The organism is Streptomyces sp. A01 (assembly GCF_059026195.1).
The window spans coordinates 1-57,671 of sequence record NZ_JBWLKN010000030.1 but is presented as its reverse complement, the minus strand read 5'-3'; the positions used below and the strand labels follow the sequence as shown (position 1 = coordinate 57,671).

Sequence of the window (57,671 nt, the reverse complement as noted above, 5' to 3'; positions counted from 1 at the left end):
TCACCGGCCGCGTCCGCGGTCCGCAGCCACCAGCCGTGCGCGGTGTTCCACACCGTGGCCAGCAGCCATCGCCACTTGAACCACAGCGGAAGTTTCCGAAACGGCACGAACGCCAGGGTGTCGTCGATGGCGTTCTCGGCGAAGCCGCCGGGGCCCTCGGCGCGCAGCGCCGCGTACAGCTCTGGCGTCAGCTCGCGGTTGAGCCGTGCTGCGGTGCCGACCGCGGTGAAGGCGAACTGGCGCTGAGTGGCGTCCGGCAGCCGTATCGCCCTGATGATCCGAGGCGACGCCTCGGCCAGCGGGCACATGCAGGCCAGCCCGATCATCGCCGTACCGAGGTGCCGCTCGCCGCGCCCGAACGCGGCGTCCACCGCGGCGGGGTCGTCGATGTGCGACAGGCCCTCGCCGCTTTCCCAGTCGTACGCGGACGTCATACCGCACTTTCGTCTTGTCACCCGGGGCACGGCGGGGGCGGGAGCACCCGCTGTTTCTGGACGTGGGGGGGGGCGGCGGACCCGATGGTGCTGGTGCGGGTTGTTGGTGTGAGGTGGCCTCTTCTCCGTCAGTGGCATCATCGCGGCGTGAACGCAGTCCGCGCCGTGTCCGCCGGTGAGCTGCCCCACCAGATCAGCGCCGAGCGCGTCCCACACCCGACTCTCGCAGCGCCGCGCGATCACAAACGCTGGAAGCAACTGACCCGCCGGACCCACCGCCGCGACCGCCTGCCCGACACCTACCGGGCCATCGCCGGCCTCGTCTCCGACCGCACCACCCAAGCCTGAACGGCAGTCCTCAAGCGGGCAAGCACGCCTCACCCGCTATCACGCACCAACTCGTAAGAAGAAGACCAAAGCGTTGAGGGAAGCTAACCTACGAACTTGTGACCCGGGTTCACCAGCTCGCCGGCGCGGCCGGTTCCACCGCGTCGGACGCGACGTACGCCGCGTACTACGCGTCGATCGCTCAGGCCGACGAGAGCAGCGACGGCACCGTCCGGCACCGGCTTCGTCCGGAGGTCGGTGACGGCACGATCGAGGTGACGTCGTTGCGGAGCGGGTTCCACATCGTCCGCTACGACGTCGCTTTCGCCGGAGGGCACCAGGTCGGGTACACCTTTCCGGGCGACCACTTCGAGCTGGAGCACTGCGTCGACGGGCGCATGCACATCAGCGAGGCCGGCGTCGGCGCCGGTGACCTGCACGCCGGATCGGTGGCGCTGAGCCCCCGGTGCGCCACCGACGGTGTCGTCGCACACGGCGACGGCGAGCGGTACCGAGCGGTGTCGATCACCGGGACCTGGACCGGGCTGGAATCCTACCTCGGGGGTCTCGGTGCGGACGCCCTACCTGCCACCGGGCCGGAGAACGTCGCGCGCGAGCGGTATCTGGGCCGGTCCGCCGCATTGCACCCGGTGGCCGGTCCGCTGGAGGAGATCTTCGTGCACCGGCGCTCGTCCCCGGGGCGCCCGCTGTTCATGGAATCGCGGCTCGTGGCGGCGCTGGCCGCACTGATCGACGGGCTCACGGTCACGCCGCCGCCCGCAGACGCCCGGGACCTTGCCCTGGACGATCACGAGGTGGCCGCGTTGCGCCGCGTCCCCGAGCTGCTCTGGCAGCAACGCCACGCGCCGCCGACGCTGGCCGATCTGGCCCGCGCGTCATCAATGTCGGTCAGGCGCCTCACCACCGGGTTCCGCGCGCTGTACGGGACACCGGTGATGGAGTACCACCGACGTCGCTGCCTCGACCGGGCCGCAGCTCTGCTCGTCGAGACCGACTGGCCGGTGGCCCGGATCGGGCACGAGGTCGGCTACGCCTCGCCCAGCAATTTCGGCTATGCCTTCCGGCGCGACCGGGGAACTGCTCCCGCCCAGTTCAGGCGGGCGCACTCCTGACGCCCGCCGGGGAAAGCACCGCGCTCCACATCCTCGGGTCCATCGCTCCACACCGCAGCGCGGCCCCGGCGCCGACGATGTGACACGTAGCGGTCGCACCGGCCGCCACGTCGTCGCTCGACGACACCGGCGTGCCCGTCACCCAGAGGTTCCACGCCGCGCCGACCCGGGTCGTCGTGATCAGGCAGGACCGGGTCGAGACGATGATCGACTTCGGCCTCACCGGTCGGATCGGGATCTCAGCTCCTTCTTCACCGGCGTCCGCGACCGACGTCCGCACCAGCGGCATCACCGACCGCACCGACGCCTGCGTCGCCGAGGAGCAGCCGCGTCTCGACCGGTATCTCTCACAGCAGACATCCTCGGATGGAGACCGATGAACGTCAGTATCGATTCCGCGGCCCTTCGGACCGGAACGGGGCGACTCACCATCGTCCTTGGTGGACTCTCGGCGATATCGCCGTTCGCCACCGACATGTACGCGCCTGGCTTCCCTGAGATCGTCACCTCGTTGGGAACCTCGGGAACGGCCGTCCAACTGTCCCTGACGGCCTGCCTCGTCGGGCTCGCCGTCGGTCAGATCGTACTCGGCCCGGTCAGTGACGCGCTGGGGCGACGACGCTTGCTTATGGCTGGTTCGGGCATGTTCACTGTGTTGTCCCTGGTCTGCGCGCTCGCCCCGTCCATCGGCGTGTTCCACATCGCCCGACTGCTGCAAGGGATCGCCGGCAGCGCGGGGCTTGTCATCGGACGGGCGGTCATCGGCGACCGGTTCACCGGCGCCCACGCGGCCCGCCAACTCTCCACGCTGAGTGTGATCGGGATGACCGCGCCGGTTCTGGCGCCGGTCGTCGGAGGCCTCATTCTCGGCGTCGGCTCATGGCGTCTGGTGTTCGTGGCGCTGGCCGTGGCCGGGCTGTTGTTGCTGACCGCGGTCTGGGCGTGGGTTCCCGAATCGCTGCCCGTCGAGCGGCGCCGGACCGGAGGTGTGCGGGCAGTACTCGCCGCGATGGGCGGATTGCTTCGGCGTCGCGAACTGGTCGGCTATCTGCTCGTCATGGGTTGCGGACTAGGCGCCCTGTTCGCCTACATCACCGGCTCGCCCTTCGTCTTCCAAAGCGTCTACGACTTGTCACCCACCGGTTACAGCCTCGTCTTCGCCACGAACGCCGTCGGCACCGTCGTGGCCGGTGCGACCTTCGGACGGCTGGTCGAGCGCGTACGTCTCAACTCCCTGCTCGTCATCGGCGTGGCCATCACCGTAGCCTGCATGATCATCCTGGTGACCCTGCTCGCAGTCGGCATCAGCACGTTCCCAGCCACATGGGCCTGCCTGTTCGGCGTGACGTTCGGGTTCGGAATAGTGCTGCCCGCGTCGACCGCCATCATCCTCGCGGTCGGTAGTGACGCCCCCGGAGCCGCTTCCGGCGTGCTCGGCGGCGCCCAGTTCGCGCTCGGCGCCGCGGCCGCACCGCTACCCGGCGTTCTGGGTGATACCACCGCCATGTCGACGGCCGTCGTGGTACTGGGCTTTGTTCTCCTCTCTGCGGTAGCGCTGATCACACTCGCCCGACCGTGGCAGGGCCATGGCGAGCCAGTCGGCCAGCACTGAGTTCGCAGGCTCTACGCAGCGGACCGGGGACGGCACGGTCACCCTCACAGCGATCCGGCTGTGGCACCGCTCACGACCCGCTGCTCATGTCCCCCCGCCGGAAGACGTCAGCAGGAGGCGCGTTCGAGGATGAGCGCGCGGAGATGGGCCAGGCTCCGCTCGGCCAAGGGACGCAGGGCCGGAGCAACGGCGCGGGCGTCGGCCTGCAGCTTGGCCGTCGCGTCGGGGCCGAGGGCCTCCACGGCCTCGGCGGTGAAGGACGGCTCGGCGAGCCAGTCGTCCAGCAGGGCCGGGGTGACCTCCAGATGGAACTGAAGCCCCCAGGCCGCCGGTCCCGCACGGAATGCCTGACACTCGGTGGTACCTGTGCGGGCCAGGACCCGGGTGTCGTCACCTGGAACGATGCGGTCTCCGTGCCAGTGGAGCACGCCAGGAGCGTCGGCCAAGGGACCGACGACGGGGTCGGTACGGTCCACGTCGCGCAGCGGGGACCAGCCGATCTCAACCGGTTGACCGAGCTCCGTGCCGGGCCGCACGCCAAGGCCGTGAGCGCGGGCGAGGAGCTGAGCGCCCAGGCACACGCCCAGCGTCGGGACCTGCGCCCGCAGCGCATCGGCCAGCAGGTCCCGCTCAAGCTTCAGCCCGGGATAGCCGGTCAGGTCGTCGGCATTCATGGGGCCGCCCATGACGACCAGGCCCGCCAGGTCGGACACTGGCGGCAGATCGTGCGCCGCGGCGCCGGGAGCTTCGAGCAGGTTCCGGGTGACGATGTCCAAGCCACTGCCATCCAGCGCGTCCAGGATCATGCCGGGCTTCTCGACATCGATGTGCTGAAGGACCAGGACGGTACGCGCGGGCATGGAGTGGCTCTTCCAGAGGCGAGGAATCAGGCAGGCTCGTCAACCGTAACGCGGCGGGTCAGGCCCGCTTCAGCCGGGGCTGACCCACCCGACAAGGCCTAGTAAGCGGTGAGTCGCAATGCGGCCTTCCCGGCCCCTTCCACTCGTACCCACCCCATGACTGACCAGGTGTTCGGGGGCGCTTCGCCAACGCCCTCCAGTCTCAGCCGGCGTGAAGGACCCGAAAGCGATCGGGTTCCGCCGGATCTCGATCAACGACTTGGACTGACGTCCAGGCCCATTGCCAAACGCTGATGCCTGGTGTGCGGGAGAACTGGATCAACCCGCGCGTGCCTTCGACGGCGACGCGTGGCCAGGATGCGGCAACGCGCGCCCGGTCCGCGCCGTGAGAACGCAGCACATCGGCGAGGACGGCGACCGTGTCGTAGCCCTCGAAGGCGACGAAGGAGGGCGCTTCGCCCAGCCGCTCGCGGAGGGCCGTCTCGACTCGGGCACCGAGTGGGCTGAGTCGCTCGGGCAGGTAGCGCAAGAACGGGACCGCTGAGCCGTCGTCGCCCAGCAACGCCGCCCATTCGGCGAACTCCGGTTGCCCGGCCGGAGCACCGATCATGAGTGCGGCGAGGCGCTGGTCGCCGCGGACAGCCGTGACGATCGGCACTGCCGGCTCCGGGTGGCCGACCAGAAGAAGGAGGGCTGTCGCGCGATGGTCGACGAGTGCGTCGCACACGGCCGTGGGGGCGAGCGCGGCTACGTCCAGTTCGATGACGGTGCCGCCGCGCGGAGCGAGGTAGTCCCGCAGAATGCGGGTCCCAGATGCCCAGTAGACGCTCGGCTGGGCTGCTACGGCGATGCGACGGTGACCCGCGCCGAGGAGGAAGTCCGCGTAGATCCGCCAGCCGTGGGACTGTGCCGGGCAGAGGCGCGCGACCCATTCCGTCGGCTGTTCGGTGAGCGCGTCGATAACCGCCGACGAGCAGAGGAACGGCAGGCCGAGGGCGTCGGCCCTGGCGGCAGCGGCGCGAGCGACGACGCTGTGATACTCCCCCGCCAAGGCAGCCACGCCCAGGCGAGCCAGTTCGTCGACGGCCGCCGCGGCCCTCTGTGGATCAGCCGCGGTGTCCCGGACCACCAGCTTGAGTGGTCTTCCGACGATCCCGCCGGCGTCATTGACTTCGCCAACGGCCAGTTCGAGTCCAGCGAGCAAGTGCTGGCCTGCCTCGACCCAGCCAGGCCGAGTCAGCGGAACGAGAGCGCCGATCTGGACGGATGAGCCGTCAGTCGGCTCCGCTCCAGGTGGCGATGGTGGCGTATGCATGCGTTGGCGTCTCCCGAGTGGCGATTCGGTTGCCGTGTGGCCGGATCGCAGAGTGGCAAGGCCCGGTAGTACGCGTTCGTCCCATCTCGCCGTGGCGAGCGCACCCGGGTGATCACGCCGGACATTGCATCCACCACCACGCCGACAGGCAACCGATTATTTGTTCGCCGCGCTGCCAGGCTTGACTTCCTGCACGGAAGAGCCCTTCCGTGGTATCGGCCCCGGGAACCGTGTTCAATCTCAGCGTCGGCCACGCGTTCCCTTGAGCCCCGAGGCGGGGTATCCGCCGTGCCCGGACATGGCCCCCTCGGACTCCCCGGCAAGGGCCGTGACTGTCTCAGTCGCAGGCAAACCCGCAGGATCGACCCCAGTCGCAACGCCACCGCATCAGTGCAGACACGCCGGGGAGGCCGACCCAGCGCCAGCGGAGTCGGACGGTGGCTGAGGCCGTCGGTGTCACCGGTTGCGTGGGGTGACCAGGCCGGATTCGTAGGCAAGGACCACCAGTTGGGCACGGTCGCGGGCGTGGAGCTTGGCCATGGCCCGGTTGATGTGGGTCTTCGCGGTCAGTGGGCTGATCACCATCTGGTCGGCCTGATCGTTGGAGAAGCCCTGCGCGACAGGGCGACGGCCTCGCGTTCGCGGCTGGTCAGCTCTTCCAGCTCCGTGGCGGCGCCAGGGTGGAGGGCTGGGTGACGTACCGGTTGATCAGCTTGCGGGTGATCGACGGGGCGAGCAGCGCGTCGCCGTGTGCGGCGACGCGCACGGAGTGGAGGAAGTCCTCAGGCACGATGTCTTTGACGAGGAATCCGGCGGCGCCGGCGCGCAGGGCGTCGAAGACGTATTCGTCCAGGCCGCAGTTGGTCAGGATGACGACGTGTACCCCGGCCAGGCTCGGGTCTGCGGCGATGAGCCGGGTCGCCTTGATGCCGTCGATGACCGGCATCTGGATGTCGATGAGCGCAATGTCGGGCAGGTGTTCTCTGGCGAGGGCCAGGCCCTCGCGCCCGTCGGCGGCCTCGGCCACCACCTCCAGCGCGACCAGACAAAGGGCGGCCACGGAGAATCACTCCGAGGACCGCCACGCCACCGAGGCCCAGCTGACCGCCGCGCTCCAGGCACAGGACGCACTGTGTGGCGAGCTGGCGACGACCCGCGATCTCCTTCGTGCGGCACAGCAGGACACGCGGATGGCCCAGGCCCGGGAGGCGGAAGCACTCAGGACGGTGGAGGCCGCACGCAAGGCCCTGCAGGACGCGCAGGCCGTCAACGAGGGCCTGCTGCAGGTCATCGGGAGTAGCGACCTCGGCCAGGTTCTCAACGACGCGGAGCAGCGGGACCTGGCGGAGTGCGAAGTGGAGGCCGCCGAGGAACTGCTGGACGAACAGGCCTGAGAGATTGCCTGGCTGCGCTCCCAGCTCGCGGCCACCGACCGGCCAGTCGCCGCCCCTGACGCCCATGAAGCCGTCCCGGCCTCGTGGGAAGAACTCGTCGAACGGGGCCGCTGCGGAGCTGCCCCGGGTGGTCCTGGGCGACGTCCTGGCCACGTGTCAGCCGCTGCGCGGCCACACCGCCGAGGCCACTTGGCGGCAGCGGATCTGGGAGGCACTGCGCGCGCTCGACGCGTACGCCCACTCGAAGGCCGACCGCGGCGCCGAAGCGCTGCCGCACCTGACCGCCTACCGATTCTGGACAGACGCCCCCATCCCGCTTCCCCAGGAGTCGGTACTCGGCCAACGAATCGCAGTTGGTGCTGCACACGCCGAGGCTGCGCGATGAACGCGTGCTCCCCGTCCCGCAGGACGTACACCCCGCCGGACGCGTCCTCATAACCGAGCACATCAGGATCGGTTCGGGCAAGCCCCCGGCGCCCCGCCTGCACCTGTATGACAACACTGCCGGGAACGGGCGCATCTATGTGGGCCACGTCGGCGGGCACCCGCGGAACTCGCGGACCAACTGAACCCCCTGGGCCGGGTTGTAGGGACTCGAATTTCGTGTCGGAAACTCACGGCTGGTGCCGGATGGACGTCGGATCTGACGTGGCGCTGAGACGCGCCGGTCGCGCCTGTACCTCGTTCGCGTTGAGACGCCGACGCCTGGAAGGCCAAGCCGCCGCGCCGGGAACAACCGGTCCTGTCGGCGCTGTTGCATCGACCGAGGCGCCGAAGCCGCACGGGTGGGGGATACGGAGACCACAGGGTCGTCCGCCCGCCAGGGCCCGGGCCCCGGGGTCGCGGTACGCCTGCCGCGCACTCGGACCGAGACGTACTTCTGCAGGAGGACTGTATTCATGACTGACCGGCCCTTGACGCTCATGGCAGTGCACGCCCACCCCGACGACGAGGCCACCGGAACCGGAGGGGCCCTCGCGCGGTACGCGGCGGAAGGCATCCGTACGGTTCTCGTGACGTGTACCGATGGCGGTTGTGGTGACGGACCGGGGGGTGTCAAGCCGGGTGATCCCGGCCACGATCCGGCGGCCGTTGTCTTGATGCGCCGTCAAGAGCTAGAGGCGAGCTGTGACATCCTCAAGGTCAGCGATCTGGAGATGCTGGACTATGCCGACTCCGGGATGACTGGCTGGCCGAGCAACGACGCCCCCGGTTCCTTCTGGCAGACCCCCGTGGAGGAAGGCGCCGCCCGACTTGCGGAACTCATGCGGCACTACCGACCCGATGTGGTCGTCACCTACGACGAGAACGGCTTCTACGGCCACCCCGACCACATCCAGGCCCACCGCATCACGATGGCGGCGCTGGAGATGACCGCGCTGACACCGAAGGTGTACTGGACGACGATGCCCCGCTCGATGATGCAACGGTTCGGGGAGATCATGCGCGAGTTCCATGAGGACATGCCGGAGCCGGACCCTGCCGAGGCCGCCGCGATGGCCGAGATCGGCCTCCCCGACAATGAGATCACCACGTGGGTGGACACCACCGCGTTCAGCGGTCAGAAGTTCGATGCGCTGGCCGCGCACGCCAGTCAGGGCGAGAATATCTTCTTCCTCAAGATGGGCAAGGAGAGGTTCGGCGAGTTGATGGGCGTGGAGACCTTCGTACGTGTCAAGGACGCCACCGGCGCGGCCGTATCCGAGAACGATCTCTTCGCCGGACTGCGCTGATCCGCCCGTCCGACCGGGGCCCGGGAAAGCCCATCGGCCGCACAGCGCGATCGAGGGCGTCACGCACCCGGAGGCTTCTCACCGCGGGTTCCGCTCCGGCAGCCCGCGTCCAGGCCCTCACCGGCGGCGTCGACGCGTGCCCGCCTGCCGACCCGACACCGCGCTCATCCCTGAACCACTTGGCAACCGCACAGGTGAATCTGCGGGCTGCTGACTCGGTAGGTGCGCGACAGCCCAGGTCACAAGCCCGGCAGTCTGCTCCGATCAAGTCAGACCGTCGAGGAAGCGACACGAAGCCTGAGACTCCGATGGCCGACACGCCATGAGGGAGCGGAAGCAGCCGCAGGTCACGAGGGTGGTCTCCGACACCAGCCGCCAGACCTTACACGGGTGATCCCCGGTCACCGTGAGCCGAGTAGCGCCGCTTTCCTACACGATGGAAGCCGGGAATCACGCGTCACCGACCTCGTTCATCGTCGTCGTCCCATCCGGCGTCCCGGTCCTCGTCACGGACCACTTCGCGTTCCTGGTCGCTCTCCTCGCTCATGCCCTTCATGATGCCGCCACACGCCAGTCGCCCTTCTACCGACCCGCTACTGGACGGCCACTGGGCGAATCCGAGCCAGACCTCAGGGCTCGTGTGCTTGACTCCACACTTGCCCACAAAACCAGACTGTTGCGGTTTTTGCGGGCAAGTGGCTGTTTCTGGTCTGCCTGTCCGTGGCTGGCCCCTCTATAACTTACGTGGAGACAGGGCAGGGTCCCAGCCGGGACCGCTGTGACCCTCTCTCCTACTCTGACCTGTTCCGAGGACATGGCCTCGGCTGGCAACGGCCCGGTCCGCCTGGAGGAGAGTCTCGACGCGCTGGCGGCGACGGCCCTGGCCCACGGTGCGCGGCTGGTCGTCGTCGGGCCCACCTGGCTCGACGAGGACCGGGCCCCCGCCTACGAAGGTCTGTCCTTCAGCCACGAACGCGCCTTGCCCCTCCGCGAGAGCCGCCTGCGGCATCGCCGGCCCAGCGCTCCGCCCCGGCTCAGACCTCCCTGCGCACCGGCCCCCGGACAGCGAGCCGAGGACCCCCCACTCCCCCAGCGCTGTGCGATCCGTCAGCCGCGAGGAGCGGACCGGGGCGGACACCTCCGGGTGCCCTGCATGCCTCGCAGCCGCGCCCAACGCGCGCTTCGGCCTGGGACCGGCAGCCGTCGAGCGCCCAGCGATACCCCGCACAGACGCTCAGCGCGAAGTACCAAGATGGGACCTGCTCCTCATGTGGGCGTTTGCCGGGATTTCTCAACTCGGGCTCCATGTTCCACGCGGCGGAAGGAGCGGCGGCGATCGCCCGTCGTTCTGCAGGCGTCCGCCAGGCGATCAGCGGGAGCAGGTGAGGACACCGGTCTTCTTGCCGGGCCCGGCCGGGCGAAGGGCGGGACGGGGGTGGACCGCAACGTGGGAGACAGCCCGGCCGGTGTCCTCTGCCCGGTCCACGCGGTGGGCGTATCACCGTCACGTCCCACGTAACCTCTATCCCGTGCCAGCCTCCCGCCCGCATCGCGTTGCCGTCCTCGTGCTCGAAGGTGCGAAGCCACTCGATGTCGGCATTCCAGCGCAGGTGTTCACCACCCGCGCGAGCATGCCGTACGAGGTGCGGGTGTGCGGGGCAGCGCCCGGTCTCGTGACAGGCGGCGATGGCCTGTCGTACGCCGTCGCCCACGGCCTCGACGCGCTCGCGTGGGCCGACATCGTCTTCGTCCCCGGCTACCGGCACCCGGATCGCGACGACCCGCCGCAGCCCGTCATCGATGCGCTGGTCGCCGCCCACACTCGGGGCGCGCGGCTCGCCGCCATCTCTACGGGCGCCTTCGCGCTCGCCGCCACGGGCCTGCTCGACGGCAGGCGCGCCACGACGCACTGGCACTACACGCGGGCACTCGTGGCCAGGCATCCGCTCATCCAGGTCGACGAGAACGTCCTGTTCGTCGACGAGGGCAGCGTGCTCACCTCGGCCGGCGCCGCCTCCGGCATCGACCTGTGCCTGCACATCCTGCGCGGCGACCTCGGGGTGGCCGCGTCCAGCCACGCGGCCCGCCGCCTGGTCGCGGCCCCCTACCGCAGCGGCGGTCAGGCCCAGTACGTGCCGCGCAGCGTGCCCGAGCCGCTCGGCGAGCGCTTCGGCGCCACCCGTGAGTGGGCGCTGCACCGGCTCGGCGAGCCCCTGACCCTCGACATGCTGGCGCGGCAGGCGGGGGTCTCCCCGCGCACGTTCTCGCGGCGCTTCGTCGAGGAGACCGGCTCCACGCCGATGCAGTGGGTGATGCGTGCCCGCATCGACCTGGCCCGCGAACTGCTGGAGCGCTCGCAGCGCGGCGTCGAACAGATCGCCGCCGACGTCGGGCTCGGCACCGGCGCGAACCTGCGCCTGCACTTCCAGCGCATCCTCGGCACCACACCGAGCGAGTACCGGCGCACCGTCACCCAGGGCGAGTAGCTGCCCGGCATCCGTGTGGCGAGATCCTTTTGAACCCTGGCGATCACGCCGCTGTCAGCGGCGCGGGCCGCGGGCGAGCCTGGTGGCGAAGGAAAGGGACATCACTCATGACTCGCATCGCCATCAACGGATTCGGCCGTATCGGACGCAATGTGCTGCGCGCACTGCTGGAGCGCGACAGCGCCCTTGAGATCGTCGCCGTCAACGACCTCACCGAGCCCGCCACTCTCGCCCGGCTGCTCGCCTACGACAGCACGGCCGGCAGGCTCGGACGTCCGGTGACCGTCGACGGGGACACCCTGGTCGTCGACGGCCGTCGGATCACGGTGCTGGCCGAGCGCGAACCGGCGCAGCTGCCGTGGGCCGCACTCGGCGTCGACATCGTCCTGGAAGCCACCGGCCGCTTCACCTCGGCCAAGGCCGCCCGCGCCCACCTCGACGCGGGCGCGCGCAAGGTGCTCGTCAGCGCGCCGTCCGACGGTGCCGACGTCACGCTCGCGTTCGGGGTCAACACCGGCGCCTACGACCCGGACCTGCACACGATCGTCTCGAACGCCTCCTGCACCACCAACGCGCTCGCGCCGCTGGCCGCGGTCCTCGACGAACTCGCCGGTATCGAGCACGGGTTCATGACGACGGTGCACGCCTACACGCAGGAGCAGAACCTGCAGGACGGCCCGCACCGCGACCCCCGTCGCGCCCGGGCCGCCGGGGTCAACATCGTGCCGACCACAACGGGCGCCGCCAAGGCGATCGGCCTGGTGCTGCCGAACCTGGAGGGCAAACTGTCGGGGGACTCGATCCGCGTACCGGTGCCGGTGGGCTCGATCGTCGAACTCAACACGACCGTCGCCCGCGACGTGACGCGCGAGGACCTGCTGGCGGCGTACCGCACGGCGGCGGAGGGGCCGCTCGCCGGTGTCCTTGAGTACGCGGACGACCCGCTCGTGTCGTCCGACATCGTGGGCAATCCGGCCTCGTCGATCTTCGACTCGGCCCTGACCCGCGTTGACGGCCGGCACGTGAAGGTGGTCGCGTGGTACGACAACGAGTGGGGCTTCTCGAACCGCGTGATCGACACGCTTGAGTTCCTCGCCGCCCGCTGACCGGACGCCGTGGCGCGGTCAGGGGCTCCGGGGTCAGGGGCGCTGTTCGAGCGTCGCGGTGCTGGATATCCGCGGCCTGGGCGGATCGCGGCCTTGGACGCGGAGAACGGGCCTGCGGGCGCGATCGCGCCCGCAGGCCCGTTGAGGGCGCGGGTCTTTTGGCCGGGGAATGCCATGCCGACCCTGTGGCGTGGTCGGCGTGACCCGCGCCGGTCCGGGTCAGCGCGAGGTCATGCTCTGGGGGTCGGGCAGGCGCGTGGCGGTGGCCGGTTCGTAGACGCCGGCGAGCGCGGCGAACAGCAGTGCCACGCCGAAGGAGCCGGGGTCGGGGACGCCGATGGCGTGCCGGCCGACGTAGCTCGCGCGGCCGCGCCGGGGGGTGAGGGACGCGGTGCTCAGGGCGCCCTGGATGGCGGCTTCGGCGGCGGTGGTGAAGGGGCTGTCGGCGCCATCGCGGGCGGCCGTGGCCAGGGCGTCGATGGCGGGAGCGAGGGCGTCCACGAGGGTGCAGTCGCCGACCTCGGCTCCGCCGACCCGGTGGATGGCGGCGAGGCTGGACTTCGCCGCGTCGGCGACGGCCAGTGCGTCAGGCGCCTGGTCGTCGGACCAGGACACGGTGGCCAGGTCCTGGAAGAGGAGCCCGAAGAGCGGGCCGCTGGTGCCGCCGACGTCGTTGAGGAAGGCCTCGGCCAGGGCAGCCACACCGTCGGTCCCCGATGCGTTGCGCTTGACCGCCCGGCGCACGCCGCCGGCCAGGTTGTCGCCGAAGTCGCCGTCGCCGACGAGCTGGTCGAGGGCGGTGAGGTTGTCATGGGCCTGGGAGACGATCAGCGCATAGCGGTCGAGAACGGCTCGGCTGGCCGCAGCCTCACTCGCGCGTGCGTGGGTGGCGGCGGGTTCGGCAACGACACTCGCCGCGGTGTCCGGGGCCAGGGTGAGGGACGGAAGGACGAGCGGCGTGTCGGTGGGCGCCGTCCACAGGCCGGCCCACTCCGCCTTCATGTGGGTGAGGGTGATGGAGAAGCCGGCCATGTCCAGGGCCGCGGTGAACGTGCCGGGCACGATGGCCAGGGGCTGGATGCCGCGGGCCGTCAGCAGGTCGTGCAGGATCGAGCCGATGGCGTGCAGTTCCAGGCTGGTCGTGGCACCCAGGCCGTTGACGACGGCCAGTACCTTGTCCTGCCCCGCGGGCAGGGCCTGGAGCAGATCGTCGGTCATCTGCCGGACGAGTTCCTCGACGGGGCGGTGGTCGATGGTGCGCGTACCGCGCTCGCCGTGGATTCCGACGCCGTAGTCGAGCGTGCCGGGGCTCAGGTCGAAGGCCGGTGCCCCGGTCGAGGGTGAGGTCTGGGCCCGGGCCGCGACCGCGAGGCTGCGGGAACGCGCGACGATCTCCGCGCCCAGCGTGGCGAGTTCGTCCAGTTTGGCGCCCTGGTCGGCGAAGGCTCCGAGCAGCTTCTCCAGGACAACGGTTGCGGCGGTGCCTCGGCGGCCGGTCGCCGAGTCCGCCTTGTCGGTGGCCAGATCGTCATCGACAAGGACAGTGGCCACGGGAATGCCGTCGTGACGAAGGCGTTCCGCCGCGATCTGGAAGTTGATCACATCGCCGGTGTAGTTCTTGATGATGAGCAGGACGCCGTTGCTCTTCGCGGCGGCCACGCTGGCCTCGTAGATCTGCCGGTTGTGCGGGGAGGCGAAGACCTCGCCGGGGCAGACGGCGTCGAGGCCGCCGGCGCCGAGGAGGCCGGTGTGCAGCGGTTCGTGGCCGGAGCCTCCTCCCGAGACCAGCGCGACCGTGCGGTGGGGGTTGCTCGTGCGGGCCCGCAGGTACAGAGGGCTGCTGTTCACTTCGATCAGGCCGGGGTGGGCCAGGGCGAGACCGCGTGCGGCGCTAAGAACCGTGTCGGTTCGCGGGAGGAAGTACGTCATGGGGAAAGGCTCCGTCAGGAAACGAGGGTGGATGGTCAGTGACCTTCAGGCGGTTCGGCGTTGAGGCCGGGTGAACGGGCTGGCTGTGCGGCTCACGCCCAGGCCAGCTGTGATCGGTGCGCCCAGTAGGCGTCCGCGGACTGGGTCAGTTCGGTGAGCCGCTCCAGCTGGGTGGGACTCAGCTGGACGCGTGCTGCTGCGAGGTTGCTGGTGAGCTGATCGACCGTGGCGGCTCCGGAGAGCACGACGTCGGCCCAAGGCTGCGCGGTGACGGCCGCGAGGGCGACGGCGTCGCACGAGGCGCCTGTCCGCTCGGCGATCTCGCGCAGGGCGCTCATCTCGGGTGTGACGATGTGAGGCTCGGCCAGGCGGCCGTTGGCCATGGCCTCCTTGACGATCACCGCGCAGCCGGCGTCGTGAGCTTCGGCGAGGGCGCCGCCCGCGGAGCGCTCCAGCAGGTTGTAGGTGGTCTGGACGCTGCCGAACACCGGCTGTCCGCTCACCGTGACCGTCAGCGCCGCGCGGATGACCTCTGCCTGGCGCGGACCACTGGTGGACAGTCCGACGGTCACTCCCTCTGCCCTCAGTTGTGCCAGCCGCTCATGCAGGGCGGTGTCGCTCAGTGCGGGGCTGTCCGGGGTGACGGAGTGAATCTGGTAGAGGCTGAGGCGGCCTCCGAGCAGGGCGCGGGTCTCGGCGACTTGGCGGTCATAGGCGTCCACGCTGTGGTCCTTGACCTCGTGGACATCTGCCTGTGTGCGCCAGTCGGCGGTGTAGGTGTAGCCCCACTTGCTGCCCACCACGATGTTCTTGACATCGGGACGGGCCTGAAGCCACTGGGCGAGATAGGTCTCGGCCAGTCCGTAGGAGCGGGCGGCGTCGAAGTAGCGCACCCCTTGGGCATAGGCCGCGTCCATCAGGGCGAAGGCCCGTTCCTTGAGGGCTTCGGCCGAGCGCACGGCGGGCAGGTCCGTGTGCCGGCCCAGCGTGATGTAGCCGGGCCGGCCGACGGCGGCCAGCCCCAGACCGATACGCGGGGGCGAGGCCGCCCGGAGTGTCAGACTCATACGAGAAAACCTCCTTGGCGGTTCAGGTGGCTGTGGGCTGCGGGAGGCGCCGGACAAGGCAGGGGCATCCCGGGCCGATACCGGGAGCTGTTCGGTGCCCTGCGCAGGGGTGGCGGTCGCTCACGCGTTCGCCGCCGTGTCGGCGAGGGAACGGAAGATCAGGGCGGTCGAGGTGGCCCCCGGGTCCTGGTGGCCGACGCTGCGCGCCCCGAGGTAGGAGGCACGGCCCTTGCGTGCCTGCAAGGGAGTGGTGGCGCGCATGCCCTCTTCGGCGGCGTCGGCGGCAGCCGCTGCCGCGGCGGCGAAGCCGGCTCCTTGACGAGCCTGCTCCTCGAAGGCGGCCACAGCGGGCGCGTACGCGTCGATCATCGTCTTGTCGCCGGGGACGGCCGTCCCCAGCTTCTGGACGCTTGCCAGGCCGGCGGCGAGTGCCTCGGCGAACGCGAGCGGTTCGGCGAGAGGCGTGTCCAGGCCCTTGCCCAGTGCGCGGAACGCGCCCCCGTACAGCGGTCCGGAGGCACCCCCGATGGTGGAGATGAGGGTGGTGCCGGTCTTGGTGAGGACGGCTCCGACCGTGTCGGGGGTGAGGTCCGATACGGCAGCGGCAGCGGCGGTGAACCCGCGGTCCAGGTTGGTGCCGTGGTCGGCGTCACCGATCGCCGAGTCGAGCTGGGTGAGGTGATCCTTGCGCTGGCCCACGGCAACGGCGATGGCCTGCACCCACGCACGGGCGAGGTCGATATCCATGGGGGGTCTCCATTCGATGATCGTGCATACGGGGTCGGTGGTGGGAAGGGTCGGGGGCGGAGCGCTGTTGACACGGCTGCGTCGCCCGGGCCGCGCCTCATACACAGCCCCGCCCCCGACCCGGTTCAGGCGCCCCAGCGCGGGGCGGGGGTGTGCACGGGCGCGTCCCGCAGGGACAGCATGTCGGCATCCGCCCCGCACACCGTGGTGGAGACACCCGGCATGTCCGCTCTGGTCGCGTAGTGGGCCACCAGGCTGCGGGCGGTGGTCACGTTCTTCGCGGCGCGTACGCCTGCCGGCTCGCAGACCATCGCGATGACCGCGGTGGCGAAGGCGAGAGAGACCATGCACGGCTGCGCCATGGCGAACGGGGCATCGCCGCCGGTGATCGCGGCCGCGAGGACGGACCCGACGCCTGGGAACACCAGCACGGCAGTCCCCGGTCCCGGCGAGAAGCCTTTGTGGGCGCGCGCTCTCTTCCATCTGACGGCGCCCGGTGCCGACGCCGGCACGGACGCTTCACCTCCTCCGCGTGATGCGGGCTGTGAAGGGGAGGAGCCGCCGGTCTTCCTGTTCGGGCAGAACCCGGCGGCCATGTGGGAACCGGACGATCCCCCCTCCCCGGTGTTGTTCACCATTGGTGAACGATGTTCCGGAAGTTAAGCCCGCGTTTCACGCCTGTCAAGAGGTCGGTGCGCCGGTCAGCCGTGCGCCGCGGTGCGGCGGGCCTGCCACGCCATGCCTCAGCCCGCTCAGGCACCCGCGGCGAACGCGCCCCGGCGCGGGGCGCCCAGGTCGCGGGAGAGATTGCGGGCGGTCTCGCGGACCGCCACGGCGAGTTCCTGGCGCACCGGTTCGCCCAGCATGCGCTCGACCGGGCCGACGATGCCGATGGCGCCGACCACCTCGCCGGAGCGGTCGAAGACCGGCGAGGCGATGCCAGCGTCCCCGATGGCCGACTCCTGGTCCTCGACGGCGTAGCCCGCCTGGAAGACGTCCTGCAGGTGCCGGTTCAGTTCCTCCCGGCCGGTCATGCTGGTGCTGGTGAGCACCGCGAGATCCCCGGCGAGCAGGCGGTCGCGCACATCGGCCGGCAGCGACGCGACGATGGCCTTGCCCAGGGCGCAGGTGTTCCACGGGATGCTCGCACCCACCTCAAGGATCTGCACGGCGCCCTCGGGGCGGAAGGCATGGTGGACGATCAGCACGTGATCACCCGTGAGGACGCCCACCCACACGGCTTCCTTCGTCCGGTTGGCCAGAGCGTCCGCCCAGGTCAACGACCGCGTCCGCAGTTCCTGGGTATCCAGATAGGCGTTGCCCAGGCGCACCAGGTTCGGGCCCAGCTGGTACTTCGAGCTGTCCCGGTCCTGTGAGACCAGTCCTTCGATCTCCAGCGTGCGCAGCAGTGCGTGCACCGTCGGCTTGGCCACGCCCAGCCGGTCGGCCAGTTCCGTCACACCCAGCCGGGGCCCGCCGGAGGCGAGTTCCCGCAAGATCCGCACTGCTCGATGCACAGACTGGACCATAGAAATCTCCGATTCAGTATTGCTGAACAGCATTCCGAGATTTAACGTGACTGTTCATGAGTGCACACGTCGGCATCGTACTCGTGTCCCACAGCGCCGAGCTCGCCGCAGGCCTGCGCCTGCTGGTGCGGCAGATCGGCTCCAACGCCGTTCGGGTCGCCGCCGCGGGCGGCACCGCTGACGGCAGGATCGGCACCAGCTACGACCTCGTTCTCACCGCCATCAAGGACGTCGACCGGGGCGGCGGCGTCCTGGTCCTTCCCGACCTCGGAAGCTCCGTCCTGACCGCCCGCACCGTCCTCGACGACCACCCCCGACCCGACATCGTCATCGTCGACGCCCCCTTCGTCGAAGGAGCCGTCGCAGCCGTCGTCACCGCCGCGTCCGGCGCCGACCTCCAGACCGTCACCAACTCAGCTGAAGAGGCCCGCCATGTCCCTAAGCTCTGACACCGCGACCACCCGCCACGAAGCACAGGTGGTGCTGCCGGCCAACCTCCACGCCCGCCCCGCGGGCCGACTCGCCCGCGCCGCGAGCGGATTCTCCAGCACCATCGAGCTGGACTACGACGGCAGGACGATCAACCCCACCGGCGTGCTCGGCGTCATGGGGCTCGGAGCCACCACCGGAAGCACCGTGACCGTGCGCGCCGTCGGAGCCGATGCCCATGACGCCGTCTCGACGCTCACCGACATCCTGGCCAACGCCGAGTGACCACCTGAGCGTCAGAACGTCAGGAGCCGCTGATGCGCGAGCTGCACCCACTGCCCGCCGGCCACACCCAGTACACGTGCCCGCTGCCGTACCTTCCCGAGGCCGTCGCCGCCATGCGCCGACGCGCACGCACCGTGCTGGGGCACTGGGCCGTACCAGCGGAAACCAGAGACGACGCACTGCTGGTGATATCCGAACTGACCACCAACGCCATCTCGTACGCCCTGCCCCCGGCAGTGCTCAGGCTGTCGATGCCAGATGCCCAGGAGGGCACTCTCCGCGTGGAGGTTTCCGACGGCGGTCCAGCTTCTACTGCCCAGCCTGTCCCCGTCGCCCCGGAGCCCGCCCTTGTCGCCCAGGAGGCCGTTCTGGCCGAATGCGGCCGCGGAAAGGGCATCATCGCGGCACTCGCTGTCCAGCACGGTGTCTCCTACCGTGCCGCCCGCGTCACGCGATGGGCTGACCTGGCCGTCACACCGTGACAGCGAGGGGCCGTGAGGACCTGCTCCTCCGGGTGGCCGCGCAGCTGGAGCAGGCCGTGCCGTGGCAGGACCGCACGCCCGCCGGCTACGTCGGCTGACCCCAGCCCGCGAAGCACAGCGGCGGAGGCGGATGCGCACGCGGATGCATTGACCTCCTGCAGGCTCCGCGCTTTCATCGCGTGAGTCCTCGGCACAGGGCCGGGGACATGGGGCACGAGGGGCGGTTGCGACCCGTCCCGCGGCCGAAGGGGGAACCACCTGATGAGACCTTCCTTACGCATCTTTGTGACCGCGGTCTGGGCAGTCGCCCTCACCTGTCTGACCTGGCCCGCGGAGGCGGCGAGCGACGACCGGGTTCCGCGCACCGAACGGATCAGCGTGGCTCCCGACGGCACCGGCGGCAACCACCACTCGGTGGACCCGACGGTCAGCGGGGACGGACGGGTCGTCGCCTTCATGTCGTCGGCGACCAACCTGATGCCCGGCACGGACATGCCCAACAACGTCTTCTACCGAACGGCTCCCGGCGCGCCCCTCAAGCGCGTGGTGCTGCCGGGTGAGTTGACGATGTCGCCCCGGGTGTCCGATGCGGGGCGCCACCTGACGTTCACCTCGTACTCGGCCACGACCCAGAAGTACTCCGTGCACGTGATGGACCTGCGCACCGGGCGCGTCGAACCCGTGGCGCCCGCGCTGGAGGACGGCTACCGCGCGGACTACGGCGCCGCCCCGCTCAGCGCGGACGGACGGTACGTCGCCTTCGTGGCCGAGACCGCCGCCGACGAGAACGGGGTGTCCCACTGCCGGGTCATGCTCCTGGACCGCCGGACGCAGCGGCTGTGGCGGGCCGGCCCGCCCACGAACCGCGATTGCCAGGACATCTCGATGAGCGCCGACGGCCGGAAGGTGGCCTATCGGGTCGGCTACTCGGGGCCGTCCGACGACGACAAGGCCGACATTCTGGTGTACGACCGCGTGACCGGGCAGACCGTGCACGCCGATGTCACCCACAACGGCGCGCCGGCCGACCGGTCGGCGCTCTCCCCGGTGCTGAGCGCCGACGGCTCCAAGGTCGGCTTCAACTCGGTGGCCACGAACCTGGTCCCGGGCACCGACCCCAACGGGGACACCACCACGTCCTGGAACGCCTTCGTACGCGACCTGCGCACCGGCACGCTCCAGCGATACGACGGCCGCTCCCCCACTGATGTCACCCTGGTGTCGGATCTGTCGGGGAACGGCTCGAAGCTGCTCCTCAACACGGCCGACGCGAACCGCAGGACGCTGGGGCTGGTCCTGCGCGACCTGAACACCGGTGACGAGCAACTGCTGTCACCGGGGCAGGACGGCAAGCCCGTCACCGTGGGACGGGCGGCTCTGAGCGCGGACGAGTCGACGGCCGTCTTCGACTCCTACCACCCCGGTCTGGTCCCCGATGACACGAACCTGATCGGCGACGTGTTCGTCCGCACCCTGCGCTGAGCCGCCGAGAAGGCCGCCGGTTCAGCCGACCGGCAGGGTGTAGCGCCGCTTGTCCTTCGCCCGCGCCGGCCAGGTCGCACGGCGAGGCGGCGGCGCCTCCTCGTACGCGGCCTGCTCGCGCGCCAGCCGGACCACGTACGGAAGATCGGCAACGCGTGCGCGCCGTACCTGGGCCGATGCGGCGCCCGCCAGCGGACCTCACCCTCCAGCACGTCACGGCGCCATGCCGCTCGTCGGCCTGTTAACCCCGACCGAAGCCGCCGCCTACATGATCGATGCTAGCCTCGACTGCACCGCTTACCGCACCTTGCTGGCCGACCGCGCCCACACCCTCACCGAGGTTCTCCCCGACCTCCAGGCTGGCTGTGGCGGTCCGGGGTCAGCGCCGACGGCGATTCGGGCAAGTACCCGCACACGGCGGAGATCCGAGACGGTCGCCGGTGCGGGTCCGGTGCAGCGTCCACGGCCCAGTCGGGTGAGCGACACTCGCTGCGGGTTCTGGCCGAGCCCGAGGCCGTCAACCCGCGCGATTTCGCGGAGACTGACCGTTACTCAGCCTGAACCCGAGGGTGGGTTGCCCTGATTCCCGGGATGGGCCCACCCGTGGCTTCGCGGTCAACTTACGGCGGCTTCGGGTGCGGGCCCTTGACCCGGGCCTACTTCAGATCGGCGAGGAGGTCATCGAGGGCCTTGTTGAGGGCTTCAGAGTTGGCAGAGTCGAACCACATGGTGCGGATGCGTTCGTTGTTTCCGTTCGGGGTCTCGTGGTCGGCGGCGAGTTGGTGCAGGGAGCGGGTCTCGTCGCTCAGGGCGCGGCTGACGCCCTGGAAGAGTCCGCGGATGTAGCGGTCGGCGTCGTCGGAGGCGATGCCCTGGCCGACAGCCCACGACGTGAGCGTGGCGAGATACCAGTAGTGGGTGGTCAGCGTCCCTGTCAGCGCGGAAAAGACGTTGAAGGCCGCCTCGTCCGCGACAGGCTGCGCCCCGCCCAGCCGCTCGAAGAGCGCGTCCGCCACCGGGTGGGAAGGAAAGGTCACCGTGACGCAGCGGCGTTCGCGCACGGAGGGCAGCGGGATGGCACGTACCAACGCGGCTTCGGTGGCGAGTATCTGGCGCAGGTCGTCGTTGGCGACGCCGGACATCAGTGACCGTGGCGGCGGATGCCCCTGCGAACACCGCCATGACAGGTCGTGCGCCTCGTTGTCCGGGTCGATCGCCCCGCCCACCTCGGGGCCCCACAGCGGCACGCCGTCATGCACGAACAGCGGGAAGCTGTTGCCGAACTGGGCGCCACAGAAGGCCCACAGCGGCTCGCGATCACTACCGCGTAGAAGCCGCGCCCGGACCGGGCGAGGCCGCTGGAGCAGCGCGGTGGCCCGCGGGCGCCCCCTCCACGGCAGCGCCCGAGTCTGGCGCTCACGTCGACGCGCTCCCGTCACGACGATGCCCTCACCGACATAGCGTCAGTAGCGCCTGAACACAGCCAAGTTGCCAGTTCCAGGACGTCGGGGTAGCCGGAGCCGGCAGCGCAGAGGACTCCCGTCATCACAGGTCACAAGGCACGTCTTCTACGTCGAGGCACCCGTAGGCGGTCACCGGTCGGTGAACGAGGCTCAAAGCTTGCGCACAAATTCCACACATCCCCTCTTCATAACGGCCCTCATGGTCTAGATTGACCGTGCTTCAGCCGTTCGGACACGCGGCGACCGATATCGATCTATAGGTCCGGCACGACGGAAAGCCAGCAGTCGCATCCCCGGCGCCAGGCGCCGGGGTGATCAGTTCTTGGAGCCCGAGAGGGGGCCTTGGGTGCGGGGAGCACCCGAGGGTTCGATGGGTTCCCCGCACCTCAAGAGTCTGGCCGCGCATGCGAGTCCGCTGCCGCCAGGGTGGGTCGTTCAAGTAGCGCTGAATAGCCGGGACGTCATGCCCGGGAGGTGGGGACCTCCCGTGGGAAGAACAGCGCGGCGCGGGAGGTGGGGACCTCCCGTGGGGAAGACAGCGCGGCATGGGGGGCGGAGCCTCCCGGGGGGAGGAACAGTGCGGGGGGCGGGGGCCTCCCGGGGGAGGAACAGTGTTAGGCGACACGTCGAACCACTGGGGACCTGGGGGGTTCTGTGCGGCAGGGGGGATTAGCCAGCCCGTTTCCGTCAGCGCGCGGGCGTCTGGCGAACGGGGCAATCAGTCAGCCCGCGAGCGACTGGGAGCAGCGGTACCGCCGTACCGTGATCACCAGCGATACGGTGGCCACCGCTTTCGTGGTGGCGGCGATCGGCAACTTCTTCGGGGCCAGGGACGCGGCCAACTGGCACGAGAAGTGGGGAATTCTCGCATTCGGCACCGAGCTGCTGGTGCTGGGAGCGCTTGCGGTGAGCCGGGCGTGGGCTCCGGCCGTGCTCGGTCAGGGCGCGGAGGAATTCCGCCGGCTCGGACGCTCGCTGTTCACGGCGGTCGTCGTCCTGGCACTCGGCGGGATCGCCCTCACCTCGCGCAACATCAAGCTCTGGATCTTCGTCGCGATCCCCGCGATCGCGCTCGTCACCATGACCGCGCGGTATCTGCTGCGCCTGTGGCTGCACAAACAGCGGAGGGAAGGACGGTGCCTGCGACCGGTGCTCGCTGCCGGGAGCCTGGCCACCGTTCACGACCTGATCACTCGAGCCCGTAAGTCACCGCACCTCGGCTGGCGTGTGGACGCGGTGTGCACGACGGACGGTCTCGGGCCCGACGGTGACCAACTGGCCGGAGTGCCGGTCGTCGGCCGACTGGCGGACGTCGCGCGCCACGTCCGCCGCGACGGCTACCGAGTCGTCGCCGTCACACCGGACCCGCACTGGTCCCCGGACCGGCTGCAGCGGCTGGCCTGGAACCTCGAAGGCAGCGATGCCGAGATGGTCGTGGCCCCTGTGCTGATGGAGGTGGCCGGCCCGCGGCTGCACGTCGACGCGGTGCTCGGTATCCCGCTGCTGCGGGTCAGTATGCCGACCTTCACCGGGGGCCGCCGCGCGGTCAAAGGGATCGTCGACCGGATGGGCGCGACGATCCTGCTGATGCTGTTCACGCCGCTGATGGTGCTCGTCGGGCTGATCGTGCTGGTGGACAGTCGGGGCGGGGTCTTCTACCGCCAGCGCAGGGTGGGCAAGGGCGGCCGCGAGTTCACCATTCTCAAGTTCCGCACCATGGTCGCCGGGGCTGATGGGGCACGTGCCGAGCTGGCCGACCGCAACGAGGGCGCCGGTCTGCTGTTCAAGCTCCGCCGGGACCCGAGGGTGACCCGGGTGGGGGCAGTGCTGCGCCGGTACTCGCTCGACGAGCTCCCGCAGCTTTTCAACGTGCTCACCGGATCGATGTCGCTCGTCGGTCCGCGGCCTCCGTTACCGGAGGAGTCCGCCGCGTACGGTCCGGACATCCGGCGGCGGTTGCTGGTCAAGCCCGGGCTCACCGGCCTGTGGCAGATCAGCGGACGCAGCGACCTGCCGTGGGAGGAGGCGGTCCGGCTTGACCTGCGGTACGTGGAGGACTGGTCGCTCGCCCTGGACGCAGTGATCTTGTGGAAGACGCTGCGTGCGGTGCTGTACGGGCAAGGGGCCTACTGATGCGCGGGGGGCTGCGGCTCAACTGGCCAGCCGGCGCGCGGACCGCAGGCCGCAAGGGCCTGCCTGGGGGGAGGGACGGGGCATGAGGGTCAGCGTTTTCGGGCTCGGCTACGTGGGCTGTGTTTCGGCCGCGTGCCTGGCCAGTATGGGTCACGAGGTCATCGGGGTGGACGTGAACCAGGTGAAGGTCGACCTGGTCAACGACGGCAAGGCCCCGGTGGTCGAGGAGCGGATCGGCGAGCTCATCGCCGAGGTCGTGCGGACCGGAGCGTTACGCGCCACCGGCGACGTCCGCGAGGCGATCATGGGCAGCGAGGTGTCGCTGGTCTGCGTGGGCACGCCGTCGGAGCCCAACGGCAGCCTGTGCACCACCTACTTGGAGCGGGTCACCGAGCAGATCGGCGGCGTGCTGGCCGAGCGGGGCGGGCGGCAGACGGTCGTGTTCCGCAGCACCATGCTCCCGGGCACCTGTCTGAACCTGCTGGTACCGATCCTGGAGAAGTACCTCGGCGGCACGGCCGGGGTGGACTTCGGGGTCGCGGTCAACCCGGAGTTCCTGCGCGAGGGCACGAGCGTGCGGGACTTCTTCGACCCGCCCAAGACCGTCATCGGCGAGCTCGACCCGGCGAGCGGCGACGCGGTGACGGCTCTGTACGGCGGATTGCCCGGCGAGGTGTTCCGGGTGCCGGTCCCGACGGCCGAGGCGATCAAATACGCGGACAACGCGTTCCACGGCCTCAAGATCGGCTTCGCGAACGAGCTGGGCGCGGTGTGCCGGGCGCTCGGGGTGGACTCGCACCAGGTGATGGACGTGTTCCTGGCCGACCGCAAGCTGAACATCAGCTCAGCCTACCTGCGGCCCGGCTTCGCCTTCGGTGGCTCCTGCCTGCCCAAGGACCTGCGCAGTCTAGTCCACGCGGCGCACCAGGCCGACGTCTCGGTGCCCATTCTGGCCCACGTGCTGCCCTCCAACTCCGCACACCTGCAGCGCGCGGTGGAGCTGGTCGAGCGCTCCGGCAAGCGCCGGGTGGGCCTGTTCGGATTGTCCTTCAAACCCGGCACCGACGACCTCCGCGAGAGCCCGCTCGTGGAGCTGGCGGAGAGGCTCTTCGGCAAGGGTTACGACCTGCGGATCTACGACGCCAACGTGAGCCTGTCCCGGTTGCTCGGCGCGAACCGCGAGTACATCGAGACCCGGCTGCCGCACCTCGCGCAGCTGCTCGCGGGCTCCGTCGCCGAGGTGCTTGAGCACGCCGAGGTGTGCCTGGTCGGGACCAGGGACCCGACAGTCCTTTCGGCGCTGCCCCATGGCGGCGGCGGTCCGGTGATCATCGACCTCATCCACCTTCCCGACGCCGATGCGCGCCGGGCCGAACCGGGGTACGTGGGCCTTGCTTGGTGACACATCGTTTGATGACACAGCCAGCGGCGACCGGCCGGACCGGCGCGTGCTGATCCTGGTGGAGAACCTGTCGGTGCCCTTCGACCGGCGGGTGTGGCAGGAGTGCACGACGCTGCGCGACGCGGGCTGGAAGGTGCACGTCATCTGTCCCCGGGGGCGTACGCGGGACACGGAGCCGGAGGCAGAGGTCGACGGGGTGCGCATCCACCGCTACCCGTTGCGCGCGGCCACCGGAGGGCCGGCCGGCTACCTGCGGGAGTACGGATCGGCGTTGTGGCATACGGCCCGGCTGGCCCGCAAGGTCGGCCCGGTCGACGTGGTCCACGCCTGCAACCCGCCCGACCTGCTGTTCCTGCCGGCGCTGTGGCTGAAGCGGCGCGGCGCGCGGTTCGTCTTCGACCAGCACGACCTGGTACCCGAGCTGTACCTCTCCCGGTTCGACCGCGGCGAAGATCTGCTCTACCGCGCCGTGTGCGCGCTGGAACGGCTGACCTACCGGGCCGCGGACGTCGTGCTCGCCACGAACGAGAGCTACCGGGACGTCGCGCTGCGCCGTGGCGGTCGGCGGCCGGCGGACGTTTTCGTGGTGCGCAGCGCGCCCGACATCGAGCGGTTCCAACCGGTGCCGCCGGTGCCGGAGTTGAAGCGCGGCAAGCCTCATCTGCTGTGTTACCTCGGCGTCATGGGCCCTCAGGACGGTGTCGACTACGCCTTGCGGGCCCTTGCGAAGGTGCGCGACGAGCTCGGGCGGACCGACTGGCATGCGGTGTTCGTCGGCTCCGGCGACGCCTTCGAGGCGATGGTGGAGCTGGCCCGGTGGCTCGGGCTCTCCGAGCAGGTGCAGTTCACCGGCCGCGTTCCGGACGCCGACCTGGTGCGCTACCTGTCCACCGCGGACGTGTGCCTCTCCCCCGACCCGCGCAATCCGCTCAACGACGTGTCGACCATGAACAAGGTCCTGGAGTACATGGCGATGGGCCGGCCGATCGTCTCGTTCGACCTCCGGGAGGCGCGCGTCTCCGCCGGTGACGCCGCCGTCTACGCGCCCGCCAACGACGAGGCCGAATTCGCCAAGCTCATCGCCCTGCTCCTCGACGACCCGGAGAAGCGGGCCCGGATGGGCACGATCGGCCAGGAGCGGATCAGCGGGCAGCTGTCCTGGCGGAACTCGCAAGCGTCGCTGCTCGCCGCCTACGCCGTTGCCTGCCGTGACCACACTCCGGTGTCGGAGGGCGACCCGGTCCGGAGAGGGAGGAGGCCGCGCCCTTGAGCGACGACACGATACGCCTGGTCACGATCGGGCGGATGCTCCGTCGGCGCTGGCGGCTTCTCGCCATCCTCACCGTGGTGGGCGCGCTCGTCGGCTACGGCGCCTCGGTGCTGTTTCCGCCGCGCTACACGGCGTCGGCATCGGTACTGCTGCCGGGGCAGTGGGAGGAGCGCGAGCTGCTGACCCAGGTGGAGATCGCGACCAGTTCGGCGGTGGTCGACCGCGCGGCTGCCACGCTCGGCTGGACGGGCGTCAGCGGCGGCGAGCTGCGGGACCGAGTGAGCGCCAAGGCCGCCGACGGGAACATCATCAAGATCTCGGGTACGGACGACACCCCGGAGCGCGCGCAGCAGCTCTCCGATCGGGTGGCCCAGCAATTCGTCGCGTTCGCCGCGCGGATCGCAGGCGGCAGCACCGACCCCGAAGCGGCTACAGGGCCCGAGGCACTGCGGCAGAAGGTGCTGGAGACCAACCGCCGCATCACCGACCTGGCCAATGCGGCCGATCCGGGGCGGACCGTGGAGAGCGTGCAGGCCCGCACCTCGCTGGAGAAGCTGCGCGGCTCGCTGGAGGAGGCCATGAAGAAGCTGGACCAGGCCGACCCGGCGACCAACAAGGCCGGCATGGTCGTCATGGGGCCGGCGGCCCGGCCGACCGGCGGGGCGCCGCCGACGAGAACGCAGCTCATCGTCGCCGGGGCGCTGCTGTCCTTCCTGCTCGCGGTCATCGGCCATCTCGCCGCCGCACGGGTGAACCGCCGACTGCGCACCGAACCCGAGATCGCCGCGGCGCTGGGCTCGTCGCTGCTGGGTACCGTCGACGTGCCTGATGAACAGCCCGCGCACCGGCCAAGAGGCCGTGGCCCGCGGGCCTGGACCCGCTGGCTGCTGGGCGTCGACACGCGGTGGGACATACCGACCCCGCAGAGGTACGGCGACGAGGCCGGCAGGCGGACCCGCTACCGACGGGTGTGCGCTCGCCTCCGAAACCAGCTGCCGGCCCCCCGGCGCCTGCTGGTTGTCGTACCGGACGGCGACGAGATCGCCCGCCGGGCCGCCGGGCAGCTCGTCGCCGAGGCCAAGAGCGAGCCTTCCCCGAGCTCTTCGAGCAGGGGATGCCCCATGCTGCGGGTGGTGGAAGTTCCGGTGTCCCAGCCGATGGTGCCGGACCGCGGCACCGAGTCCGGTGCCCTGGTCGTGCTCAGCGCGGGCAGCTGGACCGCGGGGGAGCTCGCCGGCATCGCCGAGGCGTGTGCGGACGGCGGACATGAGGTCGTCGGCGTCGTCGTCGCCGGCACGGTCCGGGACCGTCCGACGCGGTCTTCCAGCCCTCCCCCGGAGAACGCCACTTTGGCGCTCGCGGTGCGCGGCCACGCGACGGGAGGTTCAGTGTGACGACGAGCACGACCTCGGAGTCGTCGGCAGCCGCTCCGCTGCTGGACCTGCAAGCGCTGGTGGTGGCGGTGCGCAGGCGCCGCCGCCTCTGGTGCTCCATGGCGCTCCTGGGGCTGCTGATCGGCGCGGCGGTGGCCATCCTGCTGCCCCCGCCGCCGACCGCGGTGACCAAGGTGCTGGTCGCGCACAAGGAGGACCAGCCGAACGACACCGGAACGCTGATCCGCACCGACGTCGCGCTCCTGGGGACCACGCGGATCGCCGACAAGGCCCTGCAAGCCCTCAAGTCCCCGGAAAAGCCGGAAGACTTCATGCGGGACTACCGGGGTACCGGCTTGACCAACAACCTGCTGCGGATCGATGTGACAGGTGACAGCGACGCGGAAGCGGTGGCACGGGCCAAGGCGCTGGCCGACGCGTTCGTCGCCGACCATGTGAGGCGGATGCGGGAAACCGCCGAGGCCGAGGCCAAGGCCCTGCTCGACCAGCGTGACCGCATGCGGGACGAGCTCACCGAGGTCAACAAGGCGATCGGAGACCGATCGCCGGAAAGCGACCCGCGAGCGTCGGCGAGCATCGAGTCGCTCTTCGCCCACCGGGCCGAGCTCAACTCGCGGATCGCCGATTTCGACCAGCGCGCCGCGGAGGCGCGCACCGGCGCGCCCAAGCTCATCGCCGGCACGCGGATCGTGGACGCCCCGCGCGCGGTGCCGCACTCCCTGCCCAGGGCCGCTGTCACCAACGCCGCGATCGGGCTCGTCCTCGGGCTCGTCCTCGGGCTCGCGCTGGCCGCGGTCGGCACGGTGGTGGCGGACCGCCCCGTGCTGCGCCGGGAGATCGCGGCGAACCTGGGCGCCTCGGTCATCGCGGAGCTGCGCCGCGTGCCCCGCCGGTCGGCCGGGCTGTGGCAGCGCCGACGGAGCCGGGCGGCATGGACAAGGCTCACCGCGACCCTGGCCCGCACCGTGCGCGGCGCCGCGGAACCGGTGTCGCTGCTGGAACTGGGCTGTGCGCGCAGCACGGGTGTGATCGCCCTGAACGTCGCCCGGGCACTGGCGGCGGAGGGGCCGGTGGTCATCATCGATGGTCTGCCCGGCCCGGAGCTCACCGACAGCCGCCAGAAACCAGGAGACCCGACCGTGGTCAGCGGCGAGCGTGCCGCGGCCGTGCCGCATCAGACGCGCCGGCTCGGCGTCGGCTCGGTCGCGCCCGGCACGGCGTGGACCGACCTCCAGTACCTCGGTAGCCAGACCGTGCTCGTCGTGCGTGCCGGGCACGGCAGCGCCGCATGGCTGCACACCGTGGCGCGGCAGCTCACGGACCAGCGTATTCCGGTGATCGGCGTGGTGCTGATCGACCCCGATCCGCGGGACCGGACCGACGGCACGCTGTGGGACGGGCCGCACACGGCGCTGCGCGGCCCTCATGAGCGGCTGGCCCGGCAGAACGGTGGGGGTACCTCCCACGCCGTTGAGGCAGTGGGGGAGGGCCAGCCGCGGACGGAACGGCCGTCGATGCCGGCCGCACGGGCCCCGTACAGCGACCAGGAGGCACGGTAGAACATGTGTGGCATCGCAGGCACTTACCGATGGCCGGACGGGAAGGTCGTGACCGACCGGCTCACCGACACCCTCGCCCACCGCGGTCCGGACGGGGCGGGCCGGTACAGCCACCCCGCCGGTGACGGCGACGTGCACCTCGGGCACCGCCGGCTCGCCATCATCGACCTGTCCGAGACCGGCGCCCAGCCGATGGCCTCGGGCGGCCTCGCCCTTACGTACAACGGCGAGCTGTACAACGCGCCCGAGCTGCGTGCCGAGCTGGCAGCCGCTGGGGTGCGCTTCCGCGGTACCTCCGACACCGAGGTGCTGCTGGAGGCCTGGCGGCGCTGGGGCACCGACTGCCTGCCCCGGCTGCGCGGCATGTTCGCTTTCGCGATCTTCGACGAGCGAACCGGTGACCTGGTGCTCGCCCGCGACCAGCTCGGCATCAAGCCGCTGTTCCTGCTCCGGCGCGGTGCGGGCCTGATGTTCGCCTCCGAGCTCAAGGCGCTCGCCGCCGTGACCGGCGGGTCGCTGGAGGTGGACCACGCGGCGCTGGTGGCCTCGCTGCTGTACTACTGGGTGCCGGACTCGCGCTGCGCGTTCCGCGAAGCGGAGAAGCTGCCGCCGGGGAGCTGGCTGCGGTGCCGGGCCGACGGCCGGGTGGAGCGCGGCCGGTTCTGGCATCTGCGGGACGTCGCCCGCGAGGCCCAGGAGCGGGCCCGCGGCGGCGAGCGGCCGGACGTGGCTGCCGTCGTCGAGGAGTCGACCCGGCGGCACATGCTCTCCGACGTACCGGTGGCGACCTTCCTCTCCGGCGGTCTTGACTCCAGCTACCTGACCGCGCTGGCGGCCCGTCACCAACCCGGGATCTCGGCGTACACGATCGGGTTCCGCGCGGAGGACGCCAAGTTCGAGGCGATGCCGGACGACCTGCGCTATGCCCGGCGGATGGCCGAGCGGTTCGGCGTCGACCTGCATGAGATCGAGATCGCACCGAACGTGCTCGACCTGCTGCCGCAGATGACGTACCACCTGGACGAGCCGATCGGCGACCCCGCCGCGATCAACACGTTCCTGATCTGCTCGGCCGCCCGGGAGGCCGGGGTCAAGGTGATGCTCTCGGGGATGGGTGCCGACGAGCTGTTCGCCGGGTACCGCAAGCACCTGGCCAACCTGCTCGCGCTGCGCTACCAGCGCGTCCCGCGGCCCCTGCGGCGCGGCCTGTCCGCGACTGTGGACCGGCTGCCGGTCGCCACGTCCCGCCGGGGGTACCGGTCGGTGCGCTTCGCGAAGCGGTTCCTCTCCTTCGCCGACTTGCCGGAGGAGACCGCGTTCCGACGCAGTTACACCATGTACGACCAGGAGGAGTTGCTCGCCCTGGTCCATCCGGACTTGGCCGGGACGGTCGAGGACGTGCTGACCGAGCATGCGGACATCTACCAGGACAACGACCTCGACGACTTCGTCAACCGCATGTGCCTGGGCGACGCCCGGATGTTCCTGCCGGGCCTGAACCTCGCGTACACGGACCGGTCGAGCATGGCCGCGTCGACCGAGGTGCGGGTGCCGTACGTGGACGTCGAGGTGGTCGAGGCGGCGTTCGCCGTGCCCGGCGATCGCAAGATCGTCGGCCGGCAGGGCAAGGCCGTCCTCAAGGAGGCGGCCGTCTCGGTCCTGCCCAGGGAGATCGCCTACCGGCCCAAGGGCCTGTTCAGCGCCCCGCTGCGGGCCTGGATGAGCCGGGATCTGGCACCGCTGGTGCGCGAGGTGGTGCACGACGGCGTGCTCGTCAGTTCCGGCATCCTGCGCCGCGACGCGCTGGCGCGGATGGTCGCCGAGGACGCCGCCGGGCAGCGGGACTTCTCCAAGCATCTGTGGCATGTGCTGACCCTTGAGTACTGGTATCGCGGCGCGACCTCTGGCTCCGGTCAGAGCCAGGCGGCTTGACGGACAAACAAGAGGAGCTTGGGTGAAACAGGTTGTGCAGAACTACAAGAGTGGCGAGCTGGCGCTGCTCGACGTGCCGGTGCCGGGGTGCAAGCCGGACGGCGTGCTGGTCCGGAGCGCCTACTCGCTGATCTCCACCGGGACCGAGCTCATGAAGGTGTCCGAGGCCGGCATGTCGATGGTGGGCAAGGCCCGCTCCCGGCCGGACCAGGTGGCCAAGGTCATGCAGAGCGTGGCCACCAACGGGCTGGCCGCCACCTACCGCAAGGTGAACAACCGGCTGGACTCCTACACGCCGCTGGGCTACTCGCTGTGCGGGGTGGTCGAGCAGGTCGGCACCGGGATCGACGATGTGGCGGTCGGTGACCTCGTGGCGTGCGCCGGCAATGAGCACGCGTTGCATGCCGAGCTGAACTGGGTGCCGAAGAACCTCTACGCCCGGGTGCCGGACGGTCTCGCGCCGCGGCACGCGGCCTTCGGCACCGTCGGGTCGATCGCGTTGCAGGGCGTCCGCCGTGGCGAGTCACAGCTCGGCGACGTGGCACTGGTCATCGGCCTCGGGCTGATCGGGCAGCTGGTGGCGCAGCTGCTGACCGCCTCGGGAGTCCGCGTCGTCGGGGTCGACCCCGATCCGGTGCGCGGTGAAATCGTCGAACGACTGGGCGCTTTGGCCTGCGGTGATCCCGCGTCCGCAGCCGTGAAGGCTTCCGTCGCCGAGCTCACCGAGGGTCACGGGGTGGACCAGGTGTACCTGGCCGCCGGCGGCGGCAGCAACCAGCCCGTCGAGCTGGCCGCCCGGTTGAGCCGGGACCGCGGCCGGGTCGTCGACATCGGCAAGTGCCGCCTGGACCTGCCGTGGAACGCGTACTACGAGAAAGAGCTCGACGTCCGGTTCTCCCGCTCGTACGGCCCCGGACGCTACGACCCGGAGTACGAGCTTGAGGGGCGCGATTACCCGATCGGCTACGTGCGCTGGACGGAGCGCCGCAACCTGGCGTGTTTCCTCGATCTCCTCGCCCGCGGCCGCGTCGACGTGGAGCCCTTGGTCTCCCACATCGCCGACTTCGATGACGCCGTCGAGACGTACCAGCGCCTGAAGGACGGCGACCTGAAGGCCGTGGCCGTACTGTTCCGCTACCCCGGCCCCGCTGAACACCCAGCCGAAGCGGGGGCCCCGGCGGTGGCCGTGCCCGCGGTGCGACGCGGCGGCGGAGTGTCCACCCCAGCCCGGTCTGCCAAGGCGCCGGTGCGCCTCGCGTTCGCCGGCGCGGGAAACTACGCGACGTCGATGCTGCTGCCGCACCTGGCACAGCGCGACGGCGTCGAGTTGGCCAAGGTCGTCACCACGACGGCGCTGTCGGCGGCCAACGCGAAGCGGAAGTTCGGCTTCGCCGAGGCGACCACCGATCTCGACGCCATGCTCGGCGACCCGTCCATCGACGCGGTGTTCGTGGTCACCCGGCACAGCTCGCACGCTGAGCTGACCCGCAGAGCGCTGCTGGCCGGCAAGGCGGTGTTCGTGGAGAAGCCGTTGGCGCTCACCGAGGACGAGCTGGCCGGCGTGCTCGCGGCGGTGGAGGAGTCCGGCAACGACCGGGTGCAGGTGGGCTTCAACCGCCGGTTCGCACCGATGCTGCAGGAGGCCAGGAAGCGGTTCGGGGCCCGGACCGGTCCGGCGAGCGTCCGCTACCTGGTCAACGCGGGCCGGCTGGAGCACGGCAGCTGGTACCTCCAACAGGGCACCGAGGGCTCGCGGTTCGCCGGCGAGGGCGGGCACTTCATCGACACGGTGAGCTGGCTGCTCGCGGCCGACCCGGTCTCGGTGTACGCGGTCGCCACGCCCCGCAACGAGGACAGCGGTGACCTTCAGGTGGTGCTGCGCTACCCGGACGGGTCCACCGCCACCATCAGCTACGTCACCACCGGCCCGGCCGGCTTCCCCAAGGAGACGCTGGACCTGGTCGCGGACGGCCACGCGCTGCGGCTCGACGACTTCGTCCGAGCCGCTGTCTACGACGGCCGCCGCAAGCGGTGGGTCAGCTCGCGGCTGCCCAAGGCCCGGGACAAGGGCCAGCGCGCCGAGCTGGACGCGTTCCTCGCGGCCGTACGGACCGGCGGGCCGATGCCGGTGCCGCTGGAGTCGCTGGTGGCCACCACGGCGGCCACCCTCGCTGTGCGGGCCAGCCTGGTCGGCGGCGCGCCGGTGACGTTGGCGAGGACGCGATGACCATGAGCGCTGCGCCGGGCTGGTATCTGCGGCGGCTGTCCCGGATGGGACCGCGGGAGGTCGGCGGCCGGGTGGGCGACGCGGTGCGCAGGCGGCGGTGGCGGTCGGCGCTGCCGGACTGCCCGAGCGTGACCGGCGCCCGGTTCACCGCGGCGCTGCCCGCGGGGAAGATAGCCGCGGTGCCACCGGACGCCGCGAAACGCGTCATCGCCGAGGCGGACCGGCTGATGGCCGGGCACGCCGAGTACTTCGGGGTGGAGCGCGGCGACCTGGCCGACCCGGACTGGTGGTACGACCCGAAGACCGGGCGCCGGGCTCCGTGGGGCTACGCCTTCGACGTGCCGTACCGGAACGAGGACGCGGTCGGGGACATCAAGCAGATCTGGGAGCTGTCCCGGCATCAGTACCTCACCGTGCTCGCCGCCGCCTACGCGATCACCGGGAACGAGCGGTACGCCGAGCGAGTGGCCGAGCACCTGCGGTGGTGGTGGGCGGCCAACGCGCCGCTGCGCGGAGTGCACTGGATCAGCGGTATCGAGCTGGGGGTCCGGCTGCTGTCCTGGGTGTGGGTCCGCCGGCTGCTCGACGGCTGGCCGGGCGTGGCCGGGCTGTTCGAGGACAACCCGGTGGCGCTGAACCAGATCTGGCACCACCAGCGCTGGCTGGCCGCCTTCCCCAGCCGGGGGTCCTCGGCGAACAACCACGCCGTCGCCGAGGCCGCCGGACAGTTCGCCGCGGCCTGCGCGTTCGGGTGGTTCCCCTCCTCGGCGCGTTGGCGAGCCGGCGCGCTGCGGTCGCTGGAGCGGCATCTGCGCGGCAACACCTTCGACTCCGGCCTCAACCGCGAGTTGGCCACCGAGTATCACGGACTTGTGCTGGAGCTCGGCCTGGCCGCGGTGGCCGAGGCGGATGCCGCCGGTGTGCCGGTCCCCGCGTCGATCCGGCTGGTGCTGCTGCGGATGACCGACGCGCTCGCCGCCATCGTGGACAGCCGGCTACGACCGCCGCGCCAGGGGGACGCGGACGACGGGCACGGTCTGGTCGTGGACGGCGCGGGCACCGACCGCTGGGCCTCGCTGCTGGCCACCGGGGACGCCGTGTTCGGCCGGCTCGCCTGGTGGCCGACGGTGACCGGCACCGATGTGCGCACACCGCTGCTGGCCGCGCTGATCCGGCCGTACTCGGACCATGGAACCGCACCGGCCGTGACCCGCCCGGCTAGCCGACCGGCCCACTTCGCCGACGCGGGGCTGACCATCCTGCGCGGTCCCGCGGAGATCTGGTGCCGCTGCGACGGTGGTCCGCACGGGTTCCTGTCCATCGCCGCGCATGCCCACGCGGACGCGCTGTCCGTAGAGGTCCGGCACGACGGGGTCGACGTGCTCGCCGACCCGGGGACGTTCTGCTACCACGGGCAGCCCGAGTGGCGGCAGTACTTCCGGTCGACCCTGGGCCACAACACCCTGCGGCTGGACGGCGGTGACCAGTCCGTCTCCGGCGGCCCGTTCCTGTGGACCCGGCATGCCCGCAGCCGCGTCCTGGTCGCGGACACATCCGACGCCTCCGACGGGGGGACGGCCCGCTGGTGCGCCGAGCACGACGGTTACCAGCCTTCCGTGCACCGCCGCCGGGTGGAGCTGACCGCCTCAGCCAAGGAGCTGCGGGTGGTTGACGAGATCCGCGGCCAACACAGTCCGCGCCGGGCCGTGCTTCTGGCGTTCCACCTCGGTCCTGCGATCGCCGCGGACCTGGTGGGGAACCGGGCGGTGCTCACCTGGACCCGGGACGGCGAGGACCGGTCCGCGGTGCTCGACCTGCCCGGGCAGCTGTGCTGGGGGGCGCATCGCGGCGAGAGCGACCCTTCCCCAAGCTCTTCGAGCAGGGGATACCCCATTCTGGGCTGGTACTCCGCCGGCTTCGGGCGCAAGGAACCCACCACAGCGCTGGTCGGCACCGGCTTCACCGATGGCGCCGAGGAGTTCACCACCGTACTCAGGTTCCGGGGCTAGGGAGAACGCGTGGGGATCAAGTGGCGGAAGGGGCCGTTGCCGGTGGCGGCGCTGGCCCTGCTGGCGACCGGTTGTGTGAGCTCACCGGGCGCCCGGGCGGAACCGACCGTTGCGCCATCCGCGTCCGACACCCGGTCCGTGGCCCGGGTGTGCGCCAAGCCTGCGGCCGGGCCGGCCAAGGCGCCGGCGGACGCGGTGACGGTCGACCCCGCGGTGGTCGGTGACCTGGCTGCGAAGACCCGGAGCAGCCCCCCGGACACCACGTTCTGGCTTCGACCGGGCAGGCACAGGCTCAAGCCGGAGCGCCACGCCCAGGTCATCCCCAAGAAGGGGAACCGCTACCTCGGCGCGCCGGGCGCGGTGCTCGACGGCCGGAAGACCAACCAGTACGCGTTCGGCGGTACGGCCCGCGACATCGCCATCCGCCACCTGACCGTGCAGGGTTTCGTCGCGCCGCATGACGAGGGCGTGGTCAACCATGACTCGGCCGACGGATGGGTGATCGAGCACGCGAAGATCCAGTACAACTCCGGCGCCGGGCTGATGGCCGGTGCCCGCCAGCGGGTCCGCGCCAGCTGCCTGCGCGGCAACGGCCAGTACGGCATGAACGCGTACAAGGGCACCGGCCCTCTCCGCGGCCTGGTGGTCGAGGGCAACGAGATCGTGGGCAACAACCGCGGCGACTGGGAGCGGCGGCGGCCGGGCTGCGGCTGCACCGGAGGCGTCAAGTTCTGGGCCGTCAACGGCGCCGACATACGCGGCAACTGGGTGCACGACAACCGCGGAGTCGGGTTATGGGCGGACACCAACAACAACGACTTCCGCATCGAGGACAACGTGCTCGAAGCCAACGACGGTGCCGCGCTGATCTACGAGACCAGCTACAACGCGGTCATCCGGAAGAACACGATCCGGCGGAACAACTGGGTCGAGGGCCGCAAATACGCCGACCGCGGCGACAACTTCCCGTACGCGACCATCTACCTGTCCGAGTCCGGCGGCGAACCACGCGTCCGAGCCCGCACGGACAAGATCGAGGTCTACCGGAACGTGCTGGAGAACAACTGGTCCGGGATCACCCTGTGGGAAAACGCCGACCGGTTCTGCAACAGCCCGGCCAACACCTCCTCCGGTGACTGCACGCCACTGGTGCGGGACACCGACCGCTGCGCGCGGCCGGCGATCGCCACCGCGCCGCTCTACGCCGACTGCCGGTGGAAGACCCAGCGGGTGGACATCCGCGCCAACCGCTTCGTGCTGGACAAGTCCGTCGTCAAGTGCACGGTGAAGTGCGACCGGATGGCGGTGCTGGCCAACTACGGCACCTATCCGCACTGGTCGCCGTACAAGGGCGAGCGGGTGGCCGAGGCGATCACCCACAAGCAGCACAACCGCTGGCACGACAACGTCTACCTCGGACCATGGACATTCGTCGCCCACGACCCGAGCCGGGTGCTCGACTTCGGGCAGTGGCAGGGCACGCCGTATGAGCAAGACGCGGGCAGCACCCTCGACCCACGGGCCGGTGGTTGAGATGGGCGGGGACCTGCGGCGCGGTGGGCTGCCGGGCGGACCGGACACGGCGGGCACGCGGCCCGGCGCCGAACCGCGCCCTGCCGGCACACCGAAGCTCGTCGGGATCGTCTGGGGGTTGCTGATCCTCAACACGCTCGGCTCCGCCGGGGCGAAGACCATCATCCCGCTGCCCCGCTCCCTCATCCAGATCGTCACCATGGGCGCGCTGCTCGCCGCGTTCACGCTGGCGCTCGCACTCAATCTCCGGCTGCGCGTCCGGGCCAGCGCCTTCGTGTTCCTGCTCACCCTGCTGCTGGTGCCGAGCGTGATCTCCAGCGTGCAACTGGAGTCCGGGTTCGGCGCGCTGTTCCGCTGCGCCCGGCTGGCTCTCTTCGTCGGCACGCTGTGGCTGCTCAGCCGCTGGTGGGACGGCAGCCTGACGTTCGTCCGGCACCACATCCGGATGTACTTCGCGGTGCTCGGTTCGGTCGCCGCCGGCGCGGTCGTCTCACCGGGCGCGGCCATGCCCGAGCTCTACGGCGGGCGGCTGGTCGGCGCGTTGTGGCCGCTCACCCCGCCGCAGATCGGACAGTACGCCGCGGTGATCATCGGGCTCACCGTGCTGCTCGTCCTGGGCCGCCGGACCGACAGGGCCAGCGCGGCGGTCATCATCGTGCCCTCACTCATCCTGCTCGCGTTGACCCATACCCGGACGGCCACGCTCGGCCTGCTCATCGGGTTGGCGTTGGCGATCGGCTCGCTCATCCTGACCAGCGCCGCCGCCCGCCGGTTCTTCGCCTGGGCGGTGCTGTGCGCCACGGTGGCCGCGGTGGGGTTCGCCCCCGCCCTACGGGCGTGGTTCCTGCGCGGACAGGACCAGGAGCACCTCACCAGCCTCACCGGCCGGGCCAAGGTCTGGGACGCCCTGCTGGCAGCACCCCGGACGACCGGGGAGAAGTTGTTCGGCATGGGCCTGGGCGACAAGTCGTTCGGCGGGCTGCCGATCGACAACAGCTGGCTGGCCGTTTACCACGAGCAGGGCTGGACCGGCGTCGCCCTCGTGGCGGCGGTCATCATCGTGCTGGGCGGCGTCGCGTTGCTGCGGCCACCGTCACTGGCCAGGGCTTGCGCGATCTTCCTGATCAGCTACTGCGCGATCGCGTCGTACACCGAGGCCGGTCTTGGTGACGCCTCGCCGTATCTGCTGCATCTGGCCCTGGCGGCCTCGCTGCTGGCGGCACCTGCCGCGGCCACGCCCCTCTCGGCGCCCGCAGTCCCCCGGCCACATATCCCGCGATGGGCCCAGGATCGGAGATGACCTCAAGCATGCACGTCCTCGTGGTGCACAACCGCTACTCCTCGGCGCAGCCGAGCGGGGAGAACAAGGTCGTCGACCAGGAGGTGGAGCTGCTGCGCGCGGCCGGCCACCGGGTCGAGGTGTTCGAGCGGCGCAGCGACGACATCGCCGCCCGGTCCCTGCTGGGCAAGGCCGCGCTGCCGCTGCTGGTGCCGTGGAACCCGGCGGTCCGCGCGGAGCTCGCCGCCCGGCTGCGCACCGAGCGGCCGGACGTGGTGCACGTCCACAACGTCTTCCCGCTCCTGTCCCCCGCGGTGCTGGCCGCCTGCGCCGACGCCGACGTGCCCGCCGTCGCCACGCTGCACAACTACACCCAGGTCTGCCCGCCCGGCACACTGCAGCGGGACGGCCGGCCGTGCACCGAGTGCGTCGGCTCCGCGCCGCTGCCCGCCGTCCGGCACGGCTGCTACCGCGGCTCCCGGCTGGCGACGGTGCCGCTCGCGGTCAGCCTGTCGGTCAACCGGCGGCGGTGGTGGTCCGGCGTGGAGCGGTTCTTCTGCATCTCCGCGGCGCAGCGCGATGTCCTGGTGCGGGCCGGCATGCCGGCCGAGCGGCTGGCGGTGAAGCACAACTTCGTGCCAGAGCCGGACGCCCGCCGATCGGGCGCCGGCGAGCATCTGCTCTATCTCGGCCGACTCGCGGAGGCCAAGGGCGTGCGGCTGCTCATGGCCGCGTGGGACGAGATCGCCGCGGACGGCGGGGTGGGCGTGCCGCTCGTGGTCGCCGGCGCGGGGCCACTGGAGCCAGAGGTGACCGCCTGGGCGGCGGGCCGGGACGACGTGCGCTGCGTCGGCTTGTACGACCCGGCGCAGTGCCGGCAGGTCATCGCGGGGTCGATCGCCGTGGTGGCTCCCTCGACGTGGCTGGAAGCGTTCGGCCTGGTGGTCGTGGAGGCGATGGCGGCGGGGGTCCCGGCCGTCGCCGCCGGTCACGGCGCCTTCGTCGAACTCGTCGAGGACGGGGTGACCGGGCTGCTGCACCAGCCGGGCGAGGTCGCCTCGCTCGCGTCGTGCCTGCGCCGGATCACCTCCGGGTCGGAGCGCAACCGGGAGATGGGCCAGGCGGCCCGGCGCCGTTACGAGCAGGGGTTCAGCCCGGCCATCGGTCTTGAGCGCCTGGTGGAGGGATACCGCACCGCGATCGCGGGTCGGTCCGGCGGCGGGGACAGCCCGCCGCCGGTAGGGGACGGAAGCACTGGCTCGCGGCGGAGCACCCGCGCGGGCAGGGATGGGGGCAGTAGATGACACGATGCCGACTCTGCGGCTCGGCGGCGATGGCAAGCGTCGTCGATCTTGGAGCGACCCCGCCATGCGAGAGTTTTCTCGCCGCGGACCAACTGGACCAACCGGAGCCGGCGTACCCGCTGCACCTGCGGGTCTGCACCGACTGCTGGCTCGCGCAGATCCCTCCGCTGATCACCCCGGAGGAGACGTTCACGCAGTACGCGTACTTCTCCTCCTACTCGACCTCCTGGTTCGAGCACGCGCGCACGTTCGTCGCCGACGCCATACAGCGGCTGGGTCTCGACTCCAAGGAGAAGGAAGCCTTCGTGGTCGAGGTCGCGAGCAACGACGGGTACCTGCTGAGGCACATGGTGGACCGCGGGGTCCGCTGCCTCGGCATCGAGCCGTCGGTGAACGTCGGCGCCGCGGCGCGGGACGCGGGTGTGCCCACGCTCACGGAGTTCCTGGACCCGGCCACCGGCTCGGCCGTCCGCGCCGAGAACGGCCCGGCGGACCTGGTCGTGGCCAACAACGTGTACGCGCACATCCCCGACGTGGTCGGGTTCACCCGGGGGCTGCGCGCCCTGGTCGCCGACGACGGCTGGGTCTCCATCGAGGTGCAGCACCTGCTGACCCTGATCGAGGAGAACCAGTACGACACCATCTACCACGAGCACTTCCAGTACTACACGGTAGCGTCCGCGACCCGGGCGCTGGCGAGCGGCGGACTCACGCTCGTGGACGTCGAGCTGCTGCCCACGCACGGCGGCTCCATCCGGCTGTGGGCCCGGCCGACCGAGGTGGCCGGCGAGCCGGCCGATGGAGTCTCCCCTGCTCCGGGGGCCTCTCCCGGCCGAAGGCCGGGGGGGAAGCCGGGAGCTTGGGGAAGGGTGGCCGACGTCCTTGACCGGGAGAAGGCCGCCGGGCTACAGGAGCTGGCCGGGTACACCGAGTTCTCCGCTCGGGTGGCCAAGGTGCGCCGGGACCTCCTGCGGTTCCTCATCGAGGCGGCCGAGCGCGGCGAGACGGTCGTCGGCTACGGAGCCCCGGGCAAGGGCAACACCCTGCTCAACCACTGCGGCATCCGGCCCGACCTGCTCCCGTACACGGTCGACCGCAACCCCTACAAGCACGGCAGGTTCACCCCGGGCACCCGCATCCCGATCCTGCCGCCCGAGCGGATAGCCGCCGACAGACCGGACTACGTGCTCGTCCTCCCGTGGAACCTGCGGGCCGAGCTGGTCGAGCAGCTGTCCTTCGTGCATTCCTGGGGCGGCCGGCTGGTCTTTCCCATCCCGGAACTGAGCATTGTCGAGGTCAAGCCATGAAGGTCGTACTGTTCTGCGGCGGTTACGGGCTGCGGATGCGCAACGGGACGTCCGACGACATGCCCAAGCCGATGGCGATGGTCGGCCCGCGGCCGCTGATCTGGCACGTCATGCGCTACTACGCGTCCTTCGGGCACAAGGAGTTCATCTTGTGTCTCGGATACGGGGCGCACCACATCAAGGACTTCTTCCTCAACTACGAGGAGACGACGTCCAACGACTTCGTGCTGCGCAACGGGCAGACCGAGCTGCTGTCCACCGACATCGCCACGTGGACGATCACGTTCGTGCAGACCGGCATCGAGTCACCGATCGGGGAGCGGCTGCGCCGGGTGCGGCACCACCTGGACGGCGACGAGATGTTCCTCGCCAACTACGCCGACGTACTCACCGACGCCCCGCTGCCGGAGATGATCGACCGGTTCGCCCGACGCGACGCCGGTGCGTCGATGATGGTGGTGCCGCCGCAGTCCTCGTTCCACTGTGTGGACCTGGGCGAGGACGGCCTGGTGGGGGGCATCACCGCGGTGAGCGAACTGCCGCTGTGGGAGAACGGCGGCTACTTCGTGCTCCGCCAGGAGGTCTTCGACCACATCCCGGAGAACGGGGACCTGGTCGCTGACGGATGCGCCCGACTGGCCAAGCGCGGCCGGTTGGTGGCGTACCGGCACCGCGGCTTCTGGAAGCCGACCGACACCGTGAAGGAGCGGGCCGCGCTCGATGACGCGTACGCCCGGGGCGACCGCCCGTGGGCCGTGTGGGAACGGGACGGCGCGGGGGCGAGCGTGACCGGCGGCAGGGTCGGCGCCGGAACGAGGACCGCGTGATCCGGCTCGGGCCCTGCCGCCTGGAGCGGCTCGTCGCGGTAGGCGCGCACTGCGACGACATCGCCATCGGCGCCGGCGGCACGCTGCTGACGATGTGCCTCGCGCACCCGGGTATCCGCATCGACGCGCTGGTGCTCTCCGGCGGTGGCGGCGAGCGGGAGCAGGAGGAGCAGGCCGCGCTCACCGCCTTCTGCCCGGGCGCCGACCTGCGGCTGACCGTGCTCAAGCTGCCGGACGGCCGGCTGCCCGCGCAGTGGGAGGAGGCCAAGGCCGCAATCGAGGAGCTGCGCGAGCGGACCGAGCCGGATCTCGTACTGGCCCCGCGTACCGAGGACGCCCACCAGGACCACCGCGGCCTGGCGAAACTGATGACCACCGCATTCCGCGACCACCTCGTGCTCGGCTACGAGATCGTCAAGTGGGACGGCGACCTCGGCCGTCCGGCGGCGTACCAGCCGCTGTCGCCGGAGATCGCCGAACGGAAGGTGCGGCTGCTGCGGGAGCACTACCCCTCGCAACGGCACCGGCCCTGGTACGACCGGGAGGCCTTCCTCGGTCTCGCACGCATCCGCGGCATCGAATGCCACGCGCGCTACGCCGAGGCGTTCGCCGTCACCAAACTCACGCTCACTCTGGGGGGATGAACCTTGCGCGTACTGCTGACCGGACACCAGGGCTACCTGGGCACCGTGATGGCCCCGGTCCTCACGGCCGCCGGGCACGAGGTCGTCGGTCTTGACGCCGGCCTGTTCGCCGACTGCGTCCTTGGCCCGCCACCCGCCGACCCTCCCCCAGTCGGCGCTGGCGCGCCTGTGGGCGGTGCCCCCATGGGGCATCGGGTGGACCTGCGCGACGTCACAGCCGAACACGTGGCCGGGGTGGACGCCGTGATCCACCTGGCCGCGCTGTCCAACGACCCGCTGGGATCGCTGGCGCCGGACCTCACCTACGACATCAACCACCACGCGTCCGTGCGGCTGGCCCGGCTCGCCCGCGACGCCGGAGTGCGGCGCTTCCTGTACGCGTCGACGTGCTCGGTCTACGGCGCCGCCGGCGGCGGTGGCTCGGCGGACTTGGTGACCGAGGACGCCCCGCTGCGCCCGGTGACGCCGTACGCGGAGTCCAAGGTGCGGGTCGAGGACGACCTGCACACGCTGTCCGACGGCGACTTCAGTCCGGTGTACATGCGCAACGCCACCGCCTTCGGCTACTCACCCCGGCTGCGCGCCGACATCGTGCTGAACAACCTGGTGGGCCACGCGCTCCTGTCCGGCGAGGTGCTGGTGCTCTCCGACGGCACCCCCTGGCGCCCGCTGGTGCACGCCGCCGACATCGCACGGGCCTTCGCGGCCGCGCTGACCGCGCCACGGGAAGCGGTGCACGACCGGGCGTTCAACATCGGCAGTGAGATCAACAACGTCACGGTCGCCGAGATCGCCGAGCAGGTCGCCGAGGCGGTGTCCGGCTCGCGGGTGGTGATCACCGGGGAGACCGGTGCCGATCCGCGGTCGTACCGGGTGGACTTCTCCCGGTTCCGCGCCGCGGCGGACGGCTTCGACTGCGAGTGGACGGTGAAGCAGGGCGCGCTCGAACTCGCCGACGCCTACCGGAAACACGGGCTGACCCGGGAGGACTTCGAGCGACGCTTCACCCGGCTTGCCGTGCTGCGCGCGGCGTCCGACGCCGGTGCCGTCGACGACACCCTGCGGTGGCGCCGGTGACCGCGACCGGCGAGCGGATGCACGCGCTGGTGGAGCGGCTGTACCCGCTGTGCCGGAGCATCACCGGGGGCGGTGTGCGCGCCACCCTGGAGATCGTCGGCGAGTACGTTCCGCTTCAGGTGCACGAGGTGCCGACCGGGACGCGGGTGCTCGACTGGACGGTGCCGCAGGAGTGGAACATCCGCGACGCGTACATCGCCGACACCGCCGGCAACCGGGTCGTCGACTTCGCCGCGTCCAGCCTGCACGTGCTCGGCTACAGCGTGCCGGTGTCGGCGACCATGCCGCTGGCCGAGCTGCGCGGACACCTGCACACCCTGCCGGACCACCCGGCCTGGGTGCCGTACCGCACCAGCTACTACCGACCGGAATGGGGATTCTGCCTGGCCCAGGAGACCTTGGACGCGATGCCGGACGGCGAGTACGAGGTGCGCATCGACTCCACACTCACCGATGGCCACCTCACCTACGCCGAGCACGTGGTCCCCGGGCAGGTCCCCGACGAGGTGATCGTCTCCTGCCACGTCTGCCACCCGTCGCTGGCCAACGACAACCTGGCGGGCATCGCGGTGGCGACGTTCCTGGCCCAAGAGCTGGCGGAGAGAACGCCGTGGTACACCTACCGGTTCCTGTTCGCGCCCGGCACCATCGGGGCGATCACCTGGCTGGCCCGCAACGCGGAGCGGATGGAACGGGTCAAGCACGGTCTGGTGCTGGCCTGCGCCGGCGACCCGGGACGGCTGACGTACAAGCAGAGCAGGCGCGGCGACGCGGAGATCGACCGGGTGATGCGACATGTGCTGGCCGCCTCCGAACGCCCGCACCACGTCACCGAGTTCACTCCATACGGCTACGACGAGCGGCAGTTCTGCTCGCCCGGGTTCGACCTCGGCGTGGGCTCGCTCAGCCGGACCCCGTACGCCGGCTACCCCGAATACCACACCTCGGCGGACAACCTGGACTTCGTCTCCCCGGAGGCGATGGCGGACACTCTCGCCGTCTGCCGCGAGGCATTCGCCGTCCTGGACCGCAACCGGCGGTACCTCAACCTCAGCCCCTACGGCGAACCACAGCTGGGCCGACGCGGGTTGTACGACGCGGTCGGCGGCCGCAGCGACGCGAAGCAGGCCCAGATGGCCATGCTCTGGATGCTCAGCCTCTCCGACGGCGAGCACAGTCTGCTGGACGTCGCCGAGCGGTCCGGGCTGCCGTTCGGCACCGTCGCCGCCGCGGCCGACGCCCTGCACGACGCCGGGCTGATCAAGGCATGACGCCGATGACCACCGAGGGGGAGAACACGACGGCACCGGCCCCGGCCAGACAGGCCCGGCCCACCGCCAAGCGGGCCATCGTCGGCCGGCTGTCCTGGGGACTGGCCGACCAGGCGGCCTCCAGCATGACCAACTTCGCGGTGGGGATCTACGTGGCACGCTCGCTCGGGCTGGCCGCGTTCGGCGTCTTCAGCCTGGCCTGGGTGACCTACGGCGTGGTGCTCGGCGTCTCCCGCGGGCTGGCCACCGACCCGCTCGTGGTGCGCTTCAGCGGCGTGCCGACCGCGTCCTGGCGCACGGCGGTGGCCCGGTCGTCGGGTACCGCGCTCGGCGTCGGTGCCGCCCTCGGCGCGGCGTGTCTGGTGATCGGCCTTGCTCTCGGCGGCAGCGTGGGGTCCGCGTTCGCCTGCCTCGGCGTCGTGCTCCCCGCACTGCTGTTACAGGACGCCTGGCGGTACTCGTTCTTCGCCGCCGGCACCGGGCGGAAGGCGTTCGTCAACGACCTCGTGTGGGGCGTCGCGCTCGTCCCGGCCATGGTGGTGGCGGCCCGCGTGGGCAGCGTGGCCGCATATCTGCTCGCCTGGGGCGCGTCCGCCGCCGTGGCCGCGGGGTACGGCTGCCTCCAGTCCGGCATCCGGCCCCACATGACCGGAGCGCGCCAGTGGGTTCGCGAGCACCGCGACCTCGGTTACCGGTACCTGGTCGAGAACACCTGCGTCAGCGGCGCGAGCCAGCTGCGGGCGTACGGACTCGGCGCGATCGTCGGGGTCAGCGCGGTGGGTGTGACCCGGGGCGCCGAGCTCCTGCTCGGCCCCTTCCTCGCTGTGCTGATGGGTCTTTCGCTGGTCACCGTCGCGGAGGCGGCACGGGTGCTGCGGCGGGCCCCGCACCGCCTTGGCATGTTCTGCCTCCTGCTCAGCGCAGCACAGGCCGTCGCCGCGCTGCTCTGGGGCGCGGCGCTGCTGCTGGTGCCGGACCGGGCCGGCGAGCTCGTGCTCGATGGCGTCTGGCACTCCGCCTCGGAGCTCATCGTTCCGGCCACGCTCGGCGTCGCGGGCGCCGGCCTCGGCGTCGGCGCGGCGGCCGGGCTGCGCGCGCTCGGCGCGGCCCGACGCAGTCTGCGCTCCCAGCTGTTCGCCTCCGCCTGCTACGTCGGCGGTGGGCTCGGCGGGGCGGCCGTGGCCGGCACGGTCGGCTCGGCCTGGGGCGTCGCCGCCGCGACCGTGGGCGGCTCGGCCGTGTGGTGGCTGCACCTGCGGTCCGCCCTGCGCGAGCGCCACCAGAACCCCATCCGCGAAGTGAGGACGCCATGACCGCGTTGCGCCGCTTACCCCGGTTGAGCATCGGACTGCCCGTGTACAACGGCGAGGAGTACCTCGCCGAGGCGCTCGACGCCCTGCTCGGCCAGACCTACGAGGACTTCGAGCTGGTCATCTCCGACAACGCCTCGACCGACGGGACCCAGGACATCTGCCGCCGGTACGCCGCGCGGGACTCTCGTATCCGGTACCTACGGCTGCCCCGGAACGTCGGCGCCGCGCCGAACCACAACCATGTGTTCACCGAGTGCCACGGCGAGCTGTTCAAGTGGGCCTCACACGACGACCTGTACGCCCGGGACCTGCTGCGGCGCTGCGTGGAGGCGCTGGACGGGCGGCCTGAGGTGATCCTCGCGCACAGCGGCCAGGCGGTCATCGACGGCGACGGCCAGGTGAAGGTCCCGTACGAGTACGGGCTCGCCACCGACTCGCCGCACCCGCCGGAGCGCTTCCGCAGTCTGCTGTTCGAGCCCGGTGGCGACGACTTCTACGGGGTGATGCGGGCCGACGTGCTGCGCCAGGTGAAGCCGCACGACAGCTACCACCACGCGGACCGCACGTTCGTCGCCGAGATCGCCCTGCACGGGCCCTTCCACCAGGTGCCGGAGCTGCTGTACTTCCGCCGTGACCACCCCACCCGCGCCGAGCGGGCGAACCCGGGCAAGCGCTCCCGGTGCGTCAACCTGGACCCGCGCCGGGCAGGCCCGCTGCACCCGACGCCCCGGCTGCTCGCCGAGTACGTCTGGGGGTTCGTCGCGGCGATCCGGCGGGCGCCGTTGTCCCCGGCCGACCGGCGCGCGTGCTACCGCCACCTGGTCGCATGGATGGCCAGCCGGGTCCGGCCGGGCGCCGGTGAACGGGTCGAGGACCGCGCCCCGGTCGACCCGGGCCGGCTCTCTGTCTCCGTCGACGCCCTCGTCGCCGGCCGTGAGGGCAGGCAGGCATGAAGTCCGCGAACGGGGCTCCGGTGCGCGTCGGGGTGTTCGGCCTGCTCGGCTCCGGCAACCTCGGCAACGACGGGTCGCTTGAGGCCGTGCTCGGGTACCTCCGCGCCGCGCACCCGGGGGCGGTCGTGGACGCGCTGTGCGGCGGACCCGAAGTCGTCGCGACGCGGTACCGGGTCCCCGCGACGCGGCTGCACTGGTACCGCGGGGAGTACCGGACCGCGTCGCGTACGGGCGCGATCGCGGCGAAGGGCCTGGGCAAACTCGTCGACGCCTTCCGCACCGCCGCCTGGGTGCGCCGCCACGACGTGGTGATCGTGCCGGGCATGGGCGTCCTGGAGGCCACGCTGCCGCTGCGGCCGTGGGGCTTCCCGTACTCGCTGTTCCTGCTCTGCGCGACCGGCCGGCTGCTTGGCACCCGGGTCGCGCTGGTCAGTGTCGGCGCCGCCGCGATCGGCCGCCGGCCTACCCGAGCCCTGGTGCGCTGGTCGGCGCGGCTGGCCACGTACCGGTCGTACCGGGACGTCCTGTCCCGCGACGCGATGCGGGCGATGGGCGTGGACACCGCGCGCGACGAGGTCTACCCGGACCTCGCCTTCGCCCTGCCGACGCCGACGCCGACGGAATGGGGTATCCCCTGCTCGGAGCCTGTCGGAGAGCCTCTCGGAGAGCTTGGGGAAGCGCCCGCGGGCCCGCCGGGCCCGGTCTGCGTCGGCGTCATGGCCTTCCACGGCGGCAACGACGACCGCGCCCGGGCCGGGGAGATCCACCGGCGCTACCTCGACGGGACGACCCGCTTCGTCCGCGCGCTGGTCGAGGACGGCAGGCCGGTCCGGCTGCTCACCGGCGACGAGGTCGACGTGCCGGTGGTCGCCGCGATCCTCGACGCGGTGGACTCGCCACTGGTCACCGCTGCCGAGGCGTCCTCGCTGGCCGACCTGATGAAGGAGATGGCGGCTGCCGACACCGTGGTGGCGACCCGGTACCACAACCTGATCTGCGCGCTGAAGGCCGGCACGCCGACGCTCGCACTCAGCTATGCGGCGAAGTGCGACGCGCTCATGGCTCAGATGGGGCTGGACGCGTACTGCCACCCGGCTCGTGAGGTCGACGCCGACCGGCTGCTTGAGCAGTTCCGGACGCTGGAGCAGCGATCGGCGGAGCTACGCCGGACCCTCACCGAGCGGAACCTGGTCGCCGCCCGGCGCCTTGAGCAGCAGTTCACCGCCTTGACCGCGGCCCTGTTCCCGGCGACCGACCACACCCACTCCCACGCCATGCGGGAGGCTCCATGAAGGCGACCGGAATCCCGGCCATCGCCGGCGCGTACCTGTTCGAGCCGACGCCGTACGCCGACGAACGCGGCTTCTTCTGCCGCACCTTCGACGCTGACGTGGTCCGCTCGGTGGGCCTCGACCCGGACACCTTCGTCCAGGACAGCGTGTCCCGCTCGGCCCGGGGCGTGCTGCGCGGCATGCACCTGCGCTCCGGCGCCGGCGAGGCCAAGCTGGTGCGGTGCTCGTACGGGAGGATCTTCGACGTCGTCGTGGACCTGCGGACGGACTCCCCGACATACCGCGACCGGGCCTTCTTCGAGCTGTCCGGCGAGACGCAGGTGACCCTGTACATCCCGGCGGGGTGCGCGCACGGCTTCCAGGCGCTGACCGAAACCGCCGACGTCTCGTACCGGATCGACCGCCCGCACGATCCGGCCGAGGCCGTGACGATCGCCTTCGACGACCCGGCGCTCGCCATTCCCTGGCCGCTGCCGGTCACATCGATGTCCCCGGGGGACCGGGAGGCGCCGAGCCTGACCGAGGTCCTGCAGCAGAGGGAGAGTTGAGGCCGGCGTGGACACCGAAGACACGGTAGGCACCGAAGAGTTCCAGCTGCCCCGCTCGCGGCTGGCGAACGAGCGGCTGCACGCCATGATCCCCGGGGGCGCGCACACCTACGCCAAGGGCGACGACCAGTACCCCGAGCACCTGGCCCCGGTCATCAGCCACGGCCGCGGTGCCCACGTGTGGGACATCGACGGCAACCGCTACGTCGAATACGGCTCCGGCCTGCGGTCGGTCAGCCTCGGCCACGCCCACCCACGCGTGATCGAGGCGGTGCGGCGGGAACTCGACCGCGGCGGCAACTTCGTCCGGCCGTCCATCGTGGAGGTCGAGGCCGCGGAACGTTTCCTGGCCACCGTGCCGACCGCCGAAATGGTGAAGTTCGCGAAGAACGGCTCCGACGTCACCACCGCCGCGGTACGCCTCGCCCGCGCCGTGACCGGGCGCCCGCGGGTGGCCATCTGCGGCGACCAGCCGTTCTTCTCCGTCGACGACTGGTTCATCGGCACCACACCGATGTCCGCCGGTGTCCCGGCGTCGACCACCGAGCTCACCGTGGCGTTCCCTTACGGGGACCTGGCCGCCACCGATGAGATGCTCACCCGGTACCAGGACGAGGTCGCCTGCCTGATCCTCGAACCCGTCGGTCACACCGAGCCTTCCCCAAGCTCTCAACTTGGTTCGAGCAGGGGAGTCCCCGATCCCGGGTACCTCGCCGGGCTGCGCGAGCTGGCCGACCGGCACGGCTGCGTACTGGTCTTCGACGAGATGATCACCGGCTTCCGCTGGTCCGAGGCGGGCGCTCAGGGCCTGTACGGCGTCGTCCCCGACCTCTCCACGTTCGGCAAGGCGCTGGGCAACGGGTTCGCCGTCTCCGCGCTGGCCGGGCGACGCGCTCTCATGGAGCGGGGCGGGCTGCGCCACTCCCACGACCGGGTGTTCCTGCTGTCCACCACGCACGGTGCGGAAACGCACTCCCTGGCCGCCGCGATGGCCGTGCAAACCACCTACGTCGAGGAGGGCATCACCGCGCGGCTGCACGCCCTCGGCGAGCGGTTGGCCGCCGGTGTCCGCGACGCCGCGGCGAGCATGGGTGTAGGCGACCACATCGTCGTCCGGGGCCGGGCCAGCAACCTGGTCTTCGCCACCCTCGACGAGGACCGGCAGCCATCGCAGCAGTACCGCACCCTGTTCCTGCGCCAGCTCCTCGCGGGCGGGGTGCTCGCCCCGTCGTTCGTGGTGAGCAGCGCCCTTGACGACGCCGACATCGACCGCACCGTCGACACAGTGGCCCAGGCGTGTGCGGTGTACCGGAAGGCGCTGGACGCCGCCGATCCCACCCCCTGGCTGGCCGGGCGCCCGGTAAAGCCCGCGTTCCGCCGCCTGGCGTGACGTGACGTCAGCAACGATTCCGCCTACGGGAGTCGGCCATCCGGTCGACCAGCCACGCGGTCGCCGGTATCACCGCCAGCGCGGTGCACCAGCCGCCGAGGACGTCGGTCGGGTAGTGGGCACCCAGGGCGACCTGCGCCCAGCCCATGGCGGCCCCGGCGACCAGCGCCGCGGCGAGCACGAGTAACGTGCCGGCCGTCCTGCCGAGGCCGAGCCGACCGGTCGCGAGCAGCGACACCACGAGGGCGAGCGCGGTGACGAAGGCGGTGTGCCCGCTCGGATAGGACAGATTCCCGTCGCCGTGGATGGTGCGTCCCACCAGGGACTTGAGCAGCGTCGTCGTCCCCACGGTCATGACGGCGCCGACTACGACGAGCACCGCCGCACGAGACTGCCGCAGCAGCAGGCAGCCCGCCACGGCGGCCACGACCAGCACCGCCGCTCCGGCGGGTTCCCCCAGGAAGTCCGTGGCCAGAGCGACGCGCCGCCACGGCGGCCGCACACTCTCCGCCGTCGGCTGGATGATCCATCTGTCCACACTGCCGGGCTCGCTGTGGCCGACGTACAGGACCCCGAGCACGAGGACCACCAGCGCGGCGAGGGCGGCGATCAGCCCGAGCCACGCGCGCAGCGACGGCGGCAGCGCCGGGGGCGCCGGGGGGCCGGTCACTGTGGGGTCACGAGCCGGTCAGCGAACGGCGGATCGACACACGTCAAGCGCGGACCGGGCTGGGCCGACTTCCGGGTCCGCTCCGGCCAAGCGATCCAACGCCACTGGGCGCTGGTCGGCGCGGGCTTCGGCTTCTGCTGGCGCCAACTCCCCACCAACGAGCCCCCCGTCGTGTCCGACCTGGCCCGCGCGGGAGCCGTCAGCCTGTGCGGCCCCGAGCTCACCAGCCCGTCCCTCACCTTGGCCAAAGGCATCGGAATCAGTCCCTGCTTGCCACCCTAACCAACACTCCGACGCCGCGGGCGGGCGATCCGCGAGGAGCTGACTGCCCGGCGGCCTGCGGCCTCTGCGCACCGCGGACACGGTGGACGAGGTGGACGCGGTGCAGGGCAGCACACCCCGCCGTGCAGCCAGCATCTCGATCCTCAGGGCGCGGACAATGAACACGCATCACCGATACGCACGCACGGCGCGAGTCCCTGAGGCAGCGAGCAGCACGACCAGTACCGGTACGCCAAGGCCGACCGTGAGGCCATAACCGTCGGCAACGAGGCCGATCAAAGCCGGGCCGGTGAAAAACCCCAGGTAGCCGAGGGTCGAGACATGAGCGATCGCCCGCGTGGGATGCAGGCCCGGCACGGAACCGCTGGCCGCTATCGTCAGCGGCAGGGTGTAGGAGATGCCAAACCCGAACAGGGCCAGCCCGATCAGCCCGGCCGCCGTGCCGCCGACCACCAGTGCCGCGCCCAGGCCTAGTCCAGCTGTGAGCGTGCCGGCCAGAAACGGTCGCGCCGCCCCGAACCGCACAACCAGCCAGTCACCGACCAGACGACCTGAGAACATCGCTCCGGCGAAGACAGCGAATCCGACCGCGGCCACGGTCGTGGTCGCCGCCGTCTCGTCATGGAGATAGACCGCGGCCCAGTCGTTTGCGGCACCCTCGGCCAGCGCCACACAAAACGCCATCAGACCCAGCACCACCAGCCTGGCCGGCCAGCGCGTGCCCTTGGGGCGCCCGGTCCGGCCTGGTGTCGCAGGGGAGATCCGGTCGGTGGACGATGGCAGCAGCGACCGAGTGCCCACGGTGGCTGCTGCGACCACCAGCACGCTGACTGAGGTGAAGTGCGCGGTGATGGGCACGGCGCCGTGTTCGGCCATCGCGCCCACCAGCGAACCGCTGATCATGCCAAGGCTGTGGCATGCGTGGATGCCCGACAGCAGCGCCCGCCCGGATGCCCGTTCGACCGCCACCCCGTGCGCGTTCATCGCGACATCCACCAAGCTGTTGGCCACGGCGAAGACGAAGACGGCGACGGTCAGCTCGGTCAGGTCGTCCGCCACCAGGAGACCGGTCAGGGACACGGCGAACAGCGGCATCGTGACACGCAGTGTGCTGCGGCTGCCGACTCTTAATGTGATCATTCCGCCGAGTTGCAGCCCGAGTACCGCACCAAGGTTCAGTCCGGCGAACGCAACCGCCAGTCCGGTGTCATCCAGCCCGAGCTGGCTCTTGATCGTCGGAGTACGGGCGGCCCACGTGGCGAACAGCATGCCGGTCAGAAAGAACATCAGCCGAACCGACCAGAGCGCACCGCGATGACCTGAATCCGATGCGCGCGAGGGTGAGAAGACTGTCAGTCGCATGACCCCCCGCCTCAGGGAATGACGATGCCTCAGGGAATGACGATGCGTCGTCCCGGGTGCTTCATGGCCTGGGTGCGAAGCCCGGCGCGGCGTTCAGGATCGCCCTTGCCGGGCTGCGGCGCTTGGCTGTGGCCAGGGCCCGACCACAGCCCTCCACGCCGGGTGATCAGGTGATGTGGCCTGGCAGGAAGCCCGGCCACCATTTGCCGATGCTCTCCGCCGTAGCGCCAAAGGCACGCTGGGCCAGTGCGTGCGCGTCCGCGTCGTCCACACGGGAACCGCGCAGGGCCGGCCGCGCGGTACGCAACACCTCAGCCAGGCTGTCCTCAGCGGCCTCCAGCGTGACCGCGATGTCCTCGGTGGAGGTCGCGGCGGAGATCATGTGCACCCCGCCGTACTCCATCAGGACTCCCCGTCGCAGCAGTCCGGCATAGAACGCCTCGCCAATGGTGTCGTCGGCGAACAGCACCCGGAACATCGACGGGCACCCGAAGGCGATGGCGGGGACCGAGTACCGTTCGAAGATCTCGTTGAGTCCGAAGACCAAGGTCTGCCCCGAAGTGTGCATCGCGCCGATGGCGTCATCGGAACGAAAGACGCGCAGGGTCTCCGAAGCGGCGGCGAACGGAGTGACCTCCCGCTGGTAGGTGTAGCCGAGGTAGGCGCTCTCCGCGCCGTTGAAGACTTCCACGCGGCCGACCACGGCGGACAGGGCCATGCCGTTCGCGAGACCCTTGCTCAGCGTTATCAGGTCCGGCTGGACTTCGGCGGCCGCCGCGTAGCCGCCCAGCCCGTAGCGGAAGCCGGTCATCACCTCGTCCAGCACCAGCAAACAGCCGTGGTTGCGCACCAGTTGGTCGAGCTCCACATGGTATGAGTGCGGAAAGAAGTTGACCTCGGGTGTGAGCATCACGCAGGCCACCTCTCGCCACCGATCGGCGAGCAGCTCGGCCAGCCGGCCCAGGTCATAGCCGAAGTCCACGGTCTCCGGGTCGCGATAGGGCAGCCCTCCAAAGGCCGACTGCAGATGCCAGTCGTGCCAGCCGTGGAAGCCGCTGGTCACTACCAGTCGTCGGTTGGTGTGCGTCCGGCAGATCCGTGCCGCTGCGGTGGTGGCGCACGAACCGGTGCGGAAGAACCGGGCCCGGTCGGCCCAGGGGAACAGGAACAGCAGTCGTTCAGCGGTCTCAATGCGCGCGGAGGACAGCGTGTTCGGCGTGATGCCGCCGCGCCGCAGCGCGTCGATCGCGGCATCCACCACAGCCGGATGCCCGACTCCTAAGGGCGCGGCCCCGCTGCATGAGGTGTGGTCGATGTAGCGGTTGCCGTCAGCGTCCCAGACATAACAACCCTCGGCGCGATCGGCCACCACGGGGAAGCGCTTCTCCAAGTCCCAGCGCGGGCTCGCTGTCACCGCCTTGGCGCGGTCGATCAACATGGCCATGGTCGACACAATCGGTTCACTCCTATGTGGACGGAAGCAGATGGTCGGGGGTGGCGGGGCCGGTGCGGATCAACGGTGAGCGGCCCACCAACCCACGTGCGATGCGCAAGGCGTTGGCTTGGATGGTGAGGACGGGATTGACCCCGCCGGCGAACGGGAATACGCCAGCGTCGGCGACATAGACGTTGTCCAGATCGTGCAGTCGGCCATCCCGCGTCGTCACCGCGGTCCGCGGGTCGTTCCCCGCGCGGCATGTGCCGTGCAGATGGCGGCTGCCTCGCTGGAAGCCAGTCGGTTCGAATCGGATGCGCTCGGCATCCGCCGCGAGGAGGATGTCGGCTGCGCGCTCGGCCAGAAACCGAAGGCGTTCGGAGTCCCTGGGATGGATGTGGTAATCCAGCACCACCTGGGGCGTGCCGAACTCGTTGCGCGCTGTGGCAAGGCGCACGCGGTTGCGTTCCATCGGTTGGTCGCCTGCCAGGACGTGCAGTCGTAGCGCGTCCGCGTCTCCCCCGTATACCGGGTTGGCCTGATAAATGATGCCGCCGAGCAAACCGGGGACGTCAGCGTGCAGGTAATAGTCGCTGAAGGCAACGGTGGAATGCGGCCCGCCGGAGGCGCGGCCGGGGCTGTGGGTGGCCTGGCCGCTGACATAGCCGCTGAGCTTGACCGAGAAACCGGCACCGACCAGTCCGGAGCTGTTGCCCAGGCCGTGCGGCGCCCAACGGGTCGCCGATGCCAGCAAGAGTCTCGCGGTCTGCACGGCATTGGCCGTCAGCACGAAGTGGCGGGCCCGGGTCGTCCTGCGCTGGGCAGCGGCCACATCGATCCACTCCACCGTGTCGACCCGGCTCGGCCGGTCGCTGATCAGCGCGACCGCCCGCGCGCCGGTACGGATGGACAGCGTGGGATGGGTCCGGTCCAGAAAGCGCTGCACCGCGTCAGCCTTCGCGCCCGAGGGGCAGGCGTGTTCGGTGCAACTGCTGCACTTGGTGCAGGCCGGACGGCCCTCATAGGGACGGGAGTTGATCGCGAGTGGCGTGGGGAAGGGGCGTAGGCTCAACTGCGCTCCGGCCTCTGCGATCAGCCGACCGCGATCGTCGTAGTCGTGCGGCGGCAGTCGAGGCGGGGCAGACGGCGGCTGCCAGGGGTCCCCGAGGTCCGTCCTCGCCACGCCGAGGCGGCGTTCGATCTCGTCGTAGCAGGTATGCAAGGCCTGGTAGTCCAGCGGCCACTGGGCCGGCAGCGCCTCCGGAACCAGGTACCGGTCCGCATGGAAGTCCAGTTCGCGGTACCGGAACGCGATGGCGGCGAAGAACATCGTGCCCCCGCCCAGGGCACGGGCGGTCCACGGATTGGCCGTCCGTAGCGGATCGCCAGGGGCGAGCCCTTTTTCCCAGCTCCGCTCGGCCGTGCGCAGATTGCTGCCGGGTACTACCGGAGCCCCTTCTTCCAACAGCAAAACCGAGTGGCCCGCATCGGCCAGCTCGGTGGCGACGACAATACCGCTCGCACCCCCGCCGATCACACAGTAGTCATAAAGATCATATGAAGTCGCTGTCACGAGTATCCCCCTTGCCGCGCGCTGCGATTCAGGCTCATCCCGGTGAACCACAGGCGTGCCCGGCTGCTGATGACGCCAGCCAAAGGCCTGTCAAGTGCGTAAAGTCGCTCTGTGTCGGTTCCCTCGGCCCGCCATTCGGACCGGGATATGAAACACGGGGAGTCGGTCTGCTGGGCGATGGTGTCCTTGCGTTTTCCCCCCTCGTCGACCCGCGGCCGTTGCCCGACTTGTTCAACACGGTGTGCCCATTCTCGGCTGGTTAAGGGCCATCTTTCGGCCCTTCCCCGGTGGCTCATTTCCTTCCTTCTTGAGTGGGCTGCTCAGACCGTGTGAGCCGTGTAGCCAGTCCCCCATCACGCAGGAAGTTGAGCCCCCGCAACCAACGTTGCAGACCTCGCGCGGTACCGCGGCGTGTGATCGCCTCACGGGGCGCTGGAAGCCCACACCCTCGCGTACGCGGGGCGCGGCGGACCTCCCACAAGGCCCGAGCGAGACAGCCCGCCACCATGCCTTCACCCCGGGCCCGGCGGGGGCATACCTGGAGGTCAGGCCCTCTACCCGCTCGACGAACCCGCGTCATGGGCAGTCTGCGGTCGCGCGGCAGAAGCGTCGCACCGTCAACCGGAGCACCGTTCGGCGGCCACTGGTCGGACGCATGACGAGACGCCGTTCGTAGCGACCGCGCACGCGATGAGACAGAGCCGAGCAGCCGGGACAGGACAACACTCCCACGGCGCGGTGGGCTTGAAACCCCAACTAGGGCCAATGCCGTTGTTTTAGGTTGCGGGCGTAGGCTGCTCGGTGGTGGTCCCGGGGGTGGTTCGGGTGTCTACAAATGTGTCTGAGTTATCGGGCCTTGGGCTGTTGACTTGGGTGTATCCACCGGGGTTGGTGGATCGGGTGGTAGCCGCTTGCGGGTGTGCAGAACAACGCAAGCGGCTGCTTCCCACACGGCTGGTGGTGTACTTCGTGCTGGGGCTGGCGCTGTTCTCTCCGGCTCCGTATCTGGAAGTGATGCGGCACCTGGTGGAGGGTCTGCGAGGCCAGGGACTGCTGGGCAGCTGGCACGTGCCGGCGAAGTCCTCGCTGTTTCGGGCCCGGCAGCGGCTGGGCTCCGAGCCCTTGCACGTGCTGTTCGCCACGACAGCCAAGCCGATGGCCACTGAGGGGACACCCGGCGCGTTCTGGCGTGGACTGCGGCTGCTGGCGGTGGACGGGTCCTGCTGGGACGTCGCGGACACCGAAGCCAACGAGGCCGCCTTCGGACGTCCGGGCAGCGGCCGGGGATCGGGCAGGAGCGCGTTCCCGCAGGTGCGGATGGCTGCTTTGGTGGAAGTGGGCAGTCATGCGGTGCTGGACGCGGAACTCGCCGGCTGCCGCACCGGGGGAGTCACCCTGGTCGGCCGCCTGCCGCGTTCGGTCGGCCCGGGCCAGCTCGTCCTGGCCGACCGTGAGTTCCTCGGTGTCCCGTTGTGGCGGGCATTCACCGCCACCGGCGCTGATCTGCTGTGGCGCGTGCCCGCCAACCGCGTCATGCCGGTCACCAAGCAGTTCCGTGACGGGTCGTGGCTCTCGCAGATCCGGGCAAGCAGCGGCCCTGCCCGGGATGAGCCGGTCGTGGTCCGTGTCCTGGCCTACCAGCTGAAGGACCGGGTCAGTGAGGGCGTGGCTGACGGCTACCGCCTGGTCACCACCCTGCTGGACGCCCGACGGTATCCAGCCCGGCAGCTGGCCGCGCTCTACTGCGAACGGTGGGAGGTCGAGTCCGTCTTCGCCGAGATCAAAACCCATCAGCGTGGCGCACGCGTTGTACTCAGCGGCAAAACCCCCGATGGTGTCCGCCAGCGGATCTGGGCACACCTGTTGGTCCAC

Annotated in this window: 48 protein-coding genes and 2 pseudogenes (1 of these 50 running past the window's edge); 35 read left to right on the top strand and 15 right to left on the bottom strand. The window is 70.7% G+C overall.

Features of this window, described 5'->3' with window-relative positions:
- Nucleotides 1-434, bottom strand: partial view of a hypothetical protein gene (locus AC5P1B_RS30015; protein WP_493891112.1) — the 5' portion only. It extends 34 nt beyond the left edge of the window; the window shows 434 of its 468 coding nt (coding positions 1-434); the start codon lies at nucleotides 432-434; its stop codon lies beyond the left edge, outside the window.
- A 237-nt stretch (nucleotides 435-671) separates the two neighbouring features.
- On the opposite strand from AC5P1B_RS30015, the pseudogene AC5P1B_RS30010 reads away from it, so the two are divergent.
- The 4 genes and pseudogenes from AC5P1B_RS30010 to AC5P1B_RS29995 all read left to right on the top strand — a co-directional run.
- Nucleotides 672-782: pseudogene (locus AC5P1B_RS30010) on the top strand (transposase family protein); the annotation flags it as partial.
- Between the two features lie 98 nt (nucleotides 783-880).
- Entirely contained in the window at nucleotides 881-1,894 is a 1,014-nt protein-coding gene (locus tag AC5P1B_RS30005; protein WP_493891111.1) for a helix-turn-helix transcriptional regulator, read from the top strand.
- A 131-nt stretch (nucleotides 1,895-2,025) separates the two neighbouring features.
- Nucleotides 2,026-2,274: a hypothetical protein gene (locus tag AC5P1B_RS30000; protein ID WP_493891109.1), complete on the top strand. Its 249-nt coding sequence runs from the start codon at nucleotides 2,026-2,028 to the stop codon at nucleotides 2,272-2,274.
- Nucleotides 2,271-3,506, top strand: coding sequence for a multidrug effflux MFS transporter (locus AC5P1B_RS29995; protein WP_493891108.1), 1,236 nt, complete (start codon nucleotides 2,271-2,273; stop codon nucleotides 3,504-3,506). Before AC5P1B_RS30000 ends, AC5P1B_RS29995 begins: the two co-directional genes overlap by 4 nt.
- 107 nt (nucleotides 3,507-3,613) lie before the next feature.
- Here the strand turns inward: AC5P1B_RS29995 and AC5P1B_RS29990 are convergent, their stop codons facing one another.
- The 3 genes and pseudogenes from AC5P1B_RS29990 to AC5P1B_RS29980 all read right to left on the bottom strand — a co-directional run.
- The gene (locus AC5P1B_RS29990) at nucleotides 3,614-4,366 is read right to left on the bottom strand and encodes a type 1 glutamine amidotransferase (RefSeq protein WP_493891107.1); all 753 of its coding nucleotides are present in this window, start codon (nucleotides 4,364-4,366) and stop codon (nucleotides 3,614-3,616) included.
- A 202-nt stretch (nucleotides 4,367-4,568) separates the two neighbouring features.
- Nucleotides 4,569-5,681, bottom strand: coding sequence for an ABC transporter substrate-binding protein (locus AC5P1B_RS29985; protein WP_493891106.1), 1,113 nt, complete (start codon nucleotides 5,679-5,681; stop codon nucleotides 4,569-4,571).
- Nucleotides 5,682-6,137: 456 nt separating this feature from the next.
- Nucleotides 6,138-6,717 (bottom strand): annotated as a pseudogene (locus AC5P1B_RS29980) (response regulator); the annotation flags it as partial.
- A 154-nt stretch (nucleotides 6,718-6,871) separates the two neighbouring features.
- Between AC5P1B_RS29980 and AC5P1B_RS29975 the strand changes: the two are divergent.
- The 5 genes from AC5P1B_RS29975 (at nucleotide 6,872) to gap (ending at nucleotide 12,400) form a co-directional block, all read left to right on the top strand.
- The gene (locus tag AC5P1B_RS29975) at nucleotides 6,872-7,075 is read left to right on the top strand and encodes a hypothetical protein (protein ID WP_493891105.1); all 204 of its coding nucleotides are present in this window, start codon (nucleotides 6,872-6,874) and stop codon (nucleotides 7,073-7,075) included.
- Nucleotides 7,076-7,139: 64 nt separating this feature from the next.
- The gene (locus tag AC5P1B_RS29970; protein WP_493891104.1) at nucleotides 7,140-7,460 is read left to right on the top strand and encodes a hypothetical protein; all 321 of its coding nucleotides are present in this window, start codon (nucleotides 7,140-7,142) and stop codon (nucleotides 7,458-7,460) included.
- Nucleotides 7,461-7,974: 514 nt separating this feature from the next.
- The gene (locus AC5P1B_RS29965) at nucleotides 7,975-8,808 is read left to right on the top strand and encodes a PIG-L family deacetylase (protein ID WP_493891103.1); all 834 of its coding nucleotides are present in this window, start codon (nucleotides 7,975-7,977) and stop codon (nucleotides 8,806-8,808) included.
- A gap of 1,529 nt (nucleotides 8,809-10,337) precedes the next feature.
- Nucleotides 10,338-11,294 carry a GlxA family transcriptional regulator gene (locus AC5P1B_RS29960; protein WP_493891102.1) on the top strand — a complete coding sequence of 319 codons (957 nt, stop codon included), beginning with the start codon at nucleotides 10,338-10,340 and terminating at the stop codon, nucleotides 11,292-11,294.
- 107 nt (nucleotides 11,295-11,401) lie between these two features.
- On the top strand, nucleotides 11,402-12,400 hold the full coding sequence (gene gap / locus AC5P1B_RS29955; protein WP_493891100.1) for a type I glyceraldehyde-3-phosphate dehydrogenase: 999 nt from the start codon (nucleotides 11,402-11,404) through the stop codon (nucleotides 12,398-12,400).
- Between the two features lie 219 nt (nucleotides 12,401-12,619).
- On the opposite strand, the gene AC5P1B_RS29950 is transcribed toward gap, so the two are convergent.
- The 5 genes from AC5P1B_RS29950 to AC5P1B_RS29930 form a co-directional block, all read right to left on the bottom strand.
- The gene (locus AC5P1B_RS29950; protein WP_493891099.1) at nucleotides 12,620-14,329 is read right to left on the bottom strand and encodes a dihydroxyacetone kinase family protein; all 1,710 of its coding nucleotides are present in this window, start codon (nucleotides 14,327-14,329) and stop codon (nucleotides 12,620-12,622) included.
- Between the two features lie 92 nt (nucleotides 14,330-14,421).
- Nucleotides 14,422-15,396 carry an aldo/keto reductase gene (locus AC5P1B_RS29945; protein WP_493891097.1) on the bottom strand — a complete coding sequence of 325 codons (975 nt, stop codon included), beginning with the start codon at nucleotides 15,394-15,396 and terminating at the stop codon, nucleotides 14,422-14,424.
- A 120-nt stretch (nucleotides 15,397-15,516) separates the two neighbouring features.
- The gene (gene dhaL, locus AC5P1B_RS29940) at nucleotides 15,517-16,143 is read right to left on the bottom strand and encodes a dihydroxyacetone kinase subunit DhaL (protein WP_493891096.1); all 627 of its coding nucleotides are present in this window, start codon (nucleotides 16,141-16,143) and stop codon (nucleotides 15,517-15,519) included.
- 125 nt (nucleotides 16,144-16,268) lie between these two features.
- Complete coding sequence (locus AC5P1B_RS29935) at nucleotides 16,269-16,574, bottom strand: hypothetical protein (protein ID WP_493891095.1); 306 nt, start codon at nucleotides 16,572-16,574, stop codon at nucleotides 16,269-16,271.
- Nucleotides 16,575-16,895: 321 nt separating this feature from the next.
- Complete coding sequence (locus AC5P1B_RS29930; RefSeq protein ID WP_493891094.1) at nucleotides 16,896-17,660, bottom strand: IclR family transcriptional regulator; 765 nt, start codon at nucleotides 17,658-17,660, stop codon at nucleotides 16,896-16,898.
- Nucleotides 17,661-17,728: 68 nt separating this feature from the next.
- Here AC5P1B_RS29930 and dhaM point away from each other — a divergent pair, with 68 nt between their 5' ends.
- The 4 genes from dhaM (at nucleotide 17,729) to AC5P1B_RS29910 (ending at nucleotide 20,350) form a co-directional block, all read left to right on the top strand.
- Nucleotides 17,729-18,121 (top strand): dihydroxyacetone kinase phosphoryl donor subunit DhaM, encoded by a 393-nt coding sequence (dhaM, locus tag AC5P1B_RS29925; RefSeq protein ID WP_493891092.1) that lies wholly within the window; start codon nucleotides 17,729-17,731, stop codon nucleotides 18,119-18,121.
- A complete protein-coding gene (locus AC5P1B_RS29920; protein ID WP_493891091.1) occupies nucleotides 18,105-18,386 on the top strand; it encodes an HPr family phosphocarrier protein in 282 nt (93 codons plus the stop codon). Before dhaM ends, AC5P1B_RS29920 begins: the two co-directional genes overlap by 17 nt.
- 32 nt (nucleotides 18,387-18,418) lie before the next feature.
- A complete protein-coding gene (locus AC5P1B_RS29915) occupies nucleotides 18,419-18,868 on the top strand; it encodes an ATP-binding protein (RefSeq protein WP_493891089.1) in 450 nt (149 codons plus the stop codon).
- Between the two features lie 261 nt (nucleotides 18,869-19,129).
- Nucleotides 19,130-20,350, top strand: a complete 1,221-nt coding sequence (locus AC5P1B_RS29910) for a hypothetical protein (RefSeq protein ID WP_493891088.1) — start codon at nucleotides 19,130-19,132, stop codon at nucleotides 20,348-20,350.
- A 656-nt stretch (nucleotides 20,351-21,006) separates the two neighbouring features.
- Here AC5P1B_RS29910 and AC5P1B_RS29905 read toward each other — a convergent pair.
- Nucleotides 21,007-21,609 carry a pyrroline-5-carboxylate reductase gene (locus AC5P1B_RS29905; protein ID WP_493891087.1) on the bottom strand — a complete coding sequence of 201 codons (603 nt, stop codon included), beginning with the start codon at nucleotides 21,607-21,609 and terminating at the stop codon, nucleotides 21,007-21,009.
- A gap of 858 nt (nucleotides 21,610-22,467) precedes the next feature.
- Here AC5P1B_RS29905 and AC5P1B_RS29900 point away from each other — a divergent pair.
- From AC5P1B_RS29900 to AC5P1B_RS29800, 21 genes are all read left to right on the top strand, one after another.
- The gene (locus AC5P1B_RS29900) at nucleotides 22,468-23,946 is read left to right on the top strand and encodes a sugar transferase (protein ID WP_493891086.1); all 1,479 of its coding nucleotides are present in this window, start codon (nucleotides 22,468-22,470) and stop codon (nucleotides 23,944-23,946) included.
- 82 nt (nucleotides 23,947-24,028) lie between these two features.
- The gene (locus tag AC5P1B_RS29895; protein WP_493891085.1) at nucleotides 24,029-25,348 is read left to right on the top strand and encodes a nucleotide sugar dehydrogenase; all 1,320 of its coding nucleotides are present in this window, start codon (nucleotides 24,029-24,031) and stop codon (nucleotides 25,346-25,348) included.
- The gene (locus AC5P1B_RS29890) at nucleotides 25,338-26,618 is read left to right on the top strand and encodes a glycosyltransferase family 4 protein (RefSeq protein WP_493891084.1); all 1,281 of its coding nucleotides are present in this window, start codon (nucleotides 25,338-25,340) and stop codon (nucleotides 26,616-26,618) included. The genes AC5P1B_RS29895 and AC5P1B_RS29890 overlap by 11 nt, the downstream gene beginning before the upstream one ends.
- Nucleotides 26,615-28,012, top strand: coding sequence for a Wzz/FepE/Etk N-terminal domain-containing protein (locus AC5P1B_RS29885; protein ID WP_493891083.1), 1,398 nt, complete (start codon nucleotides 26,615-26,617; stop codon nucleotides 28,010-28,012). Before AC5P1B_RS29890 ends, AC5P1B_RS29885 begins: the two co-directional genes overlap by 4 nt.
- Nucleotides 28,009-29,571 carry a Wzz/FepE/Etk N-terminal domain-containing protein gene (locus AC5P1B_RS29880; RefSeq protein WP_493891082.1) on the top strand — a complete coding sequence of 521 codons (1,563 nt, stop codon included), beginning with the start codon at nucleotides 28,009-28,011 and terminating at the stop codon, nucleotides 29,569-29,571. The genes AC5P1B_RS29885 and AC5P1B_RS29880 overlap by 4 nt, the downstream gene beginning before the upstream one ends.
- Nucleotides 29,572-29,574: 3 nt before the next feature.
- Nucleotides 29,575-31,503, top strand: coding sequence for an asparagine synthase (glutamine-hydrolyzing) (gene asnB / locus AC5P1B_RS29875; RefSeq protein ID WP_493891081.1), 1,929 nt, complete (start codon nucleotides 29,575-29,577; stop codon nucleotides 31,501-31,503).
- Between the two features lie 22 nt (nucleotides 31,504-31,525).
- Entirely contained in the window at nucleotides 31,526-33,730 is a 2,205-nt protein-coding gene (locus AC5P1B_RS29870; RefSeq protein ID WP_493891080.1) for a bi-domain-containing oxidoreductase, read from the top strand.
- Nucleotides 33,727-35,739 (top strand): heparinase II/III family protein, encoded by a 2,013-nt coding sequence (locus tag AC5P1B_RS29865; protein ID WP_493891079.1) that lies wholly within the window; start codon nucleotides 33,727-33,729, stop codon nucleotides 35,737-35,739. The genes AC5P1B_RS29870 and AC5P1B_RS29865 overlap by 4 nt, the downstream gene beginning before the upstream one ends.
- Before the next feature lie 9 nt (nucleotides 35,740-35,748).
- Complete coding sequence (locus AC5P1B_RS29860; RefSeq protein ID WP_493891077.1) at nucleotides 35,749-37,272, top strand: right-handed parallel beta-helix repeat-containing protein; 1,524 nt, start codon at nucleotides 35,749-35,751, stop codon at nucleotides 37,270-37,272.
- Nucleotide 37,273: 1 nt separating this feature from the next.
- Nucleotides 37,274-38,572 carry an O-antigen ligase domain-containing protein gene (locus AC5P1B_RS29855; RefSeq protein ID WP_493891144.1) on the top strand — a complete coding sequence of 433 codons (1,299 nt, stop codon included), beginning with the start codon at nucleotides 37,274-37,276 and terminating at the stop codon, nucleotides 38,570-38,572.
- An 8-nt stretch (nucleotides 38,573-38,580) separates the two neighbouring features.
- Entirely contained in the window at nucleotides 38,581-39,855 is a 1,275-nt protein-coding gene (locus AC5P1B_RS29850) for a glycosyltransferase (RefSeq protein WP_493891143.1), read from the top strand.
- On the top strand, nucleotides 39,852-41,162 hold the full coding sequence (locus AC5P1B_RS29845; RefSeq protein ID WP_493891076.1) for a class I SAM-dependent methyltransferase: 1,311 nt from the start codon (nucleotides 39,852-39,854) through the stop codon (nucleotides 41,160-41,162). Before AC5P1B_RS29850 ends, AC5P1B_RS29845 begins: the two co-directional genes overlap by 4 nt.
- The gene (locus AC5P1B_RS29840) at nucleotides 41,159-41,989 is read left to right on the top strand and encodes a glycosyltransferase family protein (RefSeq protein WP_493891075.1); all 831 of its coding nucleotides are present in this window, start codon (nucleotides 41,159-41,161) and stop codon (nucleotides 41,987-41,989) included. Before AC5P1B_RS29845 ends, AC5P1B_RS29840 begins: the two co-directional genes overlap by 4 nt.
- A complete protein-coding gene (locus AC5P1B_RS29835) occupies nucleotides 41,986-42,633 on the top strand; it encodes a PIG-L deacetylase family protein (RefSeq protein WP_493891074.1) in 648 nt (215 codons plus the stop codon). The genes AC5P1B_RS29840 and AC5P1B_RS29835 overlap by 4 nt, the downstream gene beginning before the upstream one ends.
- A gap of 3 nt (nucleotides 42,634-42,636) precedes the next feature.
- Nucleotides 42,637-43,710, top strand: a complete 1,074-nt coding sequence (locus tag AC5P1B_RS29830; RefSeq protein WP_493891073.1) for an NAD-dependent epimerase/dehydratase family protein — start codon at nucleotides 42,637-42,639, stop codon at nucleotides 43,708-43,710.
- Entirely contained in the window at nucleotides 43,698-44,981 is a 1,284-nt protein-coding gene (locus AC5P1B_RS29825) for a DUF4910 domain-containing protein (RefSeq protein ID WP_493891072.1), read from the top strand. The genes AC5P1B_RS29830 and AC5P1B_RS29825 overlap by 13 nt, the downstream gene beginning before the upstream one ends.
- Nucleotides 44,978-46,294, top strand: a complete 1,317-nt coding sequence (locus AC5P1B_RS29820) for a hypothetical protein (RefSeq protein WP_493891071.1) — start codon at nucleotides 44,978-44,980, stop codon at nucleotides 46,292-46,294. Before AC5P1B_RS29825 ends, AC5P1B_RS29820 begins: the two co-directional genes overlap by 4 nt.
- Nucleotides 46,291-47,247, top strand: a complete 957-nt coding sequence (locus AC5P1B_RS29815) for a glycosyltransferase family 2 protein (RefSeq protein WP_493891070.1) — start codon at nucleotides 46,291-46,293, stop codon at nucleotides 47,245-47,247. Before AC5P1B_RS29820 ends, AC5P1B_RS29815 begins: the two co-directional genes overlap by 4 nt.
- Nucleotides 47,244-48,539: a polysaccharide pyruvyl transferase family protein gene (locus AC5P1B_RS29810; protein WP_493891069.1), complete on the top strand. Its 1,296-nt coding sequence runs from the start codon at nucleotides 47,244-47,246 to the stop codon at nucleotides 48,537-48,539. The genes AC5P1B_RS29815 and AC5P1B_RS29810 overlap by 4 nt, the downstream gene beginning before the upstream one ends.
- Nucleotides 48,536-49,087: a dTDP-4-dehydrorhamnose 3,5-epimerase family protein gene (locus AC5P1B_RS29805; protein WP_493891068.1), complete on the top strand. Its 552-nt coding sequence runs from the start codon at nucleotides 48,536-48,538 to the stop codon at nucleotides 49,085-49,087. The genes AC5P1B_RS29810 and AC5P1B_RS29805 overlap by 4 nt, the downstream gene beginning before the upstream one ends.
- A 7-nt stretch (nucleotides 49,088-49,094) precedes the next feature.
- A complete protein-coding gene (locus tag AC5P1B_RS29800; RefSeq protein ID WP_493891067.1) occupies nucleotides 49,095-50,477 on the top strand; it encodes a glutamate-1-semialdehyde 2,1-aminomutase in 1,383 nt (460 codons plus the stop codon).
- A 7-nt stretch (nucleotides 50,478-50,484) separates the two neighbouring features.
- Here AC5P1B_RS29800 and AC5P1B_RS29795 read toward each other — a convergent pair whose 3' ends face one another.
- From AC5P1B_RS29795 to AC5P1B_RS29775, 5 genes are all read right to left on the bottom strand, one after another.
- Nucleotides 50,485-51,147, bottom strand: a complete 663-nt coding sequence (locus AC5P1B_RS29795) for a phosphatase PAP2 family protein (protein ID WP_493891066.1) — start codon at nucleotides 51,145-51,147, stop codon at nucleotides 50,485-50,487.
- Nucleotides 51,148-51,597: 450 nt separating this feature from the next.
- The gene (locus AC5P1B_RS29790; protein ID WP_493891065.1) at nucleotides 51,598-52,716 is read right to left on the bottom strand and encodes an MFS transporter; all 1,119 of its coding nucleotides are present in this window, start codon (nucleotides 52,714-52,716) and stop codon (nucleotides 51,598-51,600) included.
- 241 nt (nucleotides 52,717-52,957) lie between these two features.
- Nucleotides 52,958-54,235: an aminotransferase class III-fold pyridoxal phosphate-dependent enzyme gene (locus AC5P1B_RS29785; protein ID WP_493891064.1), complete on the bottom strand. Its 1,278-nt coding sequence runs from the start codon at nucleotides 54,233-54,235 to the stop codon at nucleotides 52,958-52,960.
- Between the two features lie 22 nt (nucleotides 54,236-54,257).
- Nucleotides 54,258-55,799, bottom strand: a complete 1,542-nt coding sequence (locus tag AC5P1B_RS29780; RefSeq protein WP_493891063.1) for a GMC oxidoreductase — start codon at nucleotides 55,797-55,799, stop codon at nucleotides 54,258-54,260.
- A gap of 576 nt (nucleotides 55,800-56,375) precedes the next feature.
- The gene (locus tag AC5P1B_RS29775) at nucleotides 56,376-56,525 is read right to left on the bottom strand and encodes a transposase family protein (protein ID WP_493891142.1); all 150 of its coding nucleotides are present in this window, start codon (nucleotides 56,523-56,525) and stop codon (nucleotides 56,376-56,378) included.
- 75 nt (nucleotides 56,526-56,600) lie between these two features.
- Between AC5P1B_RS29775 and AC5P1B_RS29770 the strand changes: the two genes are divergently transcribed.
- The coding region (locus tag AC5P1B_RS29770) for an IS4 family transposase (protein WP_493891062.1) at nucleotides 56,601-57,671 on the top strand (1,071 nt) is incomplete at its 3' end.

Excerpts from the sequence above, each read along its gene's own strand:
- AC5P1B_RS29995 (WP_493891108.1), top strand. The coding sequence starts at position 2,271 with ATGAACGTCAGTATCGATTCCGCGGCCCTTCGGACCGGAACGGGGCGA.
- AC5P1B_RS29990 (WP_493891107.1), bottom strand. The coding sequence starts at position 4,366 with ATGCCCGCGCGTACCGTCCTGGTCCTTCAGCACATCGATGTCGAGAAG.
- AC5P1B_RS29985 (WP_493891106.1), bottom strand. The coding sequence starts at position 5,681 with ATGCATACGCCACCATCGCCACCTGGAGCGGAGCCGACTGACGGCTCA.
- AC5P1B_RS29975 (WP_493891105.1), top strand. The coding sequence starts at position 6,872 with ATGGCCCAGGCCCGGGAGGCGGAAGCACTCAGGACGGTGGAGGCCGCA.
- AC5P1B_RS29970 (WP_493891104.1), top strand. The coding sequence starts at position 7,140 with ATGAAGCCGTCCCGGCCTCGTGGGAAGAACTCGTCGAACGGGGCCGCT.
- AC5P1B_RS29965 (WP_493891103.1), top strand. The coding sequence starts at position 7,975 with ATGACTGACCGGCCCTTGACGCTCATGGCAGTGCACGCCCACCCCGAC.
- gap (WP_493891100.1), top strand. The coding sequence starts at position 11,402 with ATGACTCGCATCGCCATCAACGGATTCGGCCGTATCGGACGCAATGTG.
- AC5P1B_RS29950 (WP_493891099.1), bottom strand. The coding sequence starts at position 14,329 with ATGACGTACTTCCTCCCGCGAACCGACACGGTTCTTAGCGCCGCACGC.
- AC5P1B_RS29945 (WP_493891097.1), bottom strand. The coding sequence starts at position 15,396 with ATGAGTCTGACACTCCGGGCGGCCTCGCCCCCGCGTATCGGTCTGGGG.
- dhaL (WP_493891096.1), bottom strand. The coding sequence starts at position 16,143 with ATGGATATCGACCTCGCCCGTGCGTGGGTGCAGGCCATCGCCGTTGCC.
- dhaM (WP_493891092.1), top strand. The coding sequence starts at position 17,729 with ATGAGTGCACACGTCGGCATCGTACTCGTGTCCCACAGCGCCGAGCTC.
- AC5P1B_RS29920 (WP_493891091.1), top strand. The coding sequence starts at position 18,105 with ATGTCCCTAAGCTCTGACACCGCGACCACCCGCCACGAAGCACAGGTG.
- AC5P1B_RS29915 (WP_493891089.1), top strand. The coding sequence starts at position 18,419 with ATGCGCGAGCTGCACCCACTGCCCGCCGGCCACACCCAGTACACGTGC.
- AC5P1B_RS29910 (WP_493891088.1), top strand. The coding sequence starts at position 19,130 with ATGAGACCTTCCTTACGCATCTTTGTGACCGCGGTCTGGGCAGTCGCC.
- AC5P1B_RS29895 (WP_493891085.1), top strand. The coding sequence starts at position 24,029 with ATGAGGGTCAGCGTTTTCGGGCTCGGCTACGTGGGCTGTGTTTCGGCC.
- asnB (WP_493891081.1), top strand. The coding sequence starts at position 29,575 with ATGTGTGGCATCGCAGGCACTTACCGATGGCCGGACGGGAAGGTCGTG.
- AC5P1B_RS29865 (WP_493891079.1), top strand. The coding sequence starts at position 33,727 with ATGACCATGAGCGCTGCGCCGGGCTGGTATCTGCGGCGGCTGTCCCGG.
- AC5P1B_RS29855 (WP_493891144.1), top strand. The coding sequence starts at position 37,274 with ATGGGCGGGGACCTGCGGCGCGGTGGGCTGCCGGGCGGACCGGACACG.
- AC5P1B_RS29850 (WP_493891143.1), top strand. The coding sequence starts at position 38,581 with ATGCACGTCCTCGTGGTGCACAACCGCTACTCCTCGGCGCAGCCGAGC.
- AC5P1B_RS29845 (WP_493891076.1), top strand. The coding sequence starts at position 39,852 with ATGACACGATGCCGACTCTGCGGCTCGGCGGCGATGGCAAGCGTCGTC.
- AC5P1B_RS29840 (WP_493891075.1), top strand. The coding sequence starts at position 41,159 with ATGAAGGTCGTACTGTTCTGCGGCGGTTACGGGCTGCGGATGCGCAAC.
- AC5P1B_RS29820 (WP_493891071.1), top strand. The coding sequence starts at position 44,978 with ATGACGCCGATGACCACCGAGGGGGAGAACACGACGGCACCGGCCCCG.
- AC5P1B_RS29815 (WP_493891070.1), top strand. The coding sequence starts at position 46,291 with ATGACCGCGTTGCGCCGCTTACCCCGGTTGAGCATCGGACTGCCCGTG.
- AC5P1B_RS29810 (WP_493891069.1), top strand. The coding sequence starts at position 47,244 with ATGAAGTCCGCGAACGGGGCTCCGGTGCGCGTCGGGGTGTTCGGCCTG.
- AC5P1B_RS29805 (WP_493891068.1), top strand. The coding sequence starts at position 48,536 with ATGAAGGCGACCGGAATCCCGGCCATCGCCGGCGCGTACCTGTTCGAG.
- AC5P1B_RS29790 (WP_493891065.1), bottom strand. The coding sequence starts at position 52,716 with ATGTTCTTTCTGACCGGCATGCTGTTCGCCACGTGGGCCGCCCGTACT.
- AC5P1B_RS29785 (WP_493891064.1), bottom strand. The coding sequence starts at position 54,235 with ATGGCCATGTTGATCGACCGCGCCAAGGCGGTGACAGCGAGCCCGCGC.